The organism is Streptosporangium sp. NPDC000563 (assembly GCF_040299985.1).
Taxonomy (GTDB): domain Bacteria; phylum Actinomycetota; class Actinomycetes; order Streptosporangiales; family Streptosporangiaceae; genus Streptosporangium.
The window spans coordinates 1-57,671 of the sequence record NZ_JBEPDA010000029.1; the positions used below are offsets into that span (position 1 = coordinate 1).

Annotated in this window: 45 protein-coding genes, 1 other RNA gene and 4 pseudogenes (1 of these 50 running past the window's edge); 25 read left to right on the top strand and 25 right to left on the bottom strand. The window is 69.2% G+C overall.

All coding sequences use genetic code 11. From position 1 onward, the window contains the following. On the top strand, positions 1-134 hold a 134-nt coding region (locus tag ABT352_RS36115), incomplete at its 5' end, for a transposase (protein WP_350949590.1). Positions 135-240: 106 nt separating this feature from the next. Here ABT352_RS36115 and ABT352_RS36120 read toward each other — a convergent pair. The 6 genes from ABT352_RS36120 to ABT352_RS36145 all read right to left on the bottom strand — a co-directional run bounded on the left by ABT352_RS36120 (position 241) and on the right by ABT352_RS36145 (position 7,547). Further along, on the bottom strand, positions 241-1,536 hold the full coding sequence (locus ABT352_RS36120; protein WP_350949527.1) for an NAD(P)/FAD-dependent oxidoreductase: 1,296 nt from the start codon (positions 1,534-1,536) through the stop codon (positions 241-243). After that, positions 1,533-2,906: an NAD(P)/FAD-dependent oxidoreductase gene (locus ABT352_RS36125; protein ID WP_350949528.1), complete on the bottom strand. Its 1,374-nt coding sequence runs from the start codon at positions 2,904-2,906 to the stop codon at positions 1,533-1,535. Before ABT352_RS36125 ends, ABT352_RS36120 begins: the two co-directional genes overlap by 4 nt. Beyond that, entirely contained in the window at positions 2,903-4,336 is a 1,434-nt protein-coding gene (locus ABT352_RS36130; RefSeq protein ID WP_350949529.1) for an FGGY family carbohydrate kinase, read from the bottom strand. The genes ABT352_RS36125 and ABT352_RS36130 overlap by 4 nt, the downstream gene beginning before the upstream one ends. Further along, a complete protein-coding gene (locus ABT352_RS36135) occupies positions 4,333-5,802 on the bottom strand; it encodes an amino acid permease (RefSeq protein ID WP_350949530.1) in 1,470 nt (489 codons plus the stop codon). The genes ABT352_RS36130 and ABT352_RS36135 overlap by 4 nt, the downstream gene beginning before the upstream one ends. 182 nt (positions 5,803-5,984) lie before the next feature. Then, positions 5,985-6,752, bottom strand: a complete 768-nt coding sequence (locus tag ABT352_RS36140) for a DeoR/GlpR family DNA-binding transcription regulator (RefSeq protein ID WP_350949531.1) — start codon at positions 6,750-6,752, stop codon at positions 5,985-5,987. A gap of 240 nt (positions 6,753-6,992) precedes the next feature. Further along, on the bottom strand, positions 6,993-7,547 hold the full coding sequence (locus ABT352_RS36145) for a hypothetical protein (protein WP_350949532.1): 555 nt from the start codon (positions 7,545-7,547) through the stop codon (positions 6,993-6,995). A gap of 497 nt (positions 7,548-8,044) precedes the next feature. Here ABT352_RS36145 and ABT352_RS36150 point away from each other — a divergent pair, with 497 nt between their 5' ends. Continuing rightward, positions 8,045-9,421: a hypothetical protein gene (locus ABT352_RS36150; protein WP_350949533.1), complete on the top strand. Its 1,377-nt coding sequence runs from the start codon at positions 8,045-8,047 to the stop codon at positions 9,419-9,421. 101 nt (positions 9,422-9,522) lie between these two features. Here the strand turns inward: ABT352_RS36150 and ABT352_RS36155 are convergent, their stop codons facing one another. Beyond that, complete coding sequence (locus ABT352_RS36155; protein WP_350949534.1) at positions 9,523-9,981, bottom strand: MarR family winged helix-turn-helix transcriptional regulator; 459 nt, start codon at positions 9,979-9,981, stop codon at positions 9,523-9,525. 63 nt (positions 9,982-10,044) lie between these two features. On the opposite strand from ABT352_RS36155, the gene ABT352_RS36160 reads away from it, so the two are divergent. The 6 genes from ABT352_RS36160 to ABT352_RS36185 all read left to right on the top strand — a co-directional run bounded on the left by ABT352_RS36160 (position 10,045) and on the right by ABT352_RS36185 (position 16,871). Beyond that, entirely contained in the window at positions 10,045-10,413 is a 369-nt protein-coding gene (locus ABT352_RS36160; protein WP_350949535.1) for a VOC family protein, read from the top strand. Positions 10,414-11,378: 965 nt separating this feature from the next. After that, positions 11,379-12,044 carry a vWA domain-containing protein gene (locus ABT352_RS36165; RefSeq protein ID WP_350949536.1) on the top strand — a complete coding sequence of 222 codons (666 nt, stop codon included), beginning with the start codon at positions 11,379-11,381 and terminating at the stop codon, positions 12,042-12,044. After that, a complete protein-coding gene (locus ABT352_RS36170) occupies positions 12,044-13,918 on the top strand; it encodes a protein phosphatase 2C domain-containing protein (RefSeq protein ID WP_350949537.1) in 1,875 nt (624 codons plus the stop codon). Before ABT352_RS36165 ends, ABT352_RS36170 begins: the two co-directional genes overlap by 1 nt. Further along, positions 13,915-15,018: a hypothetical protein gene (locus ABT352_RS36175; RefSeq protein WP_350949538.1), complete on the top strand. Its 1,104-nt coding sequence runs from the start codon at positions 13,915-13,917 to the stop codon at positions 15,016-15,018. The genes ABT352_RS36170 and ABT352_RS36175 overlap by 4 nt, the downstream gene beginning before the upstream one ends. Positions 15,019-15,225: 207 nt before the next feature. Next, on the top strand, positions 15,226-16,266 hold the full coding sequence (locus ABT352_RS36180; RefSeq protein ID WP_350949539.1) for a PASTA domain-containing protein: 1,041 nt from the start codon (positions 15,226-15,228) through the stop codon (positions 16,264-16,266). Next, positions 16,263-16,871: a hypothetical protein gene (locus ABT352_RS36185; RefSeq protein WP_350949540.1), complete on the top strand. Its 609-nt coding sequence runs from the start codon at positions 16,263-16,265 to the stop codon at positions 16,869-16,871. Before ABT352_RS36180 ends, ABT352_RS36185 begins: the two co-directional genes overlap by 4 nt. A 296-nt stretch (positions 16,872-17,167) precedes the next feature. Here the strand turns inward: ABT352_RS36185 and ABT352_RS36190 are convergent, their stop codons facing one another. After that, positions 17,168-18,409, bottom strand: a complete 1,242-nt coding sequence (locus ABT352_RS36190; protein ID WP_350949591.1) for an SNIPE associated domain-containing protein — start codon at positions 18,407-18,409, stop codon at positions 17,168-17,170. A 548-nt stretch (positions 18,410-18,957) separates the two neighbouring features. On the opposite strand from ABT352_RS36190, the gene ABT352_RS36195 reads away from it, so the two are divergent. The 3 genes and pseudogenes from ABT352_RS36195 to ABT352_RS36205 all read left to right on the top strand — a co-directional run bounded on the left by ABT352_RS36195 (position 18,958) and on the right by ABT352_RS36205 (position 22,598). After that, on the top strand, positions 18,958-20,775 hold the full coding sequence (locus tag ABT352_RS36195; protein ID WP_350949541.1) for a serine/threonine protein kinase: 1,818 nt from the start codon (positions 18,958-18,960) through the stop codon (positions 20,773-20,775). A 485-nt stretch (positions 20,776-21,260) separates the two neighbouring features. Then, a pseudogene (locus ABT352_RS36200) lies at positions 21,261-21,530 on the top strand (integrase core domain-containing protein); the annotation flags it as partial. Between the two features lie 129 nt (positions 21,531-21,659). Continuing rightward, a complete protein-coding gene (locus ABT352_RS36205; RefSeq protein ID WP_350949542.1) occupies positions 21,660-22,598 on the top strand; it encodes a thermonuclease family protein in 939 nt (312 codons plus the stop codon). Positions 22,599-22,604: 6 nt separating this feature from the next. On the opposite strand, the gene ABT352_RS36210 is transcribed toward ABT352_RS36205, so the two are convergent. Beyond that, complete coding sequence (locus ABT352_RS36210) at positions 22,605-24,236, bottom strand: hypothetical protein (RefSeq protein WP_350949543.1); 1,632 nt, start codon at positions 24,234-24,236, stop codon at positions 22,605-22,607. Between the two features lie 310 nt (positions 24,237-24,546). Here ABT352_RS36210 and ABT352_RS36215 point away from each other — a divergent pair, with 310 nt between their 5' ends. Next, a complete protein-coding gene (locus ABT352_RS36215; RefSeq protein WP_350949544.1) occupies positions 24,547-24,723 on the top strand; it encodes a hypothetical protein in 177 nt (58 codons plus the stop codon). 8 nt (positions 24,724-24,731) lie between these two features. Here ABT352_RS36215 and ABT352_RS36220 read toward each other — a convergent pair whose 3' ends face one another. After that, on the bottom strand, positions 24,732-25,079 hold the full coding sequence (locus ABT352_RS36220; RefSeq protein WP_350949545.1) for a winged helix-turn-helix domain-containing protein: 348 nt from the start codon (positions 25,077-25,079) through the stop codon (positions 24,732-24,734). Positions 25,080-25,395: 316 nt separating this feature from the next. After that, positions 25,396-25,602 (bottom strand): hypothetical protein, encoded by a 207-nt coding sequence (locus ABT352_RS36225; RefSeq protein WP_350949546.1) that lies wholly within the window; start codon positions 25,600-25,602, stop codon positions 25,396-25,398. Positions 25,603-25,759: 157 nt separating this feature from the next. Between ABT352_RS36225 and ABT352_RS36230 the strand changes: the two genes are divergently transcribed. From ABT352_RS36230 to ABT352_RS36240, 3 genes and pseudogenes are all read left to right on the top strand, one after another. Continuing rightward, positions 25,760-26,074: a hypothetical protein gene (locus ABT352_RS36230; protein ID WP_350949547.1), complete on the top strand. Its 315-nt coding sequence runs from the start codon at positions 25,760-25,762 to the stop codon at positions 26,072-26,074. 193 nt (positions 26,075-26,267) lie between these two features. Beyond that, positions 26,268-26,399 (top strand): annotated as a pseudogene (locus tag ABT352_RS36235) (transposase); the annotation flags it as partial. 85 nt (positions 26,400-26,484) lie between these two features. Next, positions 26,485-27,141 carry a tyrosine-type recombinase/integrase gene (locus ABT352_RS36240; RefSeq protein ID WP_350949548.1) on the top strand — a complete coding sequence of 219 codons (657 nt, stop codon included), beginning with the start codon at positions 26,485-26,487 and terminating at the stop codon, positions 27,139-27,141. A 76-nt stretch (positions 27,142-27,217) separates the two neighbouring features. On the opposite strand, the gene rnpB is transcribed toward ABT352_RS36240, so the two are convergent. The 4 genes from rnpB to ABT352_RS36260 form a co-directional block, all read right to left on the bottom strand. Then, positions 27,218-27,612: RNase P RNA component class A (gene rnpB / locus ABT352_RS36245), an RNA gene on the bottom strand. Between the two features lie 368 nt (positions 27,613-27,980). Further along, on the bottom strand, positions 27,981-29,318 hold the full coding sequence (locus ABT352_RS36250) for a bifunctional RNase H/acid phosphatase (protein ID WP_350949592.1): 1,338 nt from the start codon (positions 29,316-29,318) through the stop codon (positions 27,981-27,983). Positions 29,319-29,323: 5 nt separating this feature from the next. Beyond that, positions 29,324-30,064 (bottom strand): zinc ribbon domain-containing protein, encoded by a 741-nt coding sequence (locus ABT352_RS36255; protein ID WP_350949549.1) that lies wholly within the window; start codon positions 30,062-30,064, stop codon positions 29,324-29,326. Then, positions 30,061-30,897, bottom strand: coding sequence for a Nif3-like dinuclear metal center hexameric protein (locus tag ABT352_RS36260; RefSeq protein ID WP_350949550.1), 837 nt, complete (start codon positions 30,895-30,897; stop codon positions 30,061-30,063). The genes ABT352_RS36255 and ABT352_RS36260 overlap by 4 nt, the downstream gene beginning before the upstream one ends. 170 nt (positions 30,898-31,067) lie before the next feature. On the opposite strand from ABT352_RS36260, the pseudogene ABT352_RS40810 reads away from it, so the two are divergent. From ABT352_RS40810 to ABT352_RS36275, 4 genes and pseudogenes are all read left to right on the top strand, one after another. Then, a pseudogene (locus ABT352_RS40810) lies at positions 31,068-31,709 on the top strand (flavin-containing monooxygenase); the annotation flags it as partial. A 542-nt stretch (positions 31,710-32,251) separates the two neighbouring features. Then, positions 32,252-32,455 (top strand): annotated as a pseudogene (locus tag ABT352_RS40815) (hypothetical protein); the annotation flags it as partial. Positions 32,456-32,716: 261 nt separating this feature from the next. Then, entirely contained in the window at positions 32,717-33,748 is a 1,032-nt protein-coding gene (locus ABT352_RS36270) for a dipeptidase (RefSeq protein WP_350949552.1), read from the top strand. Positions 33,749-33,941: 193 nt separating this feature from the next. Further along, entirely contained in the window at positions 33,942-34,544 is a 603-nt protein-coding gene (locus ABT352_RS36275; RefSeq protein ID WP_350949553.1) for a TetR/AcrR family transcriptional regulator, read from the top strand. Here the strand turns inward: ABT352_RS36275 and ABT352_RS36280 are convergent. From ABT352_RS36280 to ABT352_RS36310, 7 genes are all read right to left on the bottom strand, one after another. Beyond that, positions 34,489-35,418 carry a DMT family transporter gene (locus tag ABT352_RS36280; protein WP_350949554.1) on the bottom strand — a complete coding sequence of 310 codons (930 nt, stop codon included), beginning with the start codon at positions 35,416-35,418 and terminating at the stop codon, positions 34,489-34,491. The two genes, ABT352_RS36275 and ABT352_RS36280, sit on opposite strands and share 56 nt — an antisense overlap. Positions 35,419-35,623: 205 nt before the next feature. Beyond that, on the bottom strand, positions 35,624-36,895 hold the full coding sequence (locus ABT352_RS36285; RefSeq protein ID WP_350949555.1) for an MFS transporter: 1,272 nt from the start codon (positions 36,893-36,895) through the stop codon (positions 35,624-35,626). A 252-nt stretch (positions 36,896-37,147) separates the two neighbouring features. After that, a complete protein-coding gene (locus ABT352_RS36290) occupies positions 37,148-40,306 on the bottom strand; it encodes a non-ribosomal peptide synthetase (protein ID WP_350949556.1) in 3,159 nt (1,052 codons plus the stop codon). Beyond that, positions 40,303-42,333, bottom strand: a complete 2,031-nt coding sequence (locus ABT352_RS36295; protein WP_350949557.1) for a non-ribosomal peptide synthetase — start codon at positions 42,331-42,333, stop codon at positions 40,303-40,305. The genes ABT352_RS36290 and ABT352_RS36295 overlap by 4 nt, the downstream gene beginning before the upstream one ends. Beyond that, positions 42,327-43,766, bottom strand: coding sequence for a condensation domain-containing protein (locus ABT352_RS36300; RefSeq protein WP_350949558.1), 1,440 nt, complete (start codon positions 43,764-43,766; stop codon positions 42,327-42,329). Before ABT352_RS36300 ends, ABT352_RS36295 begins: the two co-directional genes overlap by 7 nt. Next, entirely contained in the window at positions 43,753-45,273 is a 1,521-nt protein-coding gene (locus ABT352_RS36305; RefSeq protein ID WP_350949559.1) for a condensation domain-containing protein, read from the bottom strand. The genes ABT352_RS36300 and ABT352_RS36305 overlap by 14 nt, the downstream gene beginning before the upstream one ends. A 648-nt stretch (positions 45,274-45,921) precedes the next feature. Continuing rightward, complete coding sequence (locus ABT352_RS36310; RefSeq protein WP_350949560.1) at positions 45,922-46,092, bottom strand: hypothetical protein; 171 nt, start codon at positions 46,090-46,092, stop codon at positions 45,922-45,924. A 281-nt stretch (positions 46,093-46,373) separates the two neighbouring features. Here ABT352_RS36310 and ABT352_RS36315 point away from each other — a divergent pair, with 281 nt between their 5' ends. Then, positions 46,374-46,970, top strand: coding sequence for a copper resistance CopC family protein (locus ABT352_RS36315; RefSeq protein ID WP_350949561.1), 597 nt, complete (start codon positions 46,374-46,376; stop codon positions 46,968-46,970). Then, on the top strand, positions 46,967-47,998 hold the full coding sequence (locus tag ABT352_RS36320; protein WP_350949562.1) for a CopD family protein: 1,032 nt from the start codon (positions 46,967-46,969) through the stop codon (positions 47,996-47,998). The genes ABT352_RS36315 and ABT352_RS36320 overlap by 4 nt, the downstream gene beginning before the upstream one ends. Here ABT352_RS36320 and ABT352_RS36325 read toward each other — a convergent pair. Then, on the bottom strand, positions 47,956-49,077 hold the full coding sequence (locus ABT352_RS36325) for a hypothetical protein (protein WP_350949563.1): 1,122 nt from the start codon (positions 49,075-49,077) through the stop codon (positions 47,956-47,958). The genes ABT352_RS36320 and ABT352_RS36325 overlap by 43 nt on opposite strands. A 246-nt stretch (positions 49,078-49,323) precedes the next feature. On the opposite strand from ABT352_RS36325, the gene ABT352_RS36330 reads away from it, so the two are divergent. After that, positions 49,324-52,035: an alpha/beta fold hydrolase gene (locus ABT352_RS36330; RefSeq protein ID WP_350949564.1), complete on the top strand. Its 2,712-nt coding sequence runs from the start codon at positions 49,324-49,326 to the stop codon at positions 52,033-52,035. Next, on the top strand, positions 52,032-52,970 hold the full coding sequence (locus ABT352_RS36335) for an ABC transporter permease (RefSeq protein ID WP_350949565.1): 939 nt from the start codon (positions 52,032-52,034) through the stop codon (positions 52,968-52,970). The genes ABT352_RS36330 and ABT352_RS36335 overlap by 4 nt, the downstream gene beginning before the upstream one ends. Before the next feature lie 130 nt (positions 52,971-53,100). Here ABT352_RS36335 and ABT352_RS36340 read toward each other — a convergent pair whose 3' ends face one another. Beyond that, positions 53,101-53,265: a hypothetical protein gene (locus tag ABT352_RS36340; RefSeq protein WP_350949594.1), complete on the bottom strand. Its 165-nt coding sequence runs from the start codon at positions 53,263-53,265 to the stop codon at positions 53,101-53,103. Positions 53,266-53,425: 160 nt separating this feature from the next. Between ABT352_RS36340 and ABT352_RS36345 the strand changes: the two genes are divergently transcribed. Then, on the top strand, positions 53,426-55,540 hold the full coding sequence (locus ABT352_RS36345; protein WP_350949566.1) for an ATP-binding protein: 2,115 nt from the start codon (positions 53,426-53,428) through the stop codon (positions 55,538-55,540). A gap of 1 nt (position 55,541) precedes the next feature. Here the strand turns inward: ABT352_RS36345 and ABT352_RS36350 are convergent, their stop codons facing one another. Further along, entirely contained in the window at positions 55,542-56,537 is a 996-nt protein-coding gene (locus ABT352_RS36350; protein WP_350949567.1) for a 4-epi-cubebol synthase, read from the bottom strand. A 331-nt stretch (positions 56,538-56,868) separates the two neighbouring features. Between ABT352_RS36350 and ABT352_RS36355 the strand changes: the two genes are divergently transcribed. Next, a protein-coding gene (locus ABT352_RS36355) for a proteasome assembly chaperone family protein (protein ID WP_350949568.1) crosses the window boundary here: on the top strand, positions 56,869-57,671 show its 5' portion. Its footprint extends 106 nt past the window's final position; the window shows 803 of its 909 coding nt (coding positions 1-803); it begins with the start codon at positions 56,869-56,871; its stop codon lies beyond the right edge, outside the window.

A 57,671-nucleotide genomic window follows, 5' to 3' on the forward strand; every position in this document is an offset into this window, starting at 1 on the left:
AGTATGCCGCGCATGTCCGCGAGTACCTGTGGGGTGGACACTTCTGGTCCGGGTCCTACTTCGCCGGATCAGTCGGCGGTGCACCGCTCACGGTAGTCAAGCAGTACATCGAGCAGCAGCAACGCCCACTGTGACCTGCGGGTGAAGGCACGCTCGCGCCCTGGCGGGCACTCCCGCGCGGGCCTTCACCCCCGGCCTGAAGGCCGGGGGTGAAGGCCCGCATTTCGGTAGAGAGTGATGTCAGCTTTCCACCCCGATGTGCACGGGGCCCGCCTCCGGGGAGACCGCCCTCAGGATGCCGCTCGGGATGCGGAACACCCGTCCCGGGGCCGCGGGCCACCACAGTCGTCTGCGAGCGATGACCCGTCCCCCCTGCCGGAGCACGATCCGGGGGAACGGGATGTAGCGGTCGCTCCACAGCAGCAGGCGGTGTCGGGCCGGGGCCGGGTCTCCGGGACGGAAGATCTCCGGCGCCACCCAGCGGAAGGGCGCGTCGGCGACGAGACGGACCTGTTCGGCCGGGGCGCTCCGTCCGGCCAGCCAGTCGATGACGGAGCGTGCCACATGAGCGCCGTCGATCGCCGCGATGTCGGCGGTGTCCACCGGATGCAGCAGATTGCCCACCGCGAACACCCCCGGCCGCTCGGTACGGAGCGCGCTGTCGACGAGCGGGCCGTTCGTGCCCGGGTCCAGGGTGATCCCCGCGGCGCGGGCCAGCTCGTGGTCGGGGATCCAGTCACCGGTGAGGACGAGCGTGTCGCACTCGACGATCCGCCTCCTTCCGGTGTCGAGGTCCTCGATCTCGACGGCCCGCAGCTGTGGCCGGCCGATCACCTTCGTCACCCGGGTGCGGGTGGCGACCCTGGTCCGGAAGAGCATCCTGCCGGGAACGCTGAACAGGGAGTAGGAGTCCGGCCGGGGATACTCGGTGGTCATCAGGACGGTCCGGCAACCGGCTTCGCGCAGGGTCAGCGCGGCCGACCAGCTGACCAGCTCGGCGCCGACCACAACGGCCTTCTTGCCGACCTTCCCGTGCCGCAGGTGGACGAGGTTCTGCAGGTGCCCGGTGGTGTAGACGCCGTGGGCCCGGTCTCCGGGGATGAGCCGGGCCGGGCGGGGGCGCTCCCGGGCACCGGTGGCCAGGATGACGGCCCGCGCCTCGACGCGGACGCGCCCTTCGGGGGTGGTGGCCTCGATCACGCGTTCCCCGGCCCAGTTCGTCACGGTGGCGTTCGTCAGGATCTTCGCGCCGGCGGCCTCGGCCTGCCGGACGAGTCTCCTGGCGTAGGCGGGACCGCTCATGAAGCGTCTCATGTCCCTGATCCCGTAGCCGGGATGATCACTGTGCCGGGGGATGCCTCCGGCCGCGCTCTCCCGTTCCAGGACGAGGACGTCGCCGTCGACCTTCGGCGCGAGCGCGCGGGCGGCGCTCAGCCCGGAGGGGCCGGCGCCGATGACGACGACGGCCGGGGTGAGGACGGTGACGTCGCCGGACGTGGCTCCCACCGGGGGTGTCAGCGGTGTCGGCGGTGTCATCGGTGCTCCTCTAGCAGCTTCTTGACCTCGGCGCCGCAGAAGAATCCCTGGCAGCGTCCGTTCATCGCCCGGGTACGGCGGCGCAACCCCTCCAGGGTGGCCGGTGGGATCGGCGACGCGAAGGTGTCGCGGATCTCGCCGGCGGTCACCCGTTCGCAGAAGCAGACCACCCGGCCGTAGGCGGGGTCGGCGGCGATCCGGGCGGCGTCCTGGTACGGGCGGGTGAACGCCTCCCCGAGGTTGGGCATCCGGGGCGGTTCCGGCAGGTTCTCCCGTGGCACGAGCGCCAGGCCGGCGTCGCGGGCGAGTTCGGCGACGTACTCGGCGATGGCGATGCCTGCGGTCAGGCCGGTCGAGCGGATCCCGCCGACCAGCACGTAGCGCCGCCCGGCGTCGGCCTCGATGAGGTAGTCGGGGTGGTCGCTCGCGGCCCGCAGACCGGCGTAGGTCGCGGTGACCTCCTCGCGCAGCAGGTCGGGCATCAGCTTCTCGCCCTTGTCCAGCAGGAAGCGCAGTCCCTGCTCCGAGGTCCCGGTGTCGGTGCGGTCCGTGAGGTCCTCGGCGGTGGGTCCGAGCAGCACGTTGCCGTAGACGGTGGGGCTGATCAGCACGCCCTTGCCGCGCGAGCTGGGCACCGGCAGCACGATCCGGTCGACCATCGGGCGCGCCGCCTTGTCGTAGACCAGCAGCTCGCCACGGCGTGGCGTGACCGTGAACCGGTCGTGGCCGAACAGCCGGTCGACGACGTCGGCGCCGAGTCCGGCCGCGTTGACCACCCAGCGGGCCCGCACCTCCCCGCCGGAGGTACGCAGCACCGTGTGGTCTTCGCGGTCCTCGACCGAGGAGACGGCCCGGTTCAGCAGCAACGTCACGCCGCGGCCGACCGCGTCCGTGGCCAGCGCGAGGTTGGTGGTCCAGGTGCAGATGATGGACTCGTCGGGCACGGTGAGGCCGCCCAGAGCCCCCTCCCCGAGGTGGGGCAGCTGCCGGTACACCTCCTCGGGGCCGACGATCTCCGTCCGGTCGTAGCCGTTCTGCTCCGCCTTGCGGCGCAGGCCCGGCAACGCGTCGAGTTCCTCGACGGTCCAGGCCACCAGCAGGGCCCCGGTGCGTTCGACCGGGATGCCGGTCCGCTCGGCGTACTCCGACAGCAGGTGGTAGCCCTCGCGGACCAGCCGGGATTCGAGGGTGCCGGGTCTGGCGTCGAAACCGGTGTGCAGGATGGCGGTGTTCGCCTTGCTCGTGCCGTCACCGACGTCGTCACGCGCGTCCAGCAGCGCGACGCTCAGCTCGTAGCCGGCCAGCTTCCTGGCGATGGCCGAGCCGACGATACCGGCGCCGATCACCGCCACGTCGAACGTGCCGTTCACCGTGCTCCCTCTCCGGGCAGGGTGGCGGCGACCGCCTCTTTCCAGCGGGAGCGGAAGTCGGCCGTCCGGTCGGCGGACCACCGGGGTTCGTAGGTGGTGCTCGGCTCCCACGGGTCCACCGCGTCCGCCAGGGAGAGCGACGGGTCCAGCGCGGCGCGGGCCAGCGCCACCGCCCCCATCGGGGTGGCGTGCTGGGAGGGGTAGACGTCGATCGGGATCCGCGTCAGGTCGGCGACCGACTGCATCAGGACCGCGCTGCGGGTGAGCCCGCCGTCCACCCGCAGCCGGGTCAGCGGCTGCCCGAGGTCGGCGGCGACGAGGTCGCCGAGCTCGGCGACCTGCGCCGCGATCCCCTGCAGTACGGCGAGCACGAGGTGCCCCGCACCGGTGGAGAGGGTCAGCCCGGAGAACGAGGCCTTGGCGTCGGGACGCCACCAGGGCGCCGCCAGCCCGGCCAGCGCGGGCACGCACAGCACCCCTTCTGCGTCCGCCGCCGCGACCGTGTCCAGGTCGGCGGCGCCGCGGATGAAGCCGAGATCCTGGATCCACCGTACGGCGGAGGCGGCCGTGTAGACCTGGCCGTCGAAGCAGTACGAGGTCTCTCCCCGGACCCGCCAGGCGACCGAGGCGGCCAGGCGGGCGGTGGAGCGTACGGCGGAGGTGCCGGTGTTGGCCAGCAGGAACGCGCCGGTGCCGAAGGTGCACTTCGCCTCGCCCGCGCTGAGACAGTTCTCGGCGAGCAGGGCGGCCTGCTGGTCGACCACGAGTCCGCCGACGGGGACGTTCCCGCCGAAGGCGGAGGTGTGGCCGACCATCTCGTCGCAGGCGACGATGCGCGGCAGGCGTTCGCCGCCGAGCCCGAACAGCTCCAGCAGTTCCCGATCCCACTCGCCGTCGTCCAGCCGGGTGACCAGCGACCGGCCGGCCGTGGCGACGTCGGTGACGAACTCCCCGGTCAGGTGGTGGATGATCCAGGAGTCGGAGGTGGTGACCACCCCCTGCTCCGTCACGTTCCGGCGTAGCCAGGCCATCTTCGGGGCGGAGAAGTAGGGGTCCAGGACCAGCCCGGTGGTCGCGGCGATCCGGTCCCCGTACTCCCCCAGTTCCGCGCAGATGCTCTCCGAGCGGCGGTCCTGCCACACGACGGCGGCCGAGAGCGGCTCACCCGTGGCGGGATCCCACGCCAGGACGGTCTCGCCCTGGTTCGCCAGTGTGACGGCGTCGATCCGTACCCCGGCCCGCGCGACGGCCTGACGGCCGGCGTCGAGCACCGAGTCGAGCAGTTCCCGGGGGTTCTGCTCGACCCCGCCTCCCGGCAGGTAGGTGGGGCGGACCGGGAGCTCGGCGAGGCCGAGCACCTGGCCGCGGGCGTCGACGACGATCGCCTTGGTGCCGGATGTTCCCTGATCTATCGCCAGTACGGTGGTCACCGTCGGTGCGCCCCCTCCGTGTGCCCGCCCTTGGCCGTACCCGGGGCGTCGGCGGTCAGCTCCGCGTCGATGGACTGCATCTTCGGCATCACCAGGCCCTTGGCGCCCCTGGTGAACAGCAGGTAGGCGAAGTACACGGCGCCGATGGCGAGCATGAGGAGGACGTAGACCCACGACTCCACGAACGAGGAGTCACGGAAGAGCAGCAGTTCGAAGGCGAGCCAGAGCAGCGCGACGACGATCACCGGGATCTCCCAGCGGCCCAGGTCGAAGCCCTTGCTCGGCGGCAGCGACCTGCGCTTGACCACGTACATGATGACGGTGCCGGTGTAGATGATCGCCGGCAGCAGGGTGGCGGCGGCGAACAGGCCGAACAGGGCGTCGGTCCGGGTGGAGAAGATCGCCAGGATCAGCTCGCCGACGACGAGCATGAAGACGGTGGCGTTCAGCGGGGTGCCGAAGCGGGGGGAGACCTTGTGCAGGCCCTGCCAGCCGGGGAAGCGCTGGTCGCGGGACATCGCCCAGACCAGGCGGACGCCGGTCATCATGATCACCATGCCGCAGGCGAAGATCGCGATGACCACCAGCACGAGCAGCCCCGTACCCACGACGGGGCCGAGCGACCGGCTGATCACGTCCGCGACCGGGGTGCCGGACTTGGCCAGCTCGATCGGGTCACCGGCGAGCAGGGTGACCGCGACCAGGAACAGGAAGCCGAGCACACCGGAGGCCAGCACCGCCTGCCACATGGCGCGGGGGACGACACGGGCCGGGTCCTTGGTCTCCTCGGCGAGGTTGGCCGCCGACTCGAAACCGACGATGGTGAACGCGCCGAGCAGGAAGCCCAGCATCCACGGCCCGGCCGAGGTGAGCGTGCCCATGCTGAGGTAGCCCTCGGAGGGGACGGCGCCGGTGCTGAACAGGTTGGCGAAGTTCAGTTCCTTCGCGACGAACCCCACGATCAGCAGCAGCAGGACGAGTGCGATCATGCCGATCAACTCGGCCGTCACCGCGAAGTTGTTGACCCGCTCGGTCCACTTGGTGGAGAGGCCGACCAGCAGCGCCTGGCTCAGGATGACCACGCCGGTGATCGCCCAGGCGTTCATCGCGTTGCCCTCGTAGCCGAGCAGCACGGGCATCACGGTGGAGGCGATGGTGTAGTCGACCGCCACGACCACGACGCCGAGGAACGAGAACGAGACCCAGCCGATGATCCAGCCGAGTACGGGGTTGGCCAGCCGGGACATCCACTGGTAGGAGTAGCCGGTCACCGGGATGCGCGCGGCCAGCGAGCCGAAGATGAACGCGACGGCGAGCTGACCGATGATCACGAGCGGCCAGGTCCAGATGCCCGCCGGTCCCGAGCTGTTCAGCACCGAACCGTACGTGGTGAAGATGCCGGTGGCGATCGAGACGAAGGCGAACGCCACGGCGAACGAGGCGAAACGCCCCGTACCTCGCTTCATCGCCTGCTTGTAGCCGAATTCCGTGACATCGGAGGAAGATCCCCGGCTCTCAGCCGCAGGTGGTGAATAATGGGTCATGGATTCCCAACTCCTGTGTTTCCTGTCAGAGGGTGCATCGGTGCGGTCGTCCGAAGCCGGGTGGCGTTGCCGCGCCGCCCGGCTCTTTCAACGGTCGGGAACGTTCAAGAAAGCACGATCACCCCGCCTTTGCGGGTGAACGTGTCCTGGATGGCGGACGGTGGTTCCGCCTCGGTGACGAGGCCGGTGAACTCGCCCACCTCGGCGACCCGGTGCCGGGCGACCAGGCCGAACTTGCCGGAGTCGGCCAGCACGTACGAGCGCGCCGCGTTCCTGAGGATGATCTTTCGCACCGCGATCTCATCCAGGTGGTAGTCGGTCAGACCGGCCGCGGCGTCGACGCCCCCCGACCCGAGGAACGCGATGTCCGGGTTCAGGTCCGTGAAGAACGTCTGGGCCACCGGACCGGAGAGCGCGAGGTCTCCGGTCCGCAACCGGCCCCCGCAGACGAGAACCTCGATGCCGGGCCGCTCGGAGAGCTCGGCGGCGACCAGCAGGGAACAGGTGGCCACGATTCCGGTGAAGTCCAGTGACAGGGCCCGCGCCACCTGGACGGCGGTGGTCCCCACGTCGATCACCACGGTCTGGCCGGGACGCACCAGGGCGGCGGCGGCACGTCCGATGCGGGTCTTCGCGTCCGCGGCGGTCCCGGTGCGCTCGGCGAACGGGGCCTCCTCGCCGCCGACCTGCCCGAGCGCGATCGTCGCGCCCCCGTGGACGCGGGACAGCCTGCCCTGGCGCTCAAGCACCACGAAGTCGCGGCGGATCGTCTCCGCCGACACGCCGAGCTCCTGCGCGAGGTCGTCGGTACTGACGACACGGGAGGTGCGCAGCGCCTCCCCGATCCGCGCATGCCGCTCAGCGGGCAGCATGCCTGCCCACTTCTGTGGAAATTTGTGCTTGCATGACGGAGATTATGCTTATGTGTGGTTATCTGGTCAATACATAGCGCTACCAAAGAGGGAAACCTTTACCGGCGGTAGGGATCAGGCAGCGGGCGGGCGTGGCAGCGCGAAGCGCGCGCACGTGGGATTGGGGCCACCGTCCCTCAATCCACCACGGCCCGGCCATCCACCACCGGGCGAAGGCCGAGCCGTGGCGGGAACCGCCGGTCAGTGGGTGCAGGTGGCCGAGACGGTGACGTTGTAGATCCACCACGCGCCGCCGGGCGCGGAGTAGACCAGCGACGACGTCGTGCTGTAGCCCGTGCACGCCTGGCCCGCCGCCAGGAGTGCCGCGCGGGCGGCCTGCGAGCCGTTCGCGACGGCGACGGACGGGCTCGCGCCACCGGCCTGCTGGGTCTCGGTGCGCGGCACGGTGTACGACGGCGGCGGCGTGGACGAGGGGACCTCGCAGTTGCCCGACGCGGTCGCCTCGTAGATCCACGCCGAACCGTCGGGCGCGGTGTAGAGGTGCCTGGTGGTGACGGACACGCCCGAGCAGACCTCGCCCGCCGCGGCGGCCTGCTGGTTCAACTCGGCGCGGGCGTTGTTCTCCGCGGCGCTTTTCCCCGCCGCCGGGCTGGGGCCCCAGCCCGAGGACGTAGCCGAGCGAAAGGTGGCGGCGAGCGCGGCGGGAGCGAACAGCACCGCGCCGACGGTCAACGCCAGGGCGACGACGAGGGCGAGGCGCAGAACCTGGGCAGGACGACGAACGCTGAGTTCCATGGTGTCCCTCTCGCGAGAGGCCGGAGGTTCGGGATCGTCACCATAAAACCGGGCAGAGCGAGCCGACCAGCGCCCGGAGCGCGGGCAGGCATCCGCGCACGTCAAGGCTGAAACTTTCAGCCAGGTCCGCACCACAGGCGGAAGCCGCACGCGACATCGCCCGCGCGGTTTCGTCCCGCGTTCTTCGCGGCGAACGGACCTTTCTCTGTGCCCCTCCCTCGGCGAGGGCGATGTGGAGATGCCACCCGCTTTTCGAGGACATGCTTGAGAGCCGGGCGTGACGTGGAAGAACCTCATCCCCCCAAAAGCTTCAAGGTGGCATTAAATGCAATTTTCTGATTAAAAGCCAGAATACGGACAAACCGCGAGGGCCAATTGTCGAGCCGACACGATCGGCTTAAGCTTCACAAGTCACCCTTTCCGCTGAAATATCATTTCCGTTTTTGGCGATGATCTGATCCCCGGCTCACCACCGCCCCCTCCCGAAAGGGTCCACCATGTTTCCCGCCCAGCCTTCCCCCGACAGCGGCATGCGCGGGGACCGTTCCACCACGAACTGCGACCCGGACGCGATCGCGCCGACCGTCTTCCAACTGCTGCTGACGCGCCTGGAAGACCACGTCAAGGAGGCCGGGATCACGCAGAACGCGGTGTGCACCGCCGCGGTCACGGATTTCTGCGCGGCGGTCGCGGACCCCCGGCTCGACACGCTCGCCGGGCCCGCGCTGACGGTCCTGAACAACCACGTCGACGCGGCGATGCACGCGTGCTCCCCCCTGGTCGGCGGGTGCTCGGTCTTGTCCTACGTGTCCATGGTCGCCATCAGAGCGACCACCTCCTACGCGAGGGCCAACAACATCGTCGCCGACGAGGACGAGAACACGCGGGTGAACGCGGCGGTGCGCGCGCGCTTCGACTCGTACGTCGTCGTGTGCGAGCGGCGGCTCTACCTGAACCACGCGGACGTCCCCGCCGACCTGAAGGTCCTCATCCAGAACCACGCGCCGGGCTCGCTCAAGGACCCCCTGGTGGAGGCCGCCGAGCAGGTCCTCCACGCGGTGCACACGCCCAACGATCCCACCCCGACCCAGAGGACGGCGCTGATCCAGGCCCTGGAGAACCTCGCGGTGGTCCAGGCCATGTACGCCAACAAGCTCGCCGTCGGCTCCGGCGCCCAGGGCGGCACTCTGCCCAACATCAGGGTCACCGACGCGTGCAAGGCCCAGAAGCACTTCAACAAGCACGTCGAACGGTTCTACAAGGACACGCCGACCGGCATGCTCATCTATGCCGCCCTCGTGCAGCCGTCGCGCAGGCCCCCCGAGAAGCACGTGTCGAACATCGAGGTCACCGAGGACACCGTTGAACCCGGCCGGTTCTGGATCGGCACCCGGGTGAGGCAGTACCGGGCGAACGCCGCACGGGTGGGCAACAAGGTGCGTCTTTCGGTGATGGACGAGCTCTCGACGGTGGTGCACGAGATCGGGCACCAGGTCGAGTTCTACCTTCCCGTGGTCGAATGGGTGCGCCTGCAGCAGATCCTCAGGATGCGCATGGTGGGCCCTCGACTCATTAACATCTATCCCAACGCGGACAAGCCGGAACCCGCCTTCGACATCGGTGCCATGCCGGCGTTCGAGGCGTACTACACGCCGCTGAACCAGTCGAGAAGCGGAAAGTACTATCCCGCCAAGGTCTACTCCTCGGGTGACACCGAGCTGCTGTCCATGACCGTGCAATTCTTCAGCCAGCCGAACACCGCCATCCTCATGATCCAGCACGACCCGGTGCTCGCCGCGACCGTCCTGCGCGCCATCCGCCCCGACGACTTCGCGAACTTCCCCGCCAACCTGCTGGCCCTGCTCCCCACGTGAGTCCCTTCACGCCAGGCCACCGCGTCGCTCATCTGTCCGCACGTTTTTCACGCTCGGACGCACCCCCCATGCGCGCGATGAGACGTGCGCCGGGGAAGGAGCTATGAGCCGTCGTTGTCATCGCGCAGGGAATGGATCATGCTCTGCAGGATCCGGAACGCCTCTGACTGCTCGGTCTCGGTCATACCGGCCAGCATTCTGACCTCGACGGACCGGACCGCTACGGTCGCCTTCTCGAGGCTCCGCCAGCCGCGAGGCGTGAGCCGCGTGGGAAGAACCTTCCCGACAGGCGCCTCCGCGGGCCTGGTCACGTAGCCCTCTCGTTCCAGGGCCTGGAGCAGCACGTTCATCGACTGCCGTGTCACGAACGCGCCCCGCGCGAGCTCGGAGTTCGACAAGCCCGGTCGTTGAGCCAGCAGTTCGAGGCAGGAGTAGCGCGTCACGCTCATCCCGAGCGGCCGCAGCACCTCCTCCATGGCTGCGCGCAGGGCGCTCGACGCCTCTTTCAGCAGGTAGCCCAGTGATTTGTCCAGGTCGATGCCGGCACCGTTTTGACTCATGTCAGCATTCTGACATAGGTTGGCCCGTGTCAGAATGCTGACACGAAAAAGAGGAGCATCACCATGCCCGCCACCGGCCCCGACTTCATCTCGCTGCAAGCGCGTGACCTCGACGCTTCGCAGGCGTTCTACGAGCGGTACCTCGGCCTTGTCCGCTCACAGGCCGGACCTCCGCACGCCGTCGTCTTCGAGACCAAGCCGATCGCGTTCGCACTCCGCGACGTCGTTCCCGGCACCGATCTCGCATCCGTCGCTCAGCCCGGCATCGGTGCCGCGATCTGGTTCCACGCCACAGACGTCCAGGCCATTCACGATGCTCTCGTCGCCGACGGGCACACCATCGTCTCCGCGCCGATCGACGGCCCCTTCGGCCGGACATTCACCTTCGCCGACCCCGACGGTTACCAGATCACTCTCCACGACCGCACCTGACAGGCCGAACGCCACTCCCCGAAGACCGCGATGGCACCCACAGACTCGAGCATCCGTGAGGTGCCCAGCAGATTACGGATGGAAGGCTCCGCACCGAGAGGGCAGGTGAAGCCTTCCACCTCGGAGGTCGGCCCTTCCGGGAAGTACCACCAGACGGTACGCGACGCGGGGGCCACCAGAGCCGCCAGGGTATCCCCCAGCGCGCGGGCATCTGCGGTGATGGAAGCAAGGTTCCGCCGCTTCGTCGTGCATGGAGGCGCCCAGCCTGGATCATCTGCGGCAGCGGAGACAGGCGCCACCCACCTCGCACCCGCGACAGGAACAGTTGCCCGCGCTCGCTGCTTCCGACGCCGCCGAAACCCGGGATCACGGGGCAACATTCTGCACGGACGGCAAAGGCCATCCCTGCCTTCAAAGGCTCTGGCCAGTGAACCGGCGAATCCCCTCGCGTTACAGATCGCTATTCCGGACCCGGCGTGGGAGTACCGAGGAAATATCATGCGATCAAAGGTCGGCTTGCGCGCGCCGGGTGAAGAACTCACCCAGATCGCCGATTCCTTGACGATTACTCCATCGGCAGCCGAGGTCAGCGCTTGAAGAAGTGATCGATGCGCCTCCGCCTCGGGAGTTCTGCGCGTTTCTGCTGCGTTTCGGTCCTGGCGTGCGCCCCGGCCCGGCGCTCGACCTGGAATGGATCATCGACGAAAAACGACGAACCGCGCCGGCTCTCGACCCTGCAGACCGGCGTTGTCGGAGCCTGTCACCGTGCCGCAGCTATTAATTCCCGAAAATGAGTAATGCTGAGGCCTTCACGGCGTATCTAATGGAGTGAGGGGGCCCGTATCGCGCACCTCGGGCCGTCCGCGTCAGCGATCTTGAGGAGAGTAGTCGCCGTGTCGCATTCTCCGGAGCCCACCTACAATTATGCCCTTCCAAGGGCATTTCCCTTCTACATCACGTGCGACGTGTCCCACTCGATGCACGCCCCCCGCGAGGACGGCAGGCAGACTCCGTTCGACATCCTTTCCAACTGTGTCGGGGAGCTGCTCTTTCAGCTCGAGGCCGGTGATCCGGGGGTGAGCGAGGCCGCGCACGTGTCCATCGTGGCCTTCCACGACAGGGCCGACGTGGTGCTCCCGCTCACCCGGCCCTGTGACGCGAGCAACATCCCCGCGCTGCCCAAGGGTGGTCAGACCAATTACGAGCAGGTGTTCCTGACCCTGCGGCAGCTCATCCAGGCCGACTGCGCCCGCCTGGCCGGGCAGTACCAGCTCAAGGCCCCGGTGGTCTTCTTCATCACCGACGGCGAGCCCTTCGTCGGAAAAGGCCGCCAGCCTGCCGAGGTCTGGTTGCCCGCCCGTGCCAGGCTGACCGACCCCGCGTTCCCGCACCGCCCGCACATCACGGCGATGGGCTTCGGCCAGGTCACCGAGCAGACCCTCTGCCAGGTGGCGACATCCTTCCGGAACAACCCGTTGGCGTACGTCGCGGACGAGTCGATCCAGGCGGTCAAGGTGGTAGCGGCGATAGCCCAGGCGGTCCAGGACAGCATCGGCAGCTCGATCAGGAATTCCGACTTCGTGATCCCGATTCCGGCCGGCATGCGCCGGCTCCCGTGCGGAGGCTCCTGATGGGCCCACCGGGCCGGGTCCGTACCAGCGCGGTCGCCACCCTCGTCATCGGGTTCGCCGTCGCCGGCTGCAGCGGCTCCGGCGACTCGGGACGGCAGATCATCGTCAACGCTCGGGCGGGAGAGCGTGAACAGCTCGTCGCCGAGATCTACGCCGCCGCGCTCGACCGGGCCGGCGTCGACGGCGTCGCCAAGAAGGTGGCCGAGATCGCGGACTACACGAAGCAGCCGGGCGACGCACGGATCGCCATCGACTACGACCTCGACGTGCTCATGGCCGCGTCGCCGGCCCCGTCGACGCCGGACGACCGGCGACTCCGCACAGCCCTCCCCGGGCACACCCTCGTGAGCAGGACGGCGATCCAGAGCCGCGCGGTGCTTGCCGTGTCCCCCTCGCTGCAGCGGGACGTCCGGACGGTTGCCGAATTCGCGCAGAAGTACCAGAACGATACGACCCGCGTCACTGTCCTGGTCCCGCCGGAGTTCAGCGTGTTCAACCGGGCACTGACCGACCGGGGACTCGCCGTCAGCGGTCAGGCGGACTTCGACGCCGCCGCCCTGACACAGTCCGGTTTCACGGGAGGCGCGATCGTCCCGGCCGGCTCGAAGAAGGGGGACCTCGTCCCGCTCGAAGACCCGGACAACATCCTGCCTCCCCGGACGCTGAGCGTGTTCGCCGGCGACCAGGTCGCCGAGAGGGCTCCTGAGGCCGAGCGGGTGCTCCAGGAGGTGACGGACGGACTCACCCCGCAGGTCGTCGACCATCTGCTCACCGAGGTGAGGAACAACGGGAAGAAACCGGCCGACGTGGCGAGGGACTGGGCGGGCGACAACGTGTCGACGTCGTCCGGGTTCCCTCTGGCACAGACGATCCTGGCCCTGTTGCTGGGCGGGGCTGCAACGTTCACCGCGCTCTACCTCCTCGGCTGGCGTCCCGCGACGACCGCCGCGCGTGGAGGGAGGCGGCCGCACGTGGCGCCCCCCGACGCACCGCAGTCCGTTGTCACGCAGGACACCCGCGTGGTCGTCGGTCCCGAGCCCAGGCGGATCGCCGTACACCTGCCCTGGAGCACCACCTCGGCCGATGCCGGGCTTGCACTCGACGGAGGCCTGGTCAAGGGCACGACGGTGCGCGCCGCCACGGTACGGGGCCGCACGCACAGCTTCCGCGGCGAGACCCGGCAGGACGCGTACGGCGTGCGGCTCAGCGGCGACGAGCGCTGGGTCATCGCGGTCGTGGCCGACGGCCTGGGCAGCGCGCGACACGCGGAGATCGCGTCCACGGTCGCCGTCAGGGCCGCGCTGGACGGGATCGACTCCGCGTTGCGGTCCGGCGAACGCCCGCAGAGCTGGGACTGGAAATCCGTGCTCGCCCACGTGTCCGACACGGTCCGGCGGACCACCGAGTCCCTGGGCTCGCCGCGGCCGGGCACCAATACCGAACGCACCCCTTCCGCACGGCCCGGGACCACTCTGACCGTGGCCGTCCTCCCATCGCAGGGAGAGGGGCAAGCCGTGTGCGCCGCCGTCGGCGACTCCCCGGCCATCCTCGTCACCGGCGGCCGGTGGCAGGCGTTGGCGGGCGAGGGAGGAGGCGACAACGTGACGGCGGCGATCCCGGGCGACCTCGCCGACATCCAGGTCCAGATGTTCTCGTGGCGCGCGGGTGACCTGCTGGTGCTCAGCAGCGACGGCTTCGCCGCGGGCGTCGCGGGCGGCCGGACCCCGCTGGCCCAGCGCCTGTCCCACACCTGGCGCACCCCGCCGAGCCTGGTCGACTTCGTCCGGGAGGTCGACTTCCGCCTCTCCACCTTCGACGACGACCGGACGGTGGTCGCGATCTGGGCCGGACGCCACGATACGGCCGTGCCGTGACGGATCTTCCGATGATCGTCCACGTCGGCGAGCTGACATTCACCGGGGAGGGGCCGGCGCTCCGCGACGGAGGGCAGACGGACGGACTGCGGCTCTGCATCGCCCCCGACCGGCGCACCTACCTGTTCAAGAGGTACAAGTCCGAGACCGCCGACGAGGTGCGCGTCCCCGCGCTGCATTCCATGATCCGCTGGCGCAGGGAGCTCCCGGACGAGGAGCGTACGGTGCTGGACGAGAGGTGCGCCTGGCCGATCGCCGTCGTCGGCACGCCCGCCAGGGCCGAGGGCATCCTGATCAGGCTCGCCGAAAGGTCGATGTTCGAACAGCGGACCTCCGGCTCGGGTGAGGCGACCGAGACCCCGCGCCACCTCGACGAGCTCACCCGGAGCCCGGACCGTGCGAGGCGGATCGCGCAACGGTACGAGGTGAAGAAGGCCTACTACGAGCCGCCGTACAAGCTGGCCGTACTCGGTGAGCTGCTGGACACCGTCACCTGGCTGCACCAACACGGGTACGCGGTCGGGGATCTGCAATTGCGCAACGCCGTCTTCACGATCGATCCGCGCCCCAAGGTGTACCTCCTCGACTGCGACTCCTGCGTGCCGCTCATGGGTGAGGGCGCGATGCCTCCCGTCGACCCGGAACAGTGGAAGCTTCCGGTGGAGCGGCGTGGGGTGGCCTTCGACGTGACCTCGGACCACTACAAGTTCGCCTGGGCGGTGGTGCGCTGCGTCCAGGAGACGGTCGAAACCTGGCAGCCGGATCCGGTGGTCCTCCGAAGGGTCATGCCGTCGGCCCTCGCCGACACGCTCATCGAGTGCAGCCGTACCCTGCCGCCGCCCGGTGTGCGGGAACGGCTCCGAGAGGCGGCCGCGGTGTGGCCGAGGATGGTCATCGGGGAGCGGCTCTACGTCAACGTGGACGGCTTCATCAAGAAGCCCTGGCCGACGGGCGAGTCGGCCGTGACACCGGCCCCGATCACTGCCACGCCTCCGGTGCCGGCCACCTCGGCAGGTTCGGGAGGAGAAGTGAAGTGGGCGGTCGTGGCGGTGGCCGTGCTGATCGTGCTCTTCTTCCTCGTCATCGCTCTGGGTAAGTGACCTCGTTCAAGGGGAGTGAATCGAATGTCAAGCACCAGCCGTGTTCCGGGCGTCATGGCCGCACCCCCCGCGGAGTAACCGATGCTTCGCCACCTCTCGATGCTCGCCGTGTCATTGGCCGTGTTCACAAGCCCGGTGCTACCGTCCCCCACACCGACCGTGCCCGGCGGCTGTGAGCCACCCGACGTACGGCGTCAGGAGCTCCAGGTGGCGAGAGACACGCTTCTGAACGTGCCGGACGCGGACATCGACATTCAGGTGATTCCCCAGACCCTCCTGCCGACCTCGACGTCCTACGTCATCGACTACGTGGTGGAAAACTGCTCGGCGGACCGTGGCATCGCCGCCCGGGACAACGTCGTCTACACGGTCATCCTCGAGGTCGGCCCGAAGGTCCCAGATGTGCGAAATCTTTCCCGCGCCGACGCCGAAACCGTCCTCGACGCCGCCGGCCTGGGCAAGGACCCGCGGCCGGCGAGCGCGAGCGCCGACTGGAAGGTCGCCGGCCAGGATCCGCCCGCGGACCAACTGGTGAGCTTCGGCACGACCGTGCGAATAGACCTGGTCTCCCCGAATCCGCCCCCGCCCGAGGTCACCACTCCCGCACCACCGCCGGTGAAGCCGGGGTCCCGGGTGACCGTGCCGTCGCTGATCGGACTCGGCCCGGCAGTGGCCAGGCTGCAGCTCTCGGAGGTCGGCCTGGTTCTCCGCGTGGATCCCGATTCGCCCGAGACGGGAACGATCCGCAGCCAGGATCCCGTGGCCGGCAGCCAGGTCTCCGAGGGCGCGACCGTGACGGTGTCGCTGCAGAAGGCGGTGACGGAGCCGCCGAACCCGGGCGAGACGGTCCCTGGAGAGCCCCCTGGGACCGACGATGGCTCCTCTTCACCGCTGATCCCCGTAGCGCTGGTAGGGATCGTGCTCCCAGGACTGGCAATCGCCCTCGTCCTCGTCCTCGTCGCCCGGACCCTGCGGGCCCGCCCTACCGCGCGAACAAGCGATCCGCACCAGGCCCAGTCCCGGCCACCGTCCCAGACCAAGCCGTATCCCCAGGTCCCGCCCCAAACCCAACCCCAGCGGGTGCCGTCGATCCACTGCGATCCGCACCCCGATCCCACCCCGCGCCTGGAGATCCACCTGACCGGCTCTCCGCCGCCTGGCGCGGCCCCGTCCGCCCCGGTGCCGGACATTCGGGTGGAACTGTTCGCGGACCCCGGCCGCCAGGAACTGAGAGAGGTCGTATCGTGACAGTCCACATCGAAACCGAGCCGGGCACTGCCGATCTCCTGCTCTTCCCGGACCCGAGAAACGCGACGGCGGAGCTGTCGCGGGCCCTCGACACGCACCGCACGCTTGAGCGGGTCGAGGACGGCCCCCAGCGAGCGGGGTCGGCCTTCCGCGGCGCGCTCAACGGCAGGGTCGCCGACGCGGGCGGCGAACTGCTGCGCGGCATCGAGCTGGGCACGGTCCTGCTCGGCGGCTGGCTGCAGTACCGGGAGCTGGGGCTCGCCGCACGCAGGAGCGTCGAACAACCCGGAAGCACCGAAATAGTGCGCCTGGACGGACACACGATCACGTCAAAGCACGCCCCCTACGTCGACGTGTACATCGAGGGTCAGTACGTGGCCCGCATCGGCTTCGGCATCGACCTGGAGTTCGGCGTCGGCCTGCTCCAGGCGAGCATTCGCAACGGTCGCCTGATGAGCCTGCGCGCGGGCGACTGCACGGCGAGCATAACGTGGAGCGTGGAGGGCTTTCCGGTGGCCCAGAACACGGCGAGACTCACCATGCCACTCCAGCTCAGGCTCGGTGACGGGATCCGCCTCGTCGGCACGGACGCATCGCAACCATGACCGCGTCACCGCCGATCCGACCGCCGTTCGGGTGGTCCAGCAGGCCCGGAACCTGATGCTCAACCTGGGCAACCGTGCAATCGAGGCTGCGCAGCAGGTCGGAAGAGGACAGGGCGGACAAGTCGGCCTGTAGGCCGGGTTCTGATCCGACCTGCTCGTGACCTGCACGCCGATCAGTGACCTGCCGTCTGACCTGCAGGAACGCTGCTGTCCTTTGACATTGTTCTCCGCCGCCTTCCAATGCCATGTGCCCCCGATGTGCCCTCGGGGCACGCCGGCCAGGTGCGCGATTCGGCTCAGCCCGCTGCCGCCTTCACGTGAACCGACTGGTGCCACTCCAGGGCCTCGGGAGTGTCCCGGTACTCCAGAAGGTGCTGTCCCGCGATCTTCTGCAACAGGTTCCTAACATCGGCGGGCGTAGCATGAAAGAACTCGCGGCGAAGGTTGACCTTGTTGACGCGCCGGTCGTTCAACGCGGCGTGCAGCCGCCCCTCAAGCCCGACCGCGTCGTCACTGAAGATCAGCGCGTGGGTGTCGAACTTGAACGGCACCGAGGCATCGCCCAGTTCCCGAACACGGTCCTCGGGCTCCAAGCGGCGAGTCATGCCAATCTTGACGACGTTCTCGCCGAACGCGCCGATGTTGGAGATCACATACACGTAGCCGGCCCGGACGTTAGCCTCGCGTGCCTCGACATCGCTGACCGCCGCGCCGATCTCCTCCAGCTTCGCCTTGAGCTCCTCCGCTCCGGCCTCATCCCCCTTGGCCAGCAACTTCGACAGCGCGGAGCGGTAATGGGACTCCTCCTTCCGGAGCCTGGCCTTCTCCCGCTCGAACTCCCGCCGCGCGGCCTCCTCCTCGCGCTGCTGCTCCCGCTGGGCACGGGTGCGCTCCTTCTCCTCCTCTTGCTTGGCCAGGTAATCAGCGGTCAACTCCAGCTCGTAGACCCTTAGCCGGTGGTAGTCACCGCTGACGTGGATGCTCATCGTCTTGCCGAGCTTGACGATCATCTCCACCGCCTTCTCCAGGCGGTCAACAGCCGACTGCAGCTTGTAGGGGCGCATCGTGCGCACGCAGTTGTCGGCCTCGGCGTTGTAGGCACGCAGCATCAGCTTGGAGAAGTCACGCACCATCCGGCGTCCCTCGGCCGCCGACCCGTTGACCTGCCAGCTGGTGGAGCCCACCACCGCCTTGCCATCCTTGGACAACTCCTTAATGCGTGCCTTGACCTGCGCCAATCGCTCCTTATAGGCCACTGCGTCACTCAGCGGGTGCCGGTACTCGTAGACACCGGCCTCCTGCAACAGCACGGTCTCCTCGGTCTGCACGATCAGCCGCTCGACCTCGCGCAGCCGCCGCGTGGCATCCGCGATGGCCGTCTGCAGTCCCTGGTGCTCGGCATGTAGCGCCTCGGTCATCGCGGAGACGCGCATGGCGTCCATGCCACCCAGCCGCTCGACCCACGCGCGTAACTCGGCGTTCTCCGCCTCCAGCTTCTTCTTGCCGCCGAACAGCCCTCCACCACTGCGCTCCTGCATCACGGGAACAGGCTGCGGCTGAACCGGAGGTGCGGAAGGCGGAGGCGACGGCTGTACAGGAATCCAGAACTCCCAGTCCGGCGGCGCCGGAGGCCATGACGGATTCGGCTGCCATCCTTCCGGAGGCCGCCAGCCCACAGGAGGAACCGGCCATCCGGGAGGCGAATTGAACCGGTACTCCATCGTCACGCCCTCCTCGACCATGTGCCCCGTCACGACACATGCCACAAGAAGACAGCCACCTCGGCTCATTGGTTTACAACAACCTCAATAATTCGCAGGGACGCCCGTCAACGGCAGGCACCAGACGCAGGGGGGCAAATAAGGATCTCTCGCACTACTGACCGATGAGTTGCAGAGACTCATGAAGGCGCACGCAAAATAGGCTAATTTCGGACTTATAGTGCAAATCCATCAAAGAGCACAGTAAATTCTCATAGATGGCATGATTCTCGCTCGACACGAGAGAGCCGGATGGGATAAAGCACCTCTGAACTTTTCCCGCGATTGGCCGGCACTCGCCGTGCTTCCTTCCTGAACGGAGCCCGGTGAACCAGCACATGTCGGCAACCGCTGCTCTCCGACCGCTCGCCGTTGAAGATCCGCCAGAGATTGGTCCGTATCGCCTGGTGGGGCGTCTCGGAGCAGGCGGTATGGGAGTCGTCTTCGCGGGCATTGACACTCGCGGGGTTCGCGTAGCCGTCAAACTCATTCATGCCTCATACGCGAGCGACTCGGAGTTCCGCGCACGATTCGCTCGGGAGATCTCCGTCCTTGACCGCGTCAACGGCGCCTGCACCGCGCGAATCCTTGACTCTGACGGGAACGCGGCTCGGCCATGGCTGGCTGCCGAATACGTGCCCGGGCCAACGCTTGAGAGTCATGTCAGGACTCACGGGACGCTCCAGGGCGACGCGTTGTTCGGGCTCGCGGCCGGACTCGCCGAAGCATTGGTGGCCGTGCACGCGGCAGGCGTGGTCCACCGTGACATCAAGCCATCGAACGTCATCCTCTCGCCGAGCGGCCCTAAGCTCGTCGATTTCGGCATCGCCCGCGCGCTCGACGCGAGTGTTATGACCCGCACCGGCACTCTCGTCGGATCGCCAGGATGGGTGAGCCCCGAAGAGTACAGCGACGCACCAGCCGGGCCACCCGCCGATGTCTACGGCTGGGCGATGCTGGTCGTATACGCGGCCACGGGCGTTCCACCTTACGGGGCCAGACGCCCGGAGGTCTTGGCACTCAAGGTGCTGAACGAAACCGTCGACACCTCCATGCTCCCCAACCTTCTACGCGGCCTGGTCGATAGAGCATTGGCCAAACTCCCCGAGACACGCCCCTCATCGCGCGAACTGTTGGACATGGCCGCTGAAGCCTGGCAAGCGCACCAAGGAACCCAGGCGATCGACAGTTTCGAGGCGGCCAACAATGTCACGGCTCGGTTAGACCGAACATGGGTTCTTCCCGTCGAAGACCTGAGCTGGCCTGCCGTACCGGCTACGACACGGAAACCCCCAAAGAGTCGTCGAACAGGTGCGGTGATCGCGATCGCCGTTGGACTCGCGGCGGCCATCGCCCTGAAGGTGCTACCAGGCGATACAGATGAGCGGAAGCAGCAACTCGACGTCGCCACCGTTCCGACCAGCCATCTGAGTTCAACGAACGCAAACCTCACATCGACGCCCACCGCTACAGCAGCCGTGAAGACCGAGCCTTCTCCACCCCAACCAGCCCCGCCACCGAGCACGATTACAGAGCTGGCCGCCGCGATCGAGCTCGCCCTGGAGACCACCCCGGCGGGGACGTTCAGCTTCGAGGGGGGATTCACTCAGAGCAACACCGGCGGAATAGCCACCGGGCGATTCATGAACCATCTGGCATACGACGATCTCGACGTGAAGATCAAGTCTTATGAGGGCTTTAGCCGTCGTTATGTGGTCGTGAGCAATACGGTCTATCCCAAAAACCAGGGCACGGATGGATCACCTATTGAGAGCATAAATTCGGCTAACCCTGACTGGTATGGGCTTGTCGTTGCCGGTACGGCCGGGCCGTCGATCATCCGGGAGGTCGTCGCCAACTCCGCCCGATTGAAACGCAAGGGGCGCGACTACTCCGGGACTCTAGCCATCGAGGACACCAACGGCTCTCTTCGACAGTTGCTCAACTCGTGGGCGGGAGGCGACGTCACCAGGACGAATGCCGACTCGTACATCACCTTCAAGCTCACCATCGACAACGAAGACCGACCGAAGAAGTTTGAAATCGCCTGGTGTGTACCAATGACCAATACAGAGATCTACAAGTCCGTCTTCACGACAACCTATAAGAACTGGACGATTAGTCACAAGATCAAGCAATCGTAGCGGCGGGTGCACTCATCATGGCCCAGCCGAGTGAGCAGGATGGTGTGCCGCCACCGTTGAGCCGGTGGCGACAGGTCTTGCCGAGAGCGCTTCGATCAGACTGCCACCACGCAGGGCCCTTCAGGTTCCGCAGCCACAATCGACACCCGCTTCAGGAGTGCGTGTGCGAAGTCAACTGCTTGCCTGGGCTGACCTGCCTAAAGACCCTGTATGAGTCACGGCATCCGCTTGATCATCCCGTGCATGTTCCGCGCCCGCCGAGTGGGCCTTCATCACTGATGACGCAATGCCCTGACTCAGCGGCCTCCTCCACGAATGCACCTAGATCACATAGGGCGTCGATTCTCTGGCACCCACGCGCTGTGGTCTGGGTTTGTTTTCCAGCAACTCGCGGTTGCAACTCGTCCAGCCCCACACCACCGGCCAGGCCCGGCCCGCCGCAGGGGTCTCGCGGGCCTGCTCGGCAGCGCCCGGGTGCAGCAGGCCAGTACACCTCCGCGGATTTGGCCGCCGTCTGCCGCGAGCTGCGAGTACGCCAGTCGATGGGCGCAGTGGGCACGAGCGCAGACGACACCGTCGCGGAGATGCTTAACACCAGGCTGAAGCGGAGGATGCTTCAAGGTGCCAAGTGCTGGCCCTCAGCCCGCGCCGCCCGGCTGTCGGTCTTCGCCCGGATCACCCGCTACAACACCCGAAGGAGACATTCCAACCTGGGCTACGTCGGAGCCCAATCGACTATGAGAGTAGCCCGATAGAGTGCTACTCGCCGCACAACCGCCGGTGTCCATACTTCGGAGGAACCCTTCACTCTCACCCGAGAGACGGTCGCCTTATTCAATTGCCGCGTGTATTGATTGAGTGTTTATAAGAAGGGAAGGAGCCGCATGGGTATTGGCGTAGGCTTTGGGCTTGGCCCGGTGCGAGTAAGCAGTGGAGTCAGTTCGCGCAGTCTTGCCCAAGGTTGCCTGCCGTTGTTCGTTCTTGCGATAATCGTCTGGATAGTCAAAGCTGTCCTTACCGCACTCTATGTGTTTTTCTCCTGGCCAAGCCGACTGGTTGAACCTCTGGCGCGACAGGTCGGGCTGGATCAAGTCCATCAGGCCGGGGTACAGTGGGCGGCCGTGGCTCTTTTGATCGAATTCTTTATAGTGATCATCGGGTTGCTAGTCTCGGCGTCAGGAACTCGGAACCTCTTTTTAGGAACGCCTGGAACCAAACCCCTGGCGCGGTTCTGGCGATTCTGGGCGGTCGCGCTTTTCCCTGTAGTGACCGCTGCGACGGTAGGGATGGCTCAAGCCCCCGAGCCTGTCGACTCCAAGATCGAAACCAGTTCGGCGATCGCGAGCACCGATCCTTCCCCGACTCCGGCAGGTGAATTTCGCCCTTCGAGTGTTCCAGTTTCGGCGCAACGGGCGATCGTAATGAACGTGTCCAGCGGAGACACGTTACGTGTGAAGGCGATTACTTCCGGTCCTGTCATTCCATCCACCAATCAGACCGTTGTCAGGCTTCTCGGTATCGCCGCGCCGCGCAGTTCCGAGTGTAAGGCGAATTGGGCGACACGTTTTCTCGCCTCCTACCTCCCACGGTCGTCTCACGTCTGGATCGCCCGAGGCGCGGGCTCCCAGACCACCAGCGCGCCCCTCGCCGTCTATCTGTGGAGAGATGGGGGCGACCGGACGATGCTCAATGCCCGGTTGCTGGTGAGCGGATCGGCTCGCGTTGTGACTGCAGAAGTTCGTGGCAAGATACGGGAGATGTTCACGGAGTATGAGTCCAAGGCCCGTGCCGCCCACCGCGGGATCCACAGCTGCGTGGAGTGACGGGAGCTACTTCACCCCGATTTTCCTAAGCACTTTCCGCAGCCGCTTCGGAACATCTGCATGAGAGACCATCCAGTGAAGTTTCACATCACCCGTATACAGCGTGAGTTCACCGTACAGGGCGATGGGCAGCTTCCTGTTGTCCTTGTATCTGCGGTCAGGTCCGCCTCGCACATTGACGTAGGTCCAGGTGTGATCCACGACAACGGCATCCGACGGCAACGTCGATGACTCCACGAAACGTGTGACGTCCGCACTCGCACGGAGTTCTTCGTAACGATGTTCGGTAAATCGGCCGCTGTTACCGATGAGAAACCGGTCCGGATAGAAATGCAGCATCCAAGGACCCGCAGCGAGCGTGGGCACCTCGACATCGGTGACGATCTTGCTAAGCCCCGAAAACGAGACCGATGCCGAGACTCTTGTGGTTTTGACTCCCGCTCCAGCGTTGGTCTTGCGCTCATACCCGGATTCCACGCGCTGCTTTTCGGTAACAAGCCATGAACGGCCCGCCTTGGCCATTTCACGGAAGGCCGTCACAACCTCTTCGAACTTCGATGCTTCGTCACCAGTGAGTTCATAGTCCACGCGCGGGCGGAGATTATTGTTCTCCACGGAGGCGACGATCACCGCAATGACGAAGCCCATTGCCATCACAATCCACCCGCTCCCCCGCATCGCGATACCCGCGATCTCGCAGACCAGGAGTAAGTATGGCCACTTCCGTGGCTTCTTCCTCGCTTCTGCGAATTCCGCGAGGAAACTTCTCTCGGAGACAGGCACGACTGCTGGGCCTGCCTCTCCGTTTTCGGGAGCCTCGGCAGTCTGCTTCTCAGACGCTTGCACCGACTGCTCCAGCTGAGTAGATGGCTTTGGCTCAGCAAGGTGATCCTGCAGCCCATCGGGAGAGGATGCCAGATTAGGGCGGACGGATGGGGGCTCTTGTGATTGCGGGCGTACGAGTGGTGATACCTCCCTTGCTGGAGTCGTGAAGGTGGACGCAGTTGGGACGGGTGGCCGGGGATCGTGGTCCGCGGCGGCAGGGGGCAAAGTTGGGGCGGTCCGTCCGGGCGGACTCACCGGTGGAGCGTCGGCCTCTTGGTAGCGCAGCCATTCCCGGGTTTGATGTTCCTTTTCACGCAGACGGGCCGCCTCACGATCTCTCCGAGCCGTCAGCGTGCGCAGCACCACACCGGAGTGCGCCGGGGAAGTGAGTTGCTCGATCTGAGCCCGTATGTAAGGAACGTCGGCCTCACGGACGGTGCCAAAGGGGATCTCTGAGCCTTCGTGCGTCAGCACTGTCAGGCGATTCTTGGAGGACCACTTCTCGCTGAACGAGAACAAGCGCACCTGTGGCCACCACGCCTGCACCTTGGGACTTTCAGCGGGATGCGAGAGAGAGATTCCCACAAGCCGCATATTGGTAAGGACGATGAGGTCGATGAGCGGCTTCATCTGGTTCGTCTTGCCGATGAACAGAACCTGCTCGCTATCCTCATGGAGGAGATAGCGGGCTCCGTCGGCGATGGCCTTGGCGGCAGTTCGCTCGCGCAATGCTGAGCCTAGCTGTGGAATCAAAACGTGGTGCCCTCCTTGGCAATGAGCCCGCTGCCGTTCAAGCAGCAGTGAACGTTGCAAGTCCAGGATGTTGATGTCGTCAAGGTGAGCTGGTGCTGCCGTCTACCGCAGGCTGCAGCAGTCAGTTGGTACCTCGGGAGACAAGGAAGGTGGGCACGATCTGGGTGAGGCGATATAGGGCATTCTGACCTGGCCAATCCGCCCACCGGTTCCTTTCCGTGTCCCGCAAGACGCTGCCGCACCAGAATATGGCTCGTTCCACTCCTGATTGCCGTTGATGCAGCTATTTGTGAAGGCAACAAGCGCTGCCAGCAGAGCAGGCGTCCGGCCAGTCGTCCGCGCAACCTCGCCGAGGCGGGGGGAGCTGGACGTGACCACGATCCCGCTGATCATCGGCCTCGTCCTCGGGGCGGCCGTGCTGGTCGGCTACGTGCTCGTCATGGTCGGCACGCGCCAGGAGGACCGGCGGATGTCCCTGGGAGGCGTTCCCCCGACCCGGGCGGCGGGCCTGGCGCGGCGGGTCACCGGCTGCCACGTGCGCGGATGAGCGGCGAACTACTCGCGCTCGGCCAACCTCGACTCCACCCGTTCCAGACGCTGCGACAGATCCCACAGCATGGCCCGCATCTCGGCCAACTCCTCCGCAGCCGGCGGCAAAGCCGGAGCGGCGTCGTCACGGACGAAAACGCCCTTGCCATGCTGGCCGATGACCAGCCCTTCGTTTCGCAGCACCCCGACGGCGAGTTTCACCACACTCAGCGACGCCTCGTACGTCGTCGCGAGCTGAGTGGTGGACGGCAGTGGATTTCCAGGCGCCAAGGTGCCGCGCCGGATCTGCTCGCGCAGGTCGTCGGCGATCTGCAGCCCTGGATGTGCCTTGAGAGCCCCACCAAACGAGATCACCGCAGGCCAGAAACCTGACAGCTCAGAACATCGAGATGTGATCCGTCATGGGAGCTGACCTGCGATAATCCCTTGGAGGGCGCTCTGAGCTGGGCTTTTGGCGTTCACTGGTTCTCATCGTTTCGCGCTGTTTCTCGTGCCCATATGCCCTGAGTGTGCCCTGCCCTCGTAGATCTGGGTGATCTCGGATGCCAGGTGCCGTCATTTGCGGAAACGGCTCGATCATATCGCTGAGCAGGGATTACGCCTGTGGTCATCTCGCGTCACTTCTCGCTGGTTTCGACGCTCCCACGGAACAGCGACGGAACAAGGAGCCTCATCGACCAGACGGCCACGGCCGATCAGCCCGTAGGTTCATCGGGCGCAGACGGCCTAACTCCTCGGAGAACTCCCGCTCGCCGATCTCATACGGAGCGAACTCATCGAGATCCAACTGAGCGTAGGTCAAGCCGCCGTACCGGTCCTCGTCGTGCTCCGCGTCGTAGGCGATCACCATGCCACCGGCGTAGACCTCGACCTGCATATGGGCGTACCCCTCGCCATCGAGCGCCAGATAGAATGTGGACGTCCCCCAACTCGCGTACTCGTCTCCCCGGTCCTCGTCCCACCCTCGCCGGAAATACCTCACTCCGTCAGCTTCCTTCAACCGCGTTACCCTGGCCGGAGATGAGAGGGTATCCGTGAGCGCAGAAGCCTGGCACCGGCTCCAGCCACAGCTCATGCTCGGGCAGAGACTACAGGGAACCGTCCTGCCCGCTCCGTGGCCTGCCGGAGTGACCGGAATCTTCGTAGACCTCCGCCTCCCCGTGGTCGGCTTCGTGGACGTCCTCCTCCTGCCGCACGACGCTGAGCGCTGGCCGGCGCCTGAAACCGTGACCCAATTCGAGATCTGGTGGATGGACGACCGACCACAGATCCGCCTCAAGCCTGTGGATCCGGCTTATCTCCGCGATGACTTCGAAGAGTGGGTCATGAGGCTCCCGGGGTCAAAGTGACACCCGTTTCAGGAGAGCGGTGATCGTACTCTGAACTTACGTAGCCTGAGCTGCGTGAACATTCTACGTTGCCCATGTTCTTCACATGATCATCCCGCACGTGTCCGTACTTGCTGAGCCAGCTAGTGAGGTACCCAGCAGATTCCGGACAGTCGGCTACATAAGCTGACAGAAGTCTGAAAGAGGTAGGTACGTGACGAGGCGTCGCAGGTGGTTCTCGCCGGAGTTCAAGGAAGAAGCCATCCGCATGGTGCTGGAGGGCGATCGGACGGTCGCGTCCGTGGCGCGGAAGTTCGACATCAACGTCAGCACGCTGGACAGCTGGGTGAACCGCCATCCGATCGCGAGCGCGCAGGAGAAGCGGCAGGCGCTCTCCGGGCCGGAGCGGGCGCGGAGCCGTACAGGACGGCATGATCCGCCGCTCACCATGCGTCAACATCCGTTTGCCGGAGCCGGACAAGACCACGATCCGACTCCTCTCCCCCGCCGAGGTGCTCGCGCTCTACCGGGCTATGCGGCCCGACTACGCGCCACTGATCCTCCTGGGCGCCGCAGCCGGTCTCCGGCAGGGAGAGGCTCTCGGTCTGGCCATCGACCGGATCGACTTCACCGAGGGCATGTTGACGGTGGACCAGCAGGTCGTGGTGATCGATCGGCGTCCGACGCTGGCTCCGCCGAAGACCAAAGCCTCTGTCCGCGACGTTCCGATACCGGCCGTTCTCGCCCATGCTCTGGCCGAGTACATCGACAGGCACAAACCCGAGGACGTGCTCTTCCGGACGAGGCGCGGGAATCTGATCCGTCGCGACTACTTCAACGCCGAAGTTCTGAAGCCCGCGATCTTCTCGGCGGGAGTACCTGCGGACATGACGTTCCACGATCTTCGGCACACCTTCGCCAGTACGGCCCTCGCTGAGGGCGTGCCCATCTCCGAGGTGTCCCGATGGCTCGGGCACGAGTCCATCACCACGACCGTGGACCTGTACGGGCATCTGGTCCCGGAGGCATCTGAGCGGGCGCGGACGGCGCTGGACAATGCCTTCGCCTCGGCCCTCGGGTCCACGTAATGTGCCCCCAATGTGCCCCCTCAAGGATTCGATCTTCCTGAGTGAGGGTTCCGCCGCAGGTCAGAGGCGAGAGAGGCGGACGAGTCGGCCTGTAGGCCGGGTTTTGTCCTTCACGTGTGTGAAGGGGCGACCATCCATCTAGGACCGACGTTGCCGTCGGCCTCAAGCGGTCTACCCGCGCGACTCGGGCGAGCAGCCCTCAGGCGTCGCGCGCGGGACGCTCCGGAGAGCGCCCCTTCTTGACCTTGCTCCAGGTGGGGTTTACCGAGCCGCCCACGTCACCGTGGGCGCTGGTGGTCTCTTACACCACCGTTTCACCCTTACCCCGTCCTGCGACGAGGCGGTCTGTTCTCTGTGGCACTTTCCCGCGGGTCACCCCGGGTCGGCGTTACCGACCACCCTGCTCTGTGGAGCCCGGACCTTCCTCGGCGGGCCTCGTGAGAGACCCGACGCGGCCGCCCGGCCGGCTCGTCCGCCGTGATCCAAGCCTAACGGCTCCCAAGTGGACTCCAACCGAGCGGCAAGTCGCGTGCGCTGGAATACGGATCAAGCGAGACGGGACGGACGAGCAGCGGGGGAACCGATGAGAGCACCGACGACCGGCGAGGCGGCCGGTTTCGCACGCCATGAGGATTTCGGCCGCCGCGGAGGGCGGGTGTTTCACCGTCTCCGCGGCCGGGGTCTGTCATGGACGTGAGAGACCGCCCGCGCGGGGATCTCAGCATCCCCGCGGCCTTTCTGGCGCAGGGCCTCACCGCCCCTGCGGCCTTTCGTGGACGCGAGACCCCCGAAGCGGGGGGCTCATCGCCTTCACGGTCTGTCGAGGTGAGATCGACGGTTCAGTGGAGGTGCGAGGTGTCGTTGAACGCCTTCACCACCGCCGGGCCGTCGGCGTAATACTCGATCAGGGACAGAGCTGACAGGTCGAGATGCATGCGGTACAGCGCGCCGAGGGGAGCGAGCAGCGCGGACTGCAGCAGCATCTTGATCGGCGTGACGTGGGAGACGGCGAGGACCGTCCTTCCCTCGTAGCGCTCTATCAGCAGGTCCCCGATCGCCTGGACCCGCCGCGCCGCCACCCCGAAACTCTCCCCACCCGGCGGCGCGGCGGACGGGTCCGCCAGCCACGCGGCGAGTTCGTCGGGCCAGCGGCGCTGGATCTCGGTGAACGTGTAGCCTTCCCAGGCTCCGAAGTCGGCCTCCCGCAGCCCCTCCTCGACGACGACCTCAAGTCCCGTCCTCGCCGCGACGATCTCCGCGGTGGCGCGGGCGCGCTTGAGCGGCGAACTGACGATCACCTGGATGTCGTACGGCTTCCCGGCCAGCTTGACCGCGGCGGCCTCGGCCTGGGCGACGCCGTTGGGCGTGAGTTCGGGGTCTCCGAGCCCGGAGAACCTTCGTTCGATGGAGAGCGGCGTCTCACCGTGCCGGAGGAGATACAGCGAGGTCGCGGTGGAGGTGGGTGGACGCCAGCCGGTGCTCGAACCGGGGGGAGCGATCGTCGGAGTCGCCTGGGCCGTACCCTCTGCAGGCTCTCCCGTCCGGCCCGCCCGTGCCGATGTCTCCGGTGCCTGCGCCGGCCGGTCCCGCGTGCCGGAGACTCTGCCACCGGATGCCTCCGGGGCGGAGGCCCGGCCTCCGGGACCCCCCGCGCCGGAGACTCCCCTCCCGCCGGGCGCTTCACCGACAGCGGACCGGCCTCCGGGCGCTCCCGCGCCGGAAGAGCCGGACGAGGCCGAGGAGTCAGAGAGGCGCCAGGGGCGCCCCTTGGCCGCGGCGTCCATCGCCTCGTTGGCGAGGCGGTCGGCGTCCTTGTTCTTCTCGCGGGGGATCCAGCGCCAGGTCACCCTGAGACGTCTGGCGAGGGCCGCGGCCTCCAGGGCGAGAGGACGCAGGCCCTCGTTCTTGATCTTCCACCGGCCGGCCATCTGCTCGATGACCAGCTTGGAGTCCATCCGGACCTCGACCTGCGCGCCGTCGCCGGCGAGGGCGAGGAGCGAGGTCAGGCCCGCGATGAGCCCGCGGTACTCGGCGACGTTGTTGGTCTGGGTGCCGATCGACTCGGCGGTCTCGACCAGCACCTGGCCGTCGGCGGCGTCCTTGACGACGGCACCGTAGCCGGCCGGGCCGGGGTTGCCCCGCGAGCCGCCGTCCGCCTCGATGACGTACGAGGTCACAGGGCTCACAGACCGGACTCGGCGGTACGGACGAGGATCCGGCGGCACTCCTCGCAGCGGATGACCTCTTCGTGGGAGGCGGCCTTGATGCGGTTGATCTCGGCGATGGACAGGCTCGTACGGCAGCCGAGGCAGCGGGCTCCCTGGAGCATCGCGGCGCCCACCCCGAACTGCTCCCTGAGCTTCTCGTAGAGGGCGAGCAGGTCGGCCGGGATGTCGCCGGCGACCTCGGTGCGCTTGCCCTGGACCTCGTCCTTCTCCTTGTCGATCTCGGCGAAGGCGGCGTCTCTGCGGTCCTCGGCGGAGCCGCGGGTGCCGGCGAGTTCGTCGCGCTCGGCCACGAGCTTGGTGACCCGCTCGTCGGCCGCCTCGCGGCGCTCCATGATCTCCAGCACGACCTCCTCCAGATCGTCCTGCCTGCGCTTCAGGGAGACGATCTCGGACTGGAGGCTGGACAGGTCCTTGGGCGAGGTGACCTGGCCGGAGTCGAGGCGCTTCTGGTCGCGCTCGGCGCGGGTGCGGACCGAGTCGACGTCGGCCTCGGCCTTGCTCTGCTCGCGGGCGAGGTCGCCGGACTCGGTCTCGGCGGCGATCACCTGGGTCGCGATGCGGGCGATGCGCCCGGAGAGCTCGTCGATCTGGGCCAGCTCGGGAAGGGTGCGGCGGCGATGGGCCAGCCGGTCGAGGGCGGAGTCGAGTTCGGCCAGGTCAAGCAGACGCTTCTGGGCCGCAGGAGCTGCTTTCACGTAGAATCCTCGCACTTTACTGTTGTGTTCCAGGCGTCCGTGACCGTCTCGGATACGCGCGTCTCAACAGTAATCCCCCTGGCGGCCGACGCGGACGCGAGATGGTGCGCCGCGTCGGCGAGCCAGGGCCATTCGGTGGCCCAGTGGGCCGCGTCGATCAGCGCGGGGCCGCCGGAGTTCTCCATGAACTCGCTGGCCGGGTGGTGGCGCAGGTCGGCGGTGAGGAAGACGTCCACCCCGACGGCGCGGGCCGTCCCGAGCAGGGAGTCTCCGGATCCACCGCTGACCGCGATCCGCTGGACGGCGCGGTCAGGATCTCCGGCGATCCGCAGGCCGCCCGCCGTGGCGGGGAGCCCGCGGGCGGCCTGCCTGGTGAACTCGGCGAGGGAGACGGGCTCGGGCAGCGAGCCGACGCGGCCCAGTCCGCGCCTCGGGTCGTCGGCGGCGGGGCTGAGGGGGACGAGCGGGCCGGTCAGGCCGACGGCGCGGGCGAGCGCGTCGGAGACTCCGGGGTCGGCGACGTCGGCGTTGGTGTGGGCGGTGAAGAGCCCGATGTCGTTCTTGATCAGAGTGTGGATCAGGCGGCCCTTGGAGGTGGTCGCCGCGACACTCGTGGTACCGCGCAGGTAGAGCGGATGGTGGGTGACGACGAGGTCGGCGCCCCAGTCGAGGGCCTCCTCGGCGACGACGGCGACCGGGTCGACCGCGAACAGGATCTTGCGCACCTCGGCGGCGGGATCCCCGCAGACGAGCCCGACCGCGTCCCACGACTCGGCCCATCTCGGGTCGTAGCGGGACTCCAGCTCTGTCACGATGTCGGCAAGCGTAGGCACGTGCGCAGAATATCGGCCCTTTCCACGGTCAGGCCTCCTCCTGGAGCGCCAGGCGCCCGGTGGTCTGCCAACGGCCTGCTCGGGATTTCCCCAGTGATTGCCCCGGCGGCTTCCACGGCGTGGGGGCATCGCCTAGCGTCGGTGAACACTGACACCCGGAGGGCGTGCGCATGGGGCCTAATGTCGCGATCATCGGTGCCGGATTCGGCGGCCTGTGCATGGCCATCCAGTTGGAGAAGGCCGGCATCCGTTCGTACACGATCTTCGAGAAGGGGTCCGACGTCGGGGGGACCTGGCGCGACAACACCTATCCGGGGGCGGGCTGCGACACCCACTCGCATCTGTACTCCTTCTCCTTCGAGAGATACTCCAGCCGGACGCGTCGCTATGCCGGGCAGCCGGAGATCCTGGGTTACCTGCGGGGGTGTGCCGACAAGTACGGCCTGCGTTCCCGTATCCGGCTGAACACCGCGGTCGTCTCCGCCGCCTTCGACGAGTCGCTGGGCAAATGGCGGGTCCGTACGTCGGCCGGAGAAGAGTTGTTCGACGTGGTGGTGTCGGCGATAGGTCAGCTGAACCGGCCCCAGTTGCCCGACATTCCGGGAATATCGACATTCAGTGGAGCGGCCTTCCACTCCGCGCGCTGGGACCACTCCGTCGACCTGGCGGGCAAACGAGTCGCCGTGATCGGGAACGGGTCGTCGGCGGCGCAACTCGTCCCGAAGGTGGCCGAGGTGGCCGGGCACCTGGACCTCTTCCAGCGAACCCCCAACTGGGTGCTTCCCAAGCAGGGCACCGACTTCAGCCCGCGCGTGCGGACGGCCTTCCGCCTCGTGCCGTTCCTGCAGCGCGCCTACCGCGAGTGGGTCTACCGGTACGCGGAGCACATCCTCTACCCCGCCCTGGCCGGGGGCTGGAGCACGGACCTGGTGCGCAAGTACGCCCTCGGGCACCTGCACGAGCAGGTCTCCGACCCGGTGCTACGGGCCAAGCTGACCCCCTCCTACCCGCTCGGCTGCAAGCGGGTCGTCATCGACAGCGACTTCTATCCCGCGCTGACCCGCCCCGACGTGGACGTCGTCACCGACCGGATCACCCGGATCGTCCCCGGCGGCGTGGAGACCGTCGCCGGAGTCCGCGAGGCCGACGCGATCGTCTACGCGACCGGCTTCGAGACCTCGGAGTTTCTGAGCACGATCGAGGTCACCGGACGCGGCGGGCGGCGACTGGCCGAGGAGTGGAAGGACGGCGCCGAGGCGTACCTGGGCATCGCCGTGCCGCACTTCCCCAACCTGTTCCTGCTGTACGGCCCCAACACCAACCTCGGTCACACCTCGATCGTCTTCATGCTCGAATGCCAGGTCCGGTACATCATGGGCTGCCTGCCGCAGCTGGCCTCGCGCGGGCCGATGGAGGTGAGGCCGGAGGCGATGGACACCTGGCGGCAGAACCTCGACCGGGACATGGAGGGCATGGTCTGGCAGGCGGGCTGCACGAGCTGGTACAAGAACGCCTCGGGCAGGGTCACCGGCAACTGGCCGGGCAGCGCGACCGCCTACCGCCGTCTCACCAGGACCCCGCGCCCCGAGGCCTTCCAGTTCGCGCGCTGACCCACTCCGCGCACGCGGGTGCGCGAAGTCACCCAGATCGTCGTCGCTCTCCCGGTCAACGCCCATTCCACGCACGCGAGTACGCGAAGAGTTCGCGGGCGCCCTCCTCGTCCACCGGGACACCCACTCCGCGCAGGCGAGTACGCGAAGGCCCGGCGGGCCGATAGCGTCGTGGCGAACCAGAGCCGTCCGCGCAGAAGGGCCCGCCCGTGTCCGCCGACCTCCACCGCGACTCCGTGGTCGCCGATACCCACAACGATCTGCTGATGGCGGTCGTCGCTCGTCCGCCGCATCGCTGGGCGTCGTTCTTCCGGGAGCGTTGGCTGCCGCAGTTGCGTGAGGGAGGGGTGAACCTCCAGGTGCTGCCGGTGTTCGTCGACGAGCAGTACCGTCCCGAGGGGGCGTTGCGCCAGACGTTGCGCATGATCGAGTGTGCGCACGTGCTGGCCGAGGGCAACGCCGAGTCCGTCCGGCTGTGCCTGGACGGTGCGCAGATCGACCAGGCCCTCGCCGAGGGCAGGATCGCTCTGGTCCTGGCGATGGAGAGCATGCCTGGCCTGGACGCCTCGGTCGAGCTGCTGCCCACCGTGCACCGGCTGGGTGTGCGGATCGCCTCGATCGCGCACTGGGGCCGCACCGCGCTGGCCGACGGCAGCGGCGAGGACGCCACCGGCGGCAGGCTCACCGGCGCCGGGATCCAGGCGCTGCGGGAGATGGAACGCCTCGGGGTGATCTTCGACATCTCCCACCTGAGCGCCTCGGGGGTGGAGCATGTGCTGGAGCTGGCGAGCAGGCCGGTGATGGCCACCCATTCCTCGGCCCGCGCGCTGCGCGAGCATCACCGTAATCTCACCGACGAGCAGATCCGGGCCGTCGCCGCGACCGGCGGGGTGGTGTGCGTGAACTTCGTGGCCGCCTTCTTGTCCGAGGATCCGGCCGAGTACACCGTGGATCGGCTGGTGGACCACCTCGCGCACGTCGCGGGTGTCAGCGGTATCGACCACGTCGGCCTGGGCCCTGATTTCGTGCGTGAGGTGCTGCAGGATGTGACTCCCCCGTGCTGTGAGACGGACTACGACGTCGATCCCTTCGCGGCCCTGCCGGGGCTGTCGGGGCCGAGCGGGCTGCCCCTGGTCACCGACGCCCTGCTCAAGCACGGCTTCGCCGACGAGGAGATCACGAAGATCATCGGCGGCAACGTACACCGCCTGTTCCGCGCCGAACTGGGCAGGCCCGCCTGAGCGAGCCCGGCCGGTGCCCGGACGACGTGGCGCGGCGGGGTCCCCCTCTGAGTTTCGGTTCCTCACCGTCCGTGGCGTTCCTACCCACGGGTAGGTGACAGCGCGTGGGGTGCCCGATTCGTCCTGTGCATACCTCTGTACCCCGGCCGCACCCCGGCCCGGACGGCGCTCCCTGACGCGCTAGTGTTCCCTTGTGGCAAGGGGATTTGGGCGATTACGTCGCGAAGATCTGCTCCGGACCGCCTGCGATGTGATCGCGGCCCGGGGCTTCGGTCACACGCGCACCGCCGACATCGCCCAGGCGGCCGGCGTCAGCCAGGCGCTGCTCTTCTACCATTTCGAGACCAAGGAGAAGCTCTTCGCCCAGGCCTTCTCCTACGCCGCCCAGCTCGACCTGGACGCGCTCACCAAGGTGGAGGAGTCCGGCGGCTCTCCCCTCGACCGGCTGCGGGCTCTGCTCAGGTTCTATCCGCCCAGCGGGAAGTCCAAGTCGTGGGCCCTGTGGATCGACGCCTGGGCCGAGTCGATACGCAACACCGAGCTTGAGGAGACGTCCCGCAGGATCGACATGCGCTGGAAGGAGGCGCTCCGCGCGATCATCGACGACGGCGTCGCGGCGGAGGTCTTCACCTGTGCGGACCCCGAGGGCACGACCTGGCGGGTCATGTCTCTCATCGACGGTCTTTCCACGCAGGTGACGGTGCACCGGCGGGTGCTCTCACGGGCGCGGATGACCGAGTTCATCCGGACGGCCACGGCGGCGGAACTGGGCCTCTCCCCCGCCGAGCTGAGTTGAACAGTCCCCTGGGCGACACGACCAGGAGCATGGCGAGGGCGATCAGCCCGCCGCCGAGGTAGACGCCCACGGTGAGCGGTTCCCCGTGCAGTGCCACGGCGAGGGCGGTCACCCAGAGCGGCTGGGTCGACAGGATCACCGCGGCGGACACCGGCGAGACGTGGACCTGGCCCCAGGAGCGGGCCAGGAAACCCAGGGCGCAGGCCACGATCGACAGGTGGCCGAGGATCACCCAGTCGCCCGGCGTCGAGGGCAGGGTGAGACCGTCCGGCGTGGCGAGGGCGCCCGTCATGGCGGCGATGGTGCCGAGCTGGATCACCGTGACCGCGTAGGCGTTCTGCCGCGCCTCGGCGGAGTTGCCGAGCAGCAGCGTATGGACCGCGTACAGGACCGCCGCCAACAGAGTGGCGACCAGCGCGGGCAGGGCGATGTCCCCCTCCGCCTCCCTCATCAGGGCGAACGCGGTCATCGCGGCCGTGGCCAGGGCCACCGAGGCCCAGACGCGGGCCGACGTCCTGGCTCCGAGCAGGAACAGTCCGAGAACAGGGGTGATCACCACGTACGAGCCGACCGTGAACCCCGAGACCGACGAGGGCAGATCGTGCAGTGAGACCGCCTGGGCCGTCTGGGCCACGCCGAACAGCAGGCCGAGCAGGATGCCGGTGAGCCAGGTGTTCTTCGAGAGCCCTCTAAGGCTTCTCGGGCGCAGCGCGAGCAGCACGAGGGTGGCGATGCCGTACCGCTCGGCGAGAAGGTCCGCCACCGGCACGCGGACGATGAGATCCTTCATCAGCGGGAAAGCCGACCCCCATGCGGCGCTGACGAAGATCAGAAGCACGATTCCCAGAACGGGCCGGGGGGTTACCACTGCCATACCCGAAGGGTCGCATCACCCTCGGCGACCAAATGGTCACCGAAAGGGTCGGGGGTGACACGGATACAACGCTGAGTGAAAGACGCAACACCGGCACGAGGGGCCTCATACCTTCACTTGTCTTTCCGCCGGGGCCGACGGGAGCCGACGGGGCACAGCGCTCAGTGGGTGCCCTTCCGACAGGGGGCCGACGGCGGCCCGGCGCTCAGCGGACCGAGCGGATCTTCCAGACGAGGACGGCACCGAGGAGGACGAGGAACGCCGAGGTCATGTAGAGGACGGGATAACCGCCGAGACCTGCCACGATCGGACCGGCGATGGCGGGGCCGAGCACCTGGGGGCCGGAGTTGGCGATGTTGATGACGCCGAGGTCCTTGGCACGTCCCTCGGCGGCGGGCAGGACCTGGGTGACGAGGGCGTTGTCGACCGAGAGGTAGATGCCGAAGCCGACCCCCATGATCGCGGCGCCGACCGTCGCGACCTGCCAGTGCGGCCAGAAGGCGAGCATCACCGCGGGGATGACGCTGATCAGGCCGGAGATCGTGACGAGCGCCCTGCGGCGGCCGAGCCTGTCGGAGACGACGCCCGCGACGACGGTGGTGAGCACGACGGCCACGGTGTAGATCAGGATCAGCACGAGCAGACCGTCCTCGGCCTTCTCGCCGGGGAAGAGCCTCTCGTAGCCGACCGCGTCGGCGAGGAAGTACAGCAGGTAGAGCGTGGCGACGGCGTTGCCCAGCTGCATCAGGAAGCGGGTCAGCCAGGCCCAGAAGAAGTCGGGGTGGGTGCGAGGGCTGATCCAGAACCCCTTCAGGAAGGCTCCGAGGTCGAAGGGCGGCCTGTCCGTCAGGCGGGGGTCGGGGGTGGTCAGGACGAAGGGGAGCACGCAGAGCGGGATCAGCACCGCTATCAAGAAATATCCGGATTCGGTGGTGGTGGCGACCATGGTGACCAGGACCACGGCGAACACCACCCCGAGCGACTGGGGAATCCCGATCCAGCCCGAGACCTCACCTCGCTGACCGACCGGTACGTGGTCGGGCACCCCGGCGCCGAGCGCGGCCTGCATCGCGTTGAGCCCGGCCTGCGCGAGACACCAGCCGGCCGTCACACCGAGGATCGAGCCCTGGCCCGCCAGCAGGACCAGCGCCCCCGCACCGGCCAGCGCCCCGCCCAGCGACCACGGATGCCTGCGCCCGAAACGCCCCGCCGTACGATCCGACAGCGCTCCGGCGACGGGGTTGAACAGCATCGCGACGGCGGCCCCCACCCCGGTCACCAGTGCCAGCGACCCTTCCTTGCCCGCCGGGTCGATCGCCGCCACCTGCGAGGGCAACAGCACCTGGAGCGGCCCGAAGTAGGCCATCCAGAGCGCGAGGTTGGCGAGCGAGATGCCGGCCACCCACCAGGGCCCCACCCTGCGGGTCGGCTCGGCGAGCGCCGCCCGCGGGTCGGGGACAGGCTGGGCGACGCTCATGGAACCTCGCATCTCCGCGGCTCGGCTCTTCGTGGGCCTCGGCATCTTCGTGGTTCGACATCCTCACGGCTCGGCGCCTACGCGGTCCAGCGTTTCCCGTCTCGACATCCTCACAGATCGATATCTCCGCGAAACGGATCGCCGTCCTGAGGCTCAACGCCTCCCGGTGGCACCGGGTGACGGCCTCCCGGCGGGAAGCCGGAGAGGCCGGGAGGCGTCCCCACGGGGGAAGCGGAGCGCCCGGAGAAGGGCTCAGGAACGGTCGGTGCCCGCGAGCAACTCCAGCGCCTCCTCCTCGGTCAGGGCGTCCAGTTCCTCGATCAGCAGTTCCTCCAGCGCCTCGGCGAGGGAGGCGACGGTGCTCTTGGCGAAGATCGTCCGGATCGGGACCTCGACCCCGGTGTCCCGCCTGATCCGCGCCCCCACCCGGGTCGCCAGCAGGGAGTGCCCGCCCAGCGCGAAGAAGTCGTCGAGGACGCCGACCGGTCCCGTGCCGAGCAGTTCCTCCCAGATCTCGGCGACCAGCCTCTCCGCGTCCGTACGCGGCGCGACGCGGCGCGTGGCGGGGAGGGCGGCGGACGGTTCGGGGAGCGCGGCGGCGTCGACCTTGCCGCCCGAGGTGAGGGGAAGCGCGTCCAGCGTCACCCATGCCGTGGGGACGAGCTGGCGCGGGAGCGACCGCTCCAGGTGCTCCCTGAGGGCGGCCGGGCCCGCGGTGCCCGTGACGTACGCGACGAGTTCCTCCCCCCTGCCGGTGACGAAGGCCTGCCGCACCCCGGGGTGGGCGAGCAGGCGGCTCTCCACCTCGCCCGGCTCGATCCGGAACCCCCTGATCTTCAGCTGGGCGTCCAGCCGCCCGAGGAACTCCAGCCGCCCGTCGGAGCGCCAGCGCACCCGGTCGCCGCTTCGGTAGCGGCGCGCTCCCGGGGCGCCGTACGGGTCGGGGACGAAGGCGGCGGCGGTGAGCGCCGGCCTGCCGAGGTAGCCCCGGGCCACTCCGGCTCCGCCGATGACCAGTTCCCCGGTCGCGCCGGGCGGAAGGGGGTCTCCCCTGCCGTCGAGCACGTGGACGACGGTCGCGCCGATCGGGCGGCCGATCGGAGGGCGTCCCGCGACGTCCCCCGCCCCCAGGTCGGCGGCGGTGGCGATCACCGTCGCCTCGGTCGGGCCGTAGGTGTTGACCAGCCGGACACGGTCGCCGAGCAGACCCCGCCAGCGCTCCACCGCCGCCGCCGAGACCTGCTCGCCACCGAGGATCACCAGGCGGAGCGAGGACGGCCACGCGGTCTCCCTCGGGTCCTCGGTCAGCGAGTGCCAGTAGGCGGTCGGCAGGTCGAGTACGGTGACCGCCGCTCCCTCGGGGGAGGCGAGCAGGGCGGGCAGCGACACCGCGCCCTCCGGCAGGAGCACCAGCGTGGCTCCCGCCGCCAGCGTGGGGAAGACCTCCTCGACGTGGGCGTCGAAGCCGAGCGAGGCGAACTGGACGACCCGGTCGGCCGGGGTGAGGCCGTAGTCCTCGCGCATCCAGCGCACCCGCGCGGCCACCGCGCCGTGCTCCACCAGCACCCCCTTGGGCACGCCGGTGGATCCGGAGGTGGTGATGACGTACGCGGCGTCCCACGGCGCGGGGAGGCCGACGGGGTCGCCGACCTCTCCGAGACCTCCATGGCTCGGAGAGGTCGTGGGGGCGACGGCGACGCGGCCCGGTGGCGGTTCGCGCAGGGTGATCAGGTGGGTGGCCGAGCTGTCCGCCATCGAGAAGGCCAGCCGCTCGTCGGGGACCTCCGGGTCGAACGGCAGGTAGGCGGCCCCGGCCCACCAGACGGCGAGCAGCGCGGTGATCGCGTCGATCGAGCGGGGCAGGCAGACCCCGACGACGTCCCCCCGCCGCACGCCGCCCTCGCGCAGGACCTCGGCGAGCTCGCCCGCGCGGGCGAGCAGCTCGCCGTAGGTGACGCTCTGTTTCCCGCAGACCACGGCGACGGCGTCCGGTGCCCGCCGCGCGGCCGCCAGGATCATCCCGGGAACCAGACCGGCCTCCGAGGCGGAACCCGAGACGGTCGAGACGGGACCCGAGACGGGACCGGTGTTCGCCGCACGGCCGATGTCCGGGACCGGCCCGGCGGACAGGGCGCGGATCTCGGCGTGGTCGGCGTCGGTCCAGATCGGCAGGGCGGAGAGCGGGGTGCCGGGGGCGGCCGCGACGGATTCGAGGAGGAGGGCGAACCTCGCGGCCAGCCGGCCGACCTCTCCGGTCTCGAACAGGCCCGTGTCGTGGCAGAAGGACAGGTCGAGCCCGTCCTCGCCGGACCACGCCTCGACGAGGAGGTCCACCTTGGCCTGGTGGAATCCGGCGTCGAGGTCGGCCACCTTCAGGTCGCCGAACGTCCTGCGCGGGTTGGCGTCCTGGGTGTGCAGGATGAGCATGGAGGGCAGCAGCGACTCGGCGGGATGGCTGAGCTGCTCGAAGGGGACCGCGGGGTTGCCCAGCGCGCCGAAGACCTCGCCGCGGGTACGGCCGATCAGTCCGGTGAACGGCGGGTCGCCCGACAGGTCACCGCGGAGGATCACCGTCTGGGAGACGTAGCCGACCATCGGCTCCAGCTCGACGCGGTCGCGGCCGGCGACGACGGTGCCGACCAGGAGGTCGCTCTGCCCGGTGTGCCGCAGCAGCATCGTCTGGTAGGCGGCGACGAGCACCGTGAACAGGGTGGTGCGGTGCTCGGCGGCGAGCCGCTCCAGCCGCCGCGCGGTGGCGGGGGGCAGCAGGACGCGCTGGACCTCCCCCTGCCCGCTCGCCTTCCCCCGGCGGCGGAACGGCAGCTCGGCCGGTGGCGGTTCCGCGAGTTTCTCCCGCCAGTACGGCACGGCCCGCTCGGCCCTGCGCCGGTGCCATCGCGCGTAGTCGCCCGCCTGGACGGGCAGCGGGCGCAGCCGGGGCTCCTCCCCCGACAGGCGGGCGGCGTAGCAGTCGGCCAGGTCGTCGAGGATGACGTTGAGTGACCAGCCGTCCGCGATGATGTGGTGCATGGTGAGGCAGAGCACGTGCTCGTCCTCGGCGACCCGGATCACCGCGACGCGCAGCGGCGGTGCCGCCTCCAGGTCGAACGGCGTGTTGGCCCGCTCGGTGACCAGGCGTTCCGCCTCCTCGCGGCCGCCGGAGTCCAGCCATTCGATCCGGGGTGCCGACGCCTCCTCCACCACGGCCCAGGGCACGCCCTCCTCCTCGGCGAACCTGGTGCGCAGGCTCTCGTGGCGGGCCAGCAGGTCGGTGAACGCCCGGGTCAGCGCGGCCGGGACGAGGGTGCCGCCGAGCAGGCGGACGAGATACACGTTGTAGGAGGCGTTGCCCGGGTCGAGGCGCTGCAGGAGCCAGAGCCGCTCCTGCGCCGGGGACAGGGGCGCCCTCATGCGCCCGGCGCCAGTTCGTCGAAGATCGCCGCGAGTTCCTCGGCGTCGAGGCCGTCGAGCCGCTCGCGCAGCGCGGCGACCTCGGCGAGGTCCAGGTCGTCGTCCAGACGGTCCAGCCGCCTGGCGAGCCCCGCGACGGTCGGGTCCTCGAAGAGGGCCGGGAGCGGCACGGCGGCGCCGAAGCGCGCCTGGACCCTCGCGATGATCTGGGCGGCCATCAGCGAGTGGCCGCCCAGCTCGAAGAAGTCGTCGTCGATCCCGATCGGCTCGTCGATTCCCAGCACCTCCGCCCAGATGGCGGCGAGCTCGTCCTCCGCCGCCGTCGACGGCGGCCGGTAGGGGACCGTCCTCACCGGCGCGCCGACGGGTACCGGCAGGGCCGCGCGGTCGAGTTTGCCGTTGGGGGTGAGCGGCAGGGCGTCGAGCGTGACGAGCTGCGCCGGAACCATGTAGTCGGGCAGGCTCGACCTGAGCCTTTCGCGCAGCGCCTCCCACAGCCCCGCCGTCGCCGACCCCGCCGCGGGGACCACGTACGCCACCAGAGCGGGCAGGCCGTCGGGTCCCTCGCAGGCGCCGACGGCGGCCTGGCGGACCTGGTCGGCCGAGCGCAGGACGGTCTCGATCTCGTCCAGCTCGATGCGGAACCCGCGGATCTTGACCTGTCTGTCGGCGCGGCCCAGGTATTCGAGGCGGCCGTCCGGGGCGCGCCTGACGAGGTCGCCGGTCGCGTACATGCGCGCTCCCGGACGGCTCGTGAAGGGGTCGGGCAGGAAGCGGGTGGCGGTCAGCGCGGGCATGCCCCGGTAGCCGCGGGCCACCCCGTCCCCGCCGATGTGCAGTTCCCCGGCCGCACCGTCCGCGACCGGCAGGCCGCCGTCGTCGAGGACGTACAGGGACGTCTCGGAGATCGGCTCTCCCAGGCCGATCCCCGTGGGGGAGGGCGCGACGGTCCCGGCGGTGGACCACACGGTCGTCTCGGTCGGCCCGTACACGTTCCACAGGCTCGTCCCCGGGGCGAGGAGCGCGTCGGCGAGGTCGCGCGGCAGCGCCTCTCCCCCGCAGAGCCGGGTGCGGATCGTCTCCGGTACGCCGCCCGCCTCCAGCAGGATGCGCCAGGTCGCCGGGGTGGCCTGCAGGACCGTGATCCCCTCCGCGACCGCCAGCGCCCGCAGCGCCGCGCCGTCGGCGGCCTCCCGCGCCGAGGCCACGACGATCCGCGCCCCGCACGCCAGGGGCAGCAGCAGTTCCAGCACGGAGATGTCGAACGACAGGGTGGTCACGGCGAGCCAGCGGTCTTCCGGGGTGAGTCCCAGCCTGCCGGAGAACGCCCCGAGGAGGTTCTCCACCGCGCGGCGCGGCACCTCCACGCCCTTGGGCCGCCCGGTGGAGCCCGAGGTGTAGATCACGTACGCCAGACCGCTTCCCGGCCCTCCTGGGATGTCGCGGCGGCGGGCCGGGGCGGTGTCGTCTCCGAGGGCGGGCGGGAGCGGCTGCGAGTCGCTCCCGCCCGGCCCGGGGAGTGCGGCACCGTCGGGAACGGGCGCGGGGAGCGGTGGGACCGTGCCATCGAGGGCGAGCCGGGACGCCGAGGAGACAGCATCGTCGGGAGTGAACCGGGACGGCGGGGAAACGGCACCGTCGGGGGTGCCGTCGGGGGTGAGGAGAAGCGTCCTGGGGACGTCCGCGAGCAGGCGCCGGTCCACCCCGGACTGGGTCAGCACCAGCTCGATCCCGGCGTCCTCGCGCATGAGCCGCAGCCTCTCCTCGGGGAAGGCGGGATCGAGCGGGACGTACGCGCCGCCGGCGGCCCAGACCGCCAGGACCGCGACGACCATCCCCGTGGTGCGTTCCATGCACAGTCCGACCGGAACCTCGGGGCCCACCCCCTGCCCGCGGAGTGTCGCGGCGAGGTCGTCGACCCGCCGGTACAGCTCCCGGTAGGTCAGCGTGCCTCCGGGCCCGCTCACCGCCACCGCGTCGGGCGTCGTCTCCAGCGGTTCACGCGCCGGTTCCAGGGTCGTCACCACGGTTGTACACCTCTCAGGTCGGACAGCCGGAGGTCCGGGTCGGCTCCGGCGCGCTCCACCACGTCGGTGAAGGTCCGGATGAGGCGCCGAGCGGTTCCGGCGGAGAACAGGTCGCTGCTGTAGTCGAGGACGCCGCCGAGACCTTCGGGGCCCCGCCAGGCGTCCACGGACACCTCGGCCTTGGTGCGCCCCGCCGCGGGGGCGGGATAGACCTCGACCGACAAATCACCCATCGTGCTCCGCAGCAGGTCCCCCTTGGGCAGGTTGTGCAGGTTGAACATGGCCTGGAAGAGCGGCGGCCTGCTCAGGTCGCGGGGCAGGCGCAGCGCGCCGAGGATCCGTTCGAACGGTGTGCCGGCGTGCCGCAGTCCCCCGAAGAGCGCGGTGCGGGTGCGTTTGAGCAGCTCACGGAAGGTGGGATCGCCGGACAGGTCGGCGCGGAGCACGAGCGTGGTGGCGAAGTAGCCGATCAGCGGCTCGATCTCCGGCCGGTCCCTTCCCGCGACCGGTACCCCGACGCACAGGTCCTCTCGCCCGGAGGCCAGCCCGAGGGTCGCCTGGTAGGCGGCGAGCAGCGCCATGAAGAGCGTGCAGCGCATCCCCCTGGCGACGTTCTCCAGCCGGGCGATCGCCTCTTCGGGAACGAGCAGGCTCTCCTGACCTCCGCGTCCGCTCCAGCGGGCCGGGCGGGGGTGGTCGGCGGGAAGGTCGAGGGCGGGCGCCCCGGCGAGCGTCCTCGTCCAGTGGCCGAGGCTTGAGGCGTCCTCGTCCGACTCGGCGCGGCGCCTCTCCTCCTCGGCGACCTGCGGGTACTGCGCCGGGAGCTCCGGCAGCCCTGGCGGCCTGCCCTCGCGGTGCGCGGCGTAGCACTCGGCCACCTCCCGCATCAGGACGTCGAGCGACCAGCCGTCGACGACGATGTGGTGCAGGACGATGCAGAGCAGGAAGTCCTGCTCGCCCAGTCGCAGCAGCGCCACGCGCAGCGGCGGGCCGTGTTCGAGGTCGAAGGGCCTGTTGATGAGATCCACCACGACCGGAGCCGGATCGCCGGTGACGTCCACCCGCTCCACCGGTACCGGCCGGGCCGGTACGACGACCTGGACGGGACGGTCACCGGCCAGCCGGAACCGGGTGCGCAGCACGTGGTGCCGCTCGGCCACCCGGGTGAAGGCGGCGGCGATCGCCTCCGCGTCGACGGGACCGCGCAGGCGCACGCACCAGGGGGTGTGGTAGGTGGTGTCGCCGGGGTCGAACCTGCCGAGGAACCACAGACGCTCCTGCCCGAACGACAGCGGCCACTGCCCGCCGCCTTCCCCGTCCCGTTCCCGCATCCTGCTCAGCAGCGCGGCGCGCTGCGCCTCGGGGAGGCGCGCCAGTCGTTCGAGCAGCGCGGCACGGCCGTCGGGCCCCGCCCGGTGGTCAGACGTGACCACCGGCCACCTCCCGCACACCCTGCGCGCCGAGATCCTGGGCGGCCCGCGCCCCGCCGCCGCCCGGTGAACCGGCGGAGGAACCGTTCTGGCCGTGGACGGAGGGTCGCTCGACCGGGACGATGCCGCACAGTCCGGCGACCTCGCCGAGCGGGACGTCCCCGGCCACCGAGGCGACCAGCAGACTCTCCACCCCGCGCAGCAGCGCGTAGGCCGTGGGGCGCGGCAGGTAGGCGGTGTCGGCCGTCAGGTACAGCTCGCAGGTGTTGGTGGCGGTGCCGGTGGCGAACAGGGCCGTGGCGTCCACCTCGGGCCAGGATCCGACGTGGAAGGTCCTGGTCCGCTCGGTGAGCGCGGCGATCGCGGCGGGGTCGCCCGGTGGCTCCACCGCGGGCAGGTGGGGCCAGTGGCCGACGGTCCGCGTGTCGTTGAAGTAGGCCGACAGGTCGACGGGTCCGCCGCGCTCGCGGCCGACCTCCTCGCGCAGCGCCATCATCCGGTACGGGTGGTACTGCGCGTTCCGGTAGGCGGTCAGCGCCTGCCGGTGCCCGGCGCGGGCGGCGTCGGCGAACGTGCCCCCCGGCAGGCCCAGGACGAAGATCCCGTCCTGCACGGCACTGCCCGCCATCGCCGCGACCCGGGGATCGTGCCGGTTGGCCACGACGAGCTGCATGACCACCTCGTCGTGGCCGGTGAGCGTGCCCAGCAGCACGGCGCTCGCCGTGGTCAGCACGCTGGCCGTGCTGATCGACCAGCGCGCCGCCAGCACCTCGGCCGCCGCCGCGGTGGCGGCCGACTCCATGCCGACCTTGACGAACCTCGGTTCCTCCGGCGTCGTACGGGGGAAGTCGAACATGCTCAGCGGCGCCCTCTCCAGGACCGCGCGCCAGTGACGCAGCGTCCGCTCGCCTCGGGCGGCGCCAGGACCTTCGCGCTCGAAGGCGGCCTGGTCCATCGGCTGCCAGGCGGGCGCGGGCGGCTCGCCACCGGCGAGCAGGTCCCGCCAGTCGCGCGCCAGCACGTCCAGTGCCCCGCCGTCCACGGCCAGGTGGGACAGGGTGAGGGCCATCGCCCTCGGACGGCCGTCGACGGTCACGACGGCGCATCGGAACGGCAGCTCGCTCGCGTAGTCGAACGCGACGGCCGCCAGCCTGGTGGAGATCTCCCGCGCCGCGGTGGTCGGTTTGGCGCCTTCCGCGTCGTACACCTCGACGGTGAAGCGGCCCTCGCGTGCCACGCGCTGGACCAGCCCGCCGGGCGTCTCCTCGTAGGTCGTCCTCAGCGTCTCGTGCCGCTCGACGAGCAGGCGCAGCGCCCGCAGGACGGTGTCGAGGTCGCGTCTGCCGTAGACGGGCAGCACCCAGGGCATGTTGAAGTAGGGGTCGTCGTCGTCCAGCCACCGGGTGAGCCGCCAGATGGCGAGCTGGCCCCAGCTGAACGGCGCCTCACCGCCCCGTACGCCGGTGAACTCCACGGACATCGCGCTCAGCCGCGCGAGGCCGGCCGTCATCGGGTCCGGCCGTTCTCTTCGCCGACGCCCTCGTGGGACGCCCTGTTCCATCCGTTCACCTGCGACATCGACATTTCAGGCGCCTTCCGTCCGGCCTGTCGCGGCGGCCTCGAACGACCCCCGCGGCTCCCTGTGATGACTTCTCCCCGCCGTTTCGCCGGCGGGGTGCCGACGACGGGTATGCGCTCGGGCGTCTCGCGCCTGGCCGGGGCGTTCCATCGGAAAGGCCCTGATTCGACACCGGCGCGGGCGGATACCGCCTTCTTGTCCGGCGAGAGGCCGGTGCGCGTCACGACGCCTCCGTACTGTCGGGAGGGGAACCCGGGCGCGTTCCCTTACGGCGGAAAATGGCATCTCCCGAATGGGGGATCCCATGACGACCGACCGGATCGGCCCGGCCCCGAGGGGACGCGCGGATCCGATGGCGTTGAGGACTTGCGCGGCACGGAACACGGCTCCGACACCGAGATGCGCGAACGCCCGGCGTGACGTGTCCCGACCACATGTCACGCCTTCACACCGTGCGAGGGCACGGCGACTTCTTCGCCGTGCGCGAGCGCGGCGAATCGGTGGCGTCGCTTGGAGCGAGGCTAAGGATCACGCGCCGAATTCGTCAAGGTTTCACGGTTGTTTTACAGTCCGATAAAACTAAACAAAATATCTCTCCAGGGCTTTTACCAGATAAATCGACCTATTCTTCATTCTTTGAAAATTTGTCATCCTCTTAGTCATTGACTCCGTCCCGCCGGGCTCCTGCTCTCCGCCGGGATGTTCCCGGGCCTTCCCTGTCTCCATCGGCGTCTCCATCGGCGTCTCCATCGGCGTCTCCGTCGGCCCCCGTCGGCCCCCGTCGGCCCCTGCCGGTCCCGTCCGCCTCCAGCGCTTCCCGTCAGCCCTCGCCGGCCCCCATCGGCCCCCGTCGTTCCCCCTCGGTGGCCGGAGCGCCGGAATCGGCCCGTCCGCCGGCGCACGGGTCCCCTCAGCCGGGCACGGGCACGGATGGACGGACGAGATGAGACGCGCGAGCGCGATTCCCGGGCGGGAGGCCGGGGTGGGAGCATGTCATTCGTCATGACGACCCCAAAGGAAGGCCACGACCGGTGAGGCGGCTACTCACGGTCCTGCTGCTCGCGTCCGCCGCGCTGCTCGGCGCGGGCGTCCCGGCACAGGCCCACAACGTGCTGATCAGCAGCGACCCCAAGGACGGTACCGAGCTGGCCACCGGTCCCGAGAAGATCACACTCACCTTCGACCAGCCCGTCCGGCAGGGCTTCGCGCAGATCAGCGTGATCGGCCCGGACGGCACGCGCTGGGAGGAGGGTAAGACGACCGTCGACAGGGCGAAGGTGAGCGTCGGTGTGAAACCCCTCGGCTCCGCCGGGGAGTACGCGGTGGGCTACCGGATCCTCTCCTCCGACGGCCACCCGGTCTCCAGCAAGATCACCTTCACCCTCACCGCCCCCGGCCCCGGCGCGTCCGCCCAGTCCTCCGCCGATCCGGCCGCCGCCACCCCGGCCGCCCCCGTCGCCTCCGCCGCCGCGCCGCAGGAACCCGATCTGGGCGCCCAGGCCGCCGAGGCCGCGCAGAACGGCGGTGCCGGGATGGCCGTGCTGTGGATCGCGGGCTCCATCGTCCTGCTGGGCGGGGCCACCGTCGTGGCGATGCGCCGTACGAAGGAGCAGGGGGGCGCGGGATGACCCTGACCGCCGAGCCTGCCGCCGAGGCCGGCACCGCCAGGAGGCTGGTCGTCGGCGGGCTCGTCTCCGGAGCCCTGGTGGCCGTGCTGACCGCGACGGCGCTCTCCCGCCAGGAGGCGGTGCCGGGGATCGCCATTCCCGGACCGCTGGTGGAGTACGGGCTGCCGGTGCTGCGGGTGCTGCTGGACCTCGCCGCGGTGGCGGTGGTCGGGCTCAGCCTGCTGCCGAAGCTGCTCGGGTTCGACGACCCCGACCGCACGGAGCCGGTGATGCGCCGGGCCCGGCCGGCGGCCGTGACCTTCGCCTGGGCCTGGGCACTGCTGGCGCTGGTCGTGATCGTCTTCCAGACGGCCGAGCTGAACCCCGGCCTGGTCCCCACCCCCGGCATGATCGCCGAGTACGTCGACAGCGTCGGCGCCGGGCAGGGCATGCTCTTCAGCGCCGCCTGCGCGCTGTCCTACGCCGGGATCGGGCTGCTGGCCGTGCGGTACGGCGAGAAGGTCCCCGCCGAGCTGCGGATCGTGATCGCCTTCTTCGGGCTGCTGCCGATCCCGGTCACCGGCCACGCGGTCGACTCGCTCTGGCACGACCCCATCATGATCTCGATGGAGCTGCACGTGATGGGCTCGGCGGCGTGGACCGGCGGCCTGCTCACGATCATCCTGCTGGTCACCGGGGACCGGGAGCTGCTGGCGCGGGTGCTGCCCGCGTTCTCCAGGCTCGCGACCCTCGCACTCGTCGTGGTCAGTGCCTCCGGCCTGGTGAACGGCCTGGCCACGATGGCCCTCACCCCCGGGGTGGAACTCCCCGGGGCTCTCCTGACCAGTGAGTACGGCCTGCTGGTGCTGGCCAAGGTCGCGTGCGTGGCACTGCTGATCCCGTTCGCCGCCCACATCCGCTTCCGCCTGCTGCCGCACATCGCCGAGAGGCGGGCGACGGCGGTCGTCGCGTGGGCGGCCGCCGAGATCGCCGTGATGGGGCTCGCCTACGGGGTCGCGGTCGCGCTGACCACTGCCTCCCTGTCCTGAGCCCGCAGCGTGTGGCGGCCGAAGGACCACTCCGCGGCCAGCCACAGGACCGCGAGTCCCGCCCCCCCGATCACCATGGTCGTGGGGGGCACCAGCGGCGGCGCCATGAACGTCGCGTGCTGGAAGCGCAGTGCCTGGTCGATCAGGAGGGTGGCGCCGAGGGATCCGACCAGTGCCCTGACCACGGGATTCCTGATCAGGAACGCCAGGTCGACGGCGAGCGCCCCGGCGATGAGGAAGACCGGGATCGCCGAGCGCGGGAAGTCGGCCGCGGCGAGGAGCGGCCAGATCAGCGTGCGGAAGACGACGTAGGCGCCGATCACGGCGGTGGCCGAGAACATCCGGCCGATCATCGCGCGGGCGTAGACGGCCACCAGGACGGCGGCGATCGCCGCGTAGAGCGGGTAGAGCTGGTCGGGCACGGGCAGCGCGAAGTGTAGCGCCACGGCCCTGTCGGTCACCGGCAGGCCGATCTGGTCGGCGGCGAACTTGATCAGGATCGGCTCGGCCTCGGGCGCCCCCCGGTCCCAGGCCGAGATGGCGTACACGCCGTACTCCTGGTGCTGGGCCGGGAACCAGACGTTCTCGAAGAGGAACACGAAGAGCCCGCCGAGGACCAGCGTGCGCGTCCGTCCCGGGAGCGCCCGCACGAACCAGCCCCGGATGACGCCGCAGATCATGAAAAGCGTGCCGATGTAGAGCATGAGGTGGGACGGGCTCCACGAGGTGATGTCGAGCCCGTTGATCCGGTGGTTGATCAGGTCCAGCGGGACGGCGACCAGGAAGATGCCCGTGCCCCAGGCGATGAGACGCTGCGCGAGTTTGTCCACGCCGTAGCCGGTGTAGATGTGGATGATCGTGAGAGCGAGGGCGAGAGCGGTGCCGACGCTGTTGAGCAGGTGCGGCGGCGCCAGGTCGTCGCGAAGCCACTTGAAGTGCCAGGAGACGTCCCAGGACGCTCCGAGCACCTTGAACGAGAAAGCCACCAGCCACCCGAGGTAGAGGACCCTGAACAGATCCTCCGGGGTCTCCCTGCCGGCCTCCCCGCGCGTCCAATACGGCAGAGCCCACTCGATCACGGGAGTGGCTCTTCTTCGAAGGCTCTCTACTGGCTTCACGCGTCGAAATGATGCCGCTCCTTCACCTCGGTCCGCAATCGGGGACAACCCTGAGGATCGGGACGCCTCCCCTGCTCCACGTGGGTGGATCACCCATGTTCGTCCCCGCCGCGACGACCGGCGACCGAACCGGTCGGCGACTGACCGCTGGAACGCTCCTGAGAACGGTCTCAGGAGCCTTTCAGCTGCAATCAGTAGGCTCTCGTCATGCAACGTGGGGGAAAACGGACCATCCGCATCTCGGGGATCGCTGCGATCGTCGTGCTGGTCGTCGGCGCCGCGGCCTGGCTGGTGTGGCCGTCCGCTCCCGGCGTACGGGCCCAGGACCAGATGATCACAGTGCTCGACGGGCCGGAGGACGACCAGCGGGTCACGCTGGACACGAGCTTCTTCCCTCCCGCCGGCGGCGGCAGGGCCCCTGCGGTGCTGCTCGCGCACGGGTTCGGCGGCAGCAAGCTGAGCGTGCGGGACGCCGCCGTACGGCTGGCGCAGGAGGGTTACGCCGTGCTGACCTGGTCGGCGCGCGGCTTCGGCCGCTCCTCGGGACAGATCGCGCTGAACTCCCCCGACTACGAGGTCAAGGACGTGCGCCGGCTGGTCGACTGGGTCGCCAAGCGGCCCGAGGTCCGGCTCGACGCGGCGGGCGACCCTCGGGTGGGCATCGCGGGCGGCTCCTACGGCGGGGCGATCTCCCTGATGGCCGCCGCCCACGACCCCAGGATCGACGCGATCGTCCCGCAGATCACCTGGTACGACCTGGCCGACGCGCTGTTCCCGAACGCCACCGGGCAGGGCCCGGAGAGCGGGGTGTTCAAGCGCATGTGGGCCGGGCTGTTCTTCAGCCGGGGCGGTCCCACCCCGGGCGCGGCCGGTCTGGCCGCCCTCGGCCAGACCGGCGCGGGAGCCGGGGGAGGCGAGGAGGACGCGGAAGCCGGGAACGGGTCGCCGCCCGGCCGGCCCAGGCCGCTCACCGCGGAGGAGGTCCGGTGCGGCCGGTTCCTGCCGGAGATCTGTGACATGTACCAGAAGGTGGCAGAAAGCGGACGGGCGACGGCAGACGCGGTGGAGACACTGCGCAGGTCGAGCCCGATCTCGGTACCCGGCAGGATCAAGGTCCCCACGCTGCTGCTCCAGGGACAGCGCGACTCGCTGTTCACCCTGGGGCAGGCCGACGCCAACGCCAGGGCGATCGCCGCCACCGGCGCCCCGGTGGAGGTCGCCTGGTTCGACGGCGGCCACGACGGCGGCAACGGCGAGGTCGACTGGCTGCACGAGAAGACGCTCGGCTGGTTCGACCGCCACCTGAAGGAGAGCGAGGCGGCCGGGCAGGAGGACGCCTTCACCGTCACCCGCGACGGCGGGCGCGACCCGGGCACCCGTCGCCCGGTCCAGCTGCACGCCGTCGCCGACGGCTACCCCGGGCTGAGCGGCACCGGCCAGACCTCCGTGCCGCTCAGCGGCCCCGAGCAGCAGGTCGCGAACCCGCCGGGCGGTTCCCCCGCCTCGATCTCCGCGGTCCCCGGCTTCGGCGGTCTCGGCGGCGCCGCCACCGCGAACCTGTCGATCGACATGGCGGGCCAGAGCGCCGTCTTCGACTCCGCCCCGCTCACCACCCCGCTCCAGGTCACCGGCAGCTCGACCGTACGGGTGCGGGTGACGCCCGGACGTTCCGGGTCCCCCGCGGCCGGTGACGTCGCGGAGGGCGGCCCACAGAGCGGCACTCGGAGCGGCCCAGAGAGTGGCAATGAGAGCGGTGAGGCGCGGGCGGCGGACGAGGTGACGCTGTTCGCCAAGCTCTACGACGTCGCGGGCGCGACCCAGGCACCGCTCCTGCCGGAAGGGCTCGTCGCCCCGATCAGGATCGCGATCCCCGAGGGCGGCTCGGGGGAGGCCACGGTGACCCTGCCGGCCATCGACCACAGGTTCGACGTCGGGCACCGGCTGCGCGTCGCGTTCACCACCACCGACCTGGGTTACAGCACCCCCGCGGCCCCGGCCGTCCACACGGTCGCCCTCGCCTCGCCGGAGGTGACCGTCCCCACCCACGCCACCCTGCGCACCCCCTCGACCGGCCCCGCCTGGTGGATCTGGGCACTGCCGCTGCTCTCCCTCGTCGTCGCGGCCGTCCTGCTGCTCGCCGGACGCCGCCGCGCCGCCGACGAGCACGACCCCGGGCTCGACTCCGTGCCGCTGCGGATCGATGGCCTGACCAAGGCGTACCGGAACGGCGAGCTCGCGGTGAACGATCTGTCGTTCACCGTCGAGCACGGCCAGGTGCTCGGCCTGCTCGGCCCCAACGGGGCGGGCAAGACCACCACCCTGCGCATGCTGATGGGCCTGATCAAGCCCGACGGCGGCGAGATCCGGATCTTCGGCCACCGGGTGGTGCCCGGCGCCCCGGTCCTGTCCAGGCTCGGCTCGTTCGTCGAGGGGCCGGGTTTCCTGCCGCACCTCAACGGCCGCGACAACCTGGAGCTGTACTGGAAGGCGACCGGCCGCCCCGTCGAGGACGCCGGGTTCGCCGAGGCCCTGGAGATCGCCGGGCTCGGCAACGCCCTGGACCGCGCCGTCCGCACCTACTCCCAGGGCATGCGCCAGCGTCTGGCCATCGCGCAGGCCATGCTCGGCCTGCCCGACCTGCTCGTCCTGGACGAACCCACCAACGGTCTCGACCCGCCCCAGATCCGCGAGATGCGCGAGGTCCTGATCCGCTACGCCGGAGGGGGCCGTACGGTCATCGTCTCCAGCCACCTGCTCTCGGAGGTGGAGCAGACCTGCAGCCACGTGGTGGTCATGCACCGCGGGCGTCTCGTCACGGCCGGGACCGTGGCCGAACTGCTGAGCAGCCGCACCCCGGTCAACGGCTCCGGCACCCGGCTGGAAGACGTCTTCCTGGACCTGATCGGAGAGAAGGCGTGAGCGACACCGACGGTGCTCGTGGCACCATGACCGGCCCGGCGGGCGACGGCCCCGCGCGGGCGGGGACCCCGCGGAACGGCGTCGCGGAGAACGGTTCGGCGCGCGGGTACGCGCCGGGGCGCACCCTGCCGCTCTCCGTGGAGATCGTCAGGCAGTTCAAGCGGCGCCGCACGCTGGTGATGTTCGGCCTGTTGCTCGCGCTGCCGTGGATCCTGGTGATCGCCTTCAAGCTCGGCGCCGGATCCGGGCAGCCCACCACCACGCTGCGCATCTCCGACCTGGCCACCGAGGGCGGGCTGAACTTCGCGGCGTTCGCCCTGTCGGTGTCGGCGAGCTTCCTGCTGGTCGTCGCGGTCGCGCTGTTCTGCGGTGACACCGTGGCGAGCGAGGCCGGCTGGTCGTCACTGCGCTATCTGCTCGCCGCACCGATCCCGCGCGACCGCCTGCTGCGCCAGAAGCTGATCGTCGCGATGGGCTACTCGGCGGCGGCGGTGATCTGCCTGCCGGTGATGGCCCTGCTCGCCGGGACCCTCGCCTTCGGGTGGAACGACGTCCGGGTGCCGGGGACCGGTGAGACGATCGCCGCCCTGGACGTGCTGCCCAGGTTCGCGGTGGTGATCGGCTATGCCCTGGTCAGCCAGTTCGTGGTCGCGGCGCTGGCCTTCCTGCTCTCCGTCAGCACCGACTCCCCGCTGGGGGCGGTCGGCGGAGCGGTCGGCCTGGTGATCGTGAGCAACATCCTGCAGGCGGTCGAGGCGCTCGGCGGGCTCAGGGAGTTTCTGCCGACGTTCTGGAACACCGCGTGGCTGGACGCCCTCGCCCCCCAGCCGGAGTATGACGGCATGCTCAAGGGGGTGGCCGTCTCCGTCACCTACTCGGCCATCCTGATCGCGTTCGCCTTCCGCCGTTTCCGCGCCAAGGACGTCGTGTCCTAGCGGAACGCGCGGGGGCGTCTTCCGCGGGACCTCCCGCCGCGCGAAGCCCTCCCGGCCGGCCCCGCGACGACAGCCCCGCGAAGGGGCTCCGTCGCGGGGGACCGTCGCGGGGACCGGCTCGCGGGAGAGGTCACCAGTGGGGAGGACGGTCCTCGATCAGACGGGCGTCGTCGTCGGCCTCACGCCACTCGTTCCAGCCGAGATCGGTGTCGTCGACGGTCTGGTCGGGCAGGATCGGCAGCCCGTCGTCGGCGAGGTCGACGGGGCGCAGGTCATCGGGCTCGGGCACTGTCACGAGCCCCATGCTAGCCACCCTCGCGGCCCGCGCTCCCCTTCTCGGGAAAGCCCGCGCCCCGCGTCCGGAGAGGGCCCGCGCCCCGCGCTGTACGGGGACAGGCCAAGGCCCAGACGGTACGATGCGGTGGCAGGTTCCGGCTATCCCCCCGTGAGGCGCCATGACAACGCCAGCAGGATGGCGGCGAGACGGCAATCTGCCCAACGAGCTGACCAGCTTCGTGGGGCGCACCAGGTTGCTCACCACACTCAGGCAGCGGCTGGGCGAGCACCGCCTGGTCACGGTGACCGGCATCGGGGGCGTCGGCAAGTCCCGCACCGCCCTGCGGATCGCCCACCAGATGCGGGGTGACTTCAAGGACGGCGTCTGGTTCGCCGACCTGGCCCGCCTCCAGGACCCGGGAATGGTCCGTCACACGATCACCTCGGCCCTCGGGATCGCCGACCAGTCCGCCCGCTCGGCGGACGAGACGCTGGTCGAGTGGCTGGGCGACCGCGAGATCCTTCTGATCATCGACACGTGCGAGCACCTGGTCGACGCGTGCGGCACCCTCTTCGAGGACCTGCTCGGCAGCGCCCGGGGTCTCACCATCCTGGCGACCAGCCGTCAGTCGCTGAACTGCAGGGGTGAGCACACGGTCACCATCCCGCCGCTCACCGTTCCCGGCGACTCCTCGGGCGAGGACGTCTTCACCAACGAGGCGGTGCAGCTCTTCGTCACGCGGGCGAGCGCGGTGGTGCCCAACTTCATGCTGGACGAGGGCAACATCGGCCCGGTGGCCGAGCTCTGCCGCCGGCTCGACGGCATACCGCTCGCCATCGAGCTCGCCGCGGTCCGGATGCGCGCCCTGTCGGTGGAGCAGATCCTCGGTCTGCTCGCCGACCGGTTCAGCCTGCTCGCGGGGGCGAGCCGCACCGCGCTGCCCAGGCACCAGACGCTGCGGGCCGCGATCGGCTGGAGCCACGAACTGTGCGAGCCGGCCGAACGGCTGCTGTGGGCGCGGCTCTCGGTCTTCGCGGGGGACTTCGAGCTCGACGCCGCCCGCTACGTCTGCTCGGGCGACAACCTCCCCTCCGAGGACATCATGGAGCTCATCTCCAGCCTGGTGGAGAAGTCGATCCTGCTGAGCGACGGCACGCCCTCCGGGCACCGCTACCGGCTGATCGACACCCTGCGGCAGTACGGCGAGGAGTGGCTGGACAAGCTCGGCGAGAGCGCCGTGATCAGGGAGAGGCACCGCGACTACTACCTGCAGCTGGCCAAGCGGAGCGAGGACGCCTGGTCGGGCGCCCGTCAGGTCTACTGGTACGTCAGGATGCGCCACGAGCACGACAATATCCGCGTCGCGCTCGACCACTGCCTGCGCACTCCCGGCGAGGTGCAGGCGGGGCTGAAGCTTCTGTCCTCGCTGTGGTTCATGTGGGTGGCCTGCGGGCTGGCCCGCGAGGGCAGGCTCTATCTGGAGAAGACCCTGGAGCTGGCGCGCCAGCCGAGCCCCGACCGGTGCAAGGCGCTGTGGGTGCTGTCCTACATCAACAGCGCGCAGGGAAACATCACCGGTGCCATCGAGGCCGCGGAGCAGTGCAGCTCCGACGCCGTCAGGGTCGGGGACTCCGGCGCGGTCATCCTCGCCACCAAGATGCTCGGCACGGCCGCGTTCCTGCAGAACGACCTGCAGAAGGCGAGCGCGCTGCTGGGCGTGGCGATCGAGTTCCACAAGAGCGGCCGCGAGCTCAACCCGGGCCTGCTGCCCTCGATCGTCGAGCTGTCCATGGTGCTGCTCATCCAGAACGAGCCGGCCGAGGCCGAGGTGCTGCTGCGCGACTGCATCGCGGTCTGCACCCAGCGCGGCGAGTTGTGGCTGCGCTCGTACGCCATCTACGCGCTCGCCAGCGTGTACCAGGTGATGGGCCGCTCCCCCGAGGCCATGTCGAACGCGCGCGAGGCGCTGCGGCTCAAGCGTTACTTCCACGACGTGCTCGGGATCGGCCTCGCGATCGAGGTGGTGGCCAAGCAGTCGCTGGAAGACGGGCAGGCGGAGCTCGCGGCCCGGCTGATGGGCGGCGGCCAGGCCAACTGGCGGACTTTCGGGATGCCGCAGCTGGGCTCCCCGTTCTTCAACTCCGAGCACGACCGCTGTGTCAAGGAGTGCAGGCGCATCCTCGGCGAGGAGGCGCACGAGAAGGCCTTCGCCGAGGGCAGGAAGCTGAACCTGGAGGAGCTGATCGTCCTCGCGCTCGGAGACCACGAGGACGGTCAGACCGTTCGGGGGTGAGTCATCGGGCGGAGGGCTTGGGCGCCTCGGCCTGCCAGGCGGACGTGTACCGGGAGCTGGTCAGCGAGTAGTCGACGCTGCCGCTGATCCAGAACTCCAGACCGCGCACGTAGGCGAGCACCGCCTCGGAACCGAGCGCCTCCAGCGAGGGGCGCAGTGCCACCATGTCGGCGATCGCCCGGTTGCGCATGGCGCCGATCGCCTCCATCGCCTGCTGCCGCGAGTAGCCCCGGTGCCTGGCGAGCACGCTCACGAGGTTGTTGCGCGAGTTGGCGCCGTCGCTCTCCTTGGCGTACGAGATGAGGTCGTTGTCCCAGACGACGACGTCGTTGGCGCTCTCGGTGATCGCCTTGACATCGGGGTGGCGCCACTCCTCGGGGGTGAGGCTGCATCCGCTGGCGATGTCGATGAGGGCGAAGACGGTGAGCATGGCGCCGGTGCGCCGTCGCATGAAGATGTAGTCGTCCACCTGCGGCACGACGTCGGCCTCGCGGTTGGCGGCCTCCCACACCTGGGCGAAGAGGTAGTCCTTGGTAACGGCGCGCCAGCGGTCGAGCTGGTCGTCGTCGCCGTACCTGGAGATCCTGGTCTTGATCTCCAGGAGCGTCCTGGCGAAGACGTCGTCGACCTCCTGCCCGGCCTCAAGGTCGTCGAGGACGGTGAACAGCCGGGGCAGGGCCCGGCTTATCTCACCGGCGCCGCGGCCCGACTCGCAGAAGGCGTCGTCGAAGGCGAACAGCCACACGCACCAGTCGGTCGCCAGGCGGAGCGTGTGGTGTTCGGCATAGGGATACGTGCGGGCTCCCAGCCAGCCGTACTTGGCCTGGCGGTAGCGCTGGACGGTCTCGGGATCCTCCAGGATGCCCGTTTCCACCAGCCAGTCGAGGGTCTCGGTGTTGACCCGCTCGACATGAGGGTTGACCTCGCTGGGGAAGGGACAGGGCAGCGGAGGGATGCGGAGAGACAGGTCTGACCTACGCGTAGTAGTAGTTCCCACTCCCCAAGGATGGCCGAACGGCGCTTGTTTTCCTATACATCAGGAAACACCTGGATATCGTGGACTTCTGATTCATCACGTGAATCATTTTCAGGTGTTCGTCCCCCGTCGTCGGTGCGGCCCGCCACGACCTCGGCTCCTACGCGGGCTCGGAGCCGCCCCGGCTCGCCGGGCCGGGGCGGACGGGTTGCGAACCCCTCATGCCCAGGGTCAGGCTGCATGTGACCCACCGCGCCCCGGTAGGGTGCCGTGTGATCGCCGAGAGCAGGCGGAATTCAGCGGCCCCCCAGCGGGTTGAGCTGAAAAGACGACCGACGAAAGGCTGGAAACGGTGTTCGACCCGACGGATCTCTACCGGCTCAGCGGAGACGTCCCTGAGCTGACCGATCCGGTGCTGCTCTACCACTTCGACGGGTTCGTGGACGCGGGCGGCGCCGGAAAACTCGCCGTCACCCACCTGCTCGACGAGCTGGAGCACCAGGTCGTGGCCACCTTTGACGTGGACCGTCTGCTGGACTACCGCTCCCGCAGGCCCACCATGACCTTCGACACCGATCGCTGGGTCGCCCTGGAGAGCCCCGAGCTCGTGCTCCACCTGGTTCACGACACCACGGGGACCCCGTTCCTGCTGCTCAGCGGCCCCGAGCCCGACCGCGAGTGGGAGCTGTTCACCGCGGCCGTCGACACGCTGGTCACCCGGCTGAAGGTCGGCAAGCTGGTGACCACCCACGGCATTCCGATGGCCGTCCCGCACACCCGCCCGCTGGGCGTCACCGGCCACGCCAGCCGTCCCGAGCTGGTCACCGGCCAGACCAGCGCCTTCGGCAAGGTCCAGGTGCCCGGCAGCGTGGCCTCGCTGATCGAGTTCCGGCTCGGCGCCAAGGGGCACGACGCCCTCGGCTACGCCGTGCACGTCCCGCACTACCTCGCCCAGGCCGAATACCCGTCGGCCGCGGTGACCGCGCTGGAGGCGGTCACCAAGGGCACCGGGCTGGTGTTCCCGCTGGAGAGCCTGCGCGAGGCCGCGGAGAAGACCGACGCCGAGATCGCCGAGCAGATCCAGGCCTCCCAGGAGCTGTCCACCGCCATCACCGGCCTGGAGCAGCAGTACGACGCGTTCGCGGCGGGCTCCGA

Excerpts from the sequence above, each read along its gene's own strand:
- ABT352_RS36320 (WP_350949562.1), top strand. The coding sequence starts at position 46,967 with ATGACCCTGACCGCCGAGCCTGCCGCCGAGGCCGGCACCGCCAGGAGG.
- ABT352_RS36330 (WP_350949564.1), top strand. The coding sequence starts at position 49,324 with ATGCAACGTGGGGGAAAACGGACCATCCGCATCTCGGGGATCGCTGCG.
- ABT352_RS36120 (WP_350949527.1), bottom strand. The coding sequence starts at position 1,536 with ATGACACCGCCGACACCGCTGACACCCCCGGTGGGAGCCACGTCCGGC.
- ABT352_RS36205 (WP_350949542.1), top strand. The coding sequence starts at position 21,660 with ATGGGTATTGGCGTAGGCTTTGGGCTTGGCCCGGTGCGAGTAAGCAGT.
- ABT352_RS36240 (WP_350949548.1), top strand. The coding sequence starts at position 26,485 with ATGATCCGCCGCTCACCATGCGTCAACATCCGTTTGCCGGAGCCGGAC.
- ABT352_RS36160 (WP_350949535.1), top strand. The coding sequence starts at position 10,045 with ATGCCCGCCACCGGCCCCGACTTCATCTCGCTGCAAGCGCGTGACCTC.
- ABT352_RS36145 (WP_350949532.1), bottom strand. The coding sequence starts at position 7,547 with ATGGAACTCAGCGTTCGTCGTCCTGCCCAGGTTCTGCGCCTCGCCCTC.
- ABT352_RS36155 (WP_350949534.1), bottom strand. The coding sequence starts at position 9,981 with ATGAGTCAAAACGGTGCCGGCATCGACCTGGACAAATCACTGGGCTAC.
- ABT352_RS36345 (WP_350949566.1), top strand. The coding sequence starts at position 53,426 with ATGACAACGCCAGCAGGATGGCGGCGAGACGGCAATCTGCCCAACGAG.
- ABT352_RS36290 (WP_350949556.1), bottom strand. The coding sequence starts at position 40,306 with ATGAGGGCGCCCCTGTCCCCGGCGCAGGAGCGGCTCTGGCTCCTGCAG.
- ABT352_RS36150 (WP_350949533.1), top strand. The coding sequence starts at position 8,045 with ATGTTTCCCGCCCAGCCTTCCCCCGACAGCGGCATGCGCGGGGACCGT.
- ABT352_RS36190 (WP_350949591.1), bottom strand. The coding sequence starts at position 18,409 with ATGCAGGAGCGCAGTGGTGGAGGGCTGTTCGGCGGCAAGAAGAAGCTG.
- ABT352_RS36305 (WP_350949559.1), bottom strand. The coding sequence starts at position 45,273 with ATGACGGCCGGCCTCGCGCGGCTGAGCGCGATGTCCGTGGAGTTCACC.
- ABT352_RS36225 (WP_350949546.1), bottom strand. The coding sequence starts at position 25,602 with ATGCAGGTCGAGGTCTACGCCGGTGGCATGGTGATCGCCTACGACGCG.
- ABT352_RS36285 (WP_350949555.1), bottom strand. The coding sequence starts at position 36,895 with ATGAGCGTCGCCCAGCCTGTCCCCGACCCGCGGGCGGCGCTCGCCGAG.
- ABT352_RS36135 (WP_350949530.1), bottom strand. The coding sequence starts at position 5,802 with ATGAAGCGAGGTACGGGGCGTTTCGCCTCGTTCGCCGTGGCGTTCGCC.
- ABT352_RS36280 (WP_350949554.1), bottom strand. The coding sequence starts at position 35,418 with ATGGCAGTGGTAACCCCCCGGCCCGTTCTGGGAATCGTGCTTCTGATC.
- ABT352_RS36310 (WP_350949560.1), bottom strand. The coding sequence starts at position 46,092 with ATGGAGACGCCGATGGAGACGCCGATGGAGACAGGGAAGGCCCGGGAA.
- ABT352_RS36140 (WP_350949531.1), bottom strand. The coding sequence starts at position 6,752 with ATGCTGCCCGCTGAGCGGCATGCGCGGATCGGGGAGGCGCTGCGCACC.
- ABT352_RS36170 (WP_350949537.1), top strand. The coding sequence starts at position 12,044 with ATGGGCCCACCGGGCCGGGTCCGTACCAGCGCGGTCGCCACCCTCGTC.